Consider the following 56,857-nt stretch of genomic DNA (forward strand, 5'->3'; position numbering starts at 1 on the left):
AAGCTCTCCACAGTCGCTTTATTAATACTTGGGAAGATCTTAAGTATGGCCACATTATCATCAAAATTTTTGACCAGCTTCAGTTTGGCAGTAGGGTCATGAGGTGCCATATAAGTCTGTCTATACTCGATCTCAATCCCAGACTCGGCTAGATATGGATAGTTCTGTGACTGGAAGGCGGCAAATGTACTGCTACGTATCTTTTGTGAGCGGTTCCCTCTGAGTAAGAAGTAATTGAAATAAATACACACTTCATTGACCATAGGTACATTGCCATTTTTGGCAGAGGCAATTTCCAAAGCGGTAATCAAGTTTTCACGTGCGTCAGAACGTATCGACCCAATGGGAATTTGAGCTCCAGTGAAAATCACGGGTTTGTTGAGGCCCTTGAGCATGTATGATAAAGCGGAGGCACTGTAGGCCATGGTGTCGGTGCCATGGAGGATCACGAATCCATCATACTGAGAGTAATTCTCGTAGATGATATAGGCCATATCCTGCCAATCTGTGTAATTAATGTTGGAAGAATCTCTGGGCTCCGGGAAGGAAATCACCGTAAGCTTCAACTCTAAACCTCTCAACTCAGGTACGCGATCAATCACCCGGCCAAAATTAAATGGTGCCAGAGCGCCGGATTCGTCATAAGCCATTCCAAACGTACCTCCTGTGTAGATAATCAGTATGGAATCTACTGGATCTACACTAGCTGTGGTTCGAATGTTGACAATTTTGTAATTCATGGGTTGATGAAAAGGGTTTTGCTGTTTTGGCTCGTAATTTCCCCAATTTCTTCCACTTCTTTATTAAGAACTGAGGCGATTTTTTCGCAGACTAGTTTTACATAAGCGGGTTCATTTCTTTTTCCACGGTTCGGTGTTGGAGCCAAATATGGACTATCCGTTTCTAACATTATGTGTTCAAGTGACACTTTTTCTATAACAGGCTCTAGTCCTCCTTTCTTAAAGGTTGCCACACCTCCTAATCCTAACTTAAAATTTAGTGCAATTATTTCCTCAGCCTGCTTAATATCTCCTGTAAAGCAATGAAAAACACCCGTCAACCCCCGGTTGGAATAAGGTCGCACCAAATCAATCGTTTCATCAATTGACTCCCTACAATGGATCACGATCGGAAGGTTATGCTTTAAAGCCAGTTCGCACTGAATTTTAAAAGCTTCCTGCTGCTGTTCAAAATAGGTTTTATCCCAGTAAAGGTCAGTTCCCATCTCTCCAACGGCACAGAAATGCCCTTTACCTAACAAATCCTCCACTTCATAAAGATGCTTCTCAAAGTCCTTTTCTACGGAACAAGGATGTAACCCCATCATAGGGACGCAGTAGCCCGGATACTTATCTGCTAGGTTCATCATATCTTCAATAGACTCATGGTCGATGTTGGGCATATAAATACACTCCACTCCAGCATCTTTAGCTCTACTGATAACCTCTTCAATATCCTCTTTAAATTCTTTAGTGTAAATATGTGCGTGAGAATCTATTAATATCATGATTGGCTTATTGACTTGAAAGAATACTGCAAAGTTGAAAAATGCTCCAATACCTGAGGTAGTAAAATCTTTAAATTTTGGAACGCTTTAGCACTATCGTGAAAAACGATGATTGAACCTGGTTTTGCTGCTTTCAGTGAGTTCAGGGATTCGTCTATCATGAGGTGCCTATCCCAATCTCCAGCCAAATGTGACCACATTACTGTTTGAATACCTGATTTACCTAGTTGGTTGAGTTGGGTCAGCCTGATATGGCCATAAGGAGGACGAAAAAGCTTTGTTTGGGGAAGTAATTGCATCCCTTTAGTTACTTCCTCCATATAATCAGCATTGGTCAGCTGCCAGCCACTGTTATGACGGTAGGTATGCCCGCCTACAGCATGTCCTTGTTTTAAGGTCTCGGCCAACACATCACCATGATTCTCCACCATTTTACCAATGGTGAAAAAGGTGGCCTTTGCATGAAATTGTTTCAATTGGTCAAGTACCCATGGAGTAACCTCCGGGTGAGGACCATCATCGAAAGTTAGGTATATCCCATTATCATCGGGAATGGTAAAAATCGCTTTGTGATAAAACCTACTCAGCCACCAGGGATTCTTGAAAAAGTAGGTACGCATTAGTTTTTAACTAAACAGGACAACATGGTAATGTCATCACGATATGGAGTGTCTTGTCTGAATTGGTCAAGACTTTTAAATATTTGTGTATGGAGCTGATTAATATCTTCTGGCACACCATTTTCAAAAAACTCCATGAGTCTTTCCTCACCAAATTGCTCGTCGCTCTTATTGAAAGTCTCCGTAAGGCCATCGGTGTATCCAAAAAACATGAAGTCATCCAATCCTTCGATCTTGGTGGTTTCCAGAAATGGCAATGGGTTGAACATACCGAGTATCGTTGTGCCATTATTCAATTCGATCACTTCATCCGGCCTGACCAGATAGAGCGGATTATGACCACAGTTGACGTATTCAAAGGTCTTTTCTGTGAAATCGTAGATACCTAAAAAGAAGGTGATGAAGTTCTCTGCATTGCCACTATCGGTGATGACATGATTGAGCTCTGTGACGATTTCCTTTGGATCCTGTGTTTTCCGGATCAAAGTTCTCAGTGATGCCTGAAAATTGGACATCAACAACGCTGCAGGAACACCCTTACCGCTCACATCAGCTACACACACCAGAAACCGATCATTGTCAATGGTAAGGTAATCATAATAATCACCTCCGACATCCTGGTGTGGTAGATAAACGGCTTCTATTTTAAGTCGATGAGTCTGGGGTAATTCCTTTGGGAAAAGGAAATTCTGTACCTTCTTGGCAATTTCCAACTCCTTGCGGTAAGCTTCTTGTTGCAATTGCTTTCGCGCAAGCTTCTTATTCTCAATCGCCACGATGATAATATTGGTCAGCGCTCGTAGAAAAGTAGAGTCTACACTTTTGGACTCTTTACCTAAACCACCTATGAATATGACTGCTAGCAACCGATCCTTGTGTAATACTGGAATAACCTCGTCAAAGTCGTCAAACGGACCATCATCAGATGTCAAAGCTCTGCCCGATCGGATATTCCAAAAGTCTTGAGGCAAAAACACCTTGCTCCAGTCTGAAGATGTACCAAAATGGACCTTACACTCCCAGTTGTCGTCTTTCACATACAAGGCCAGGCGTCTCACCTTCAGGTCTGCCAATACAGTAAATCGATAGATTTTATATAAATCCTCCTCTGGCAAATTATTATTAATGGCTTGCGTTATTTCCAGAAGCGCATTCAGCTCCAGGTCCCGAATGTCCAGACTATTGGTAGGCATAGGTGATTACGAATTGTGAGCTAGCAATCCTTCCTTGGTGGCAAGGTAGAAGTATTGCTGAGCACGATTTTTCAGATCGATTTCTTTTTCGGAAACTTCTTCATCTACTGTTTCCATAATTTTAATCCATCCTTTTTGGTGCAATCGCTCTAGAACCGGGATCAACTCACTTGACGATATGGATGTCTCCTCTTGTATTTGTTTCATCTGAGTTACAAAATACAACTGGTCCAATACATCGAATTCCGCGTCGCTCATGAGTAGTATCTCCCTTTCCATGAATACTTTCCAAAAATAGAAGCTATTCCCAAGAATATTACGAAGAATGGATAAATAATCTCTATCAATAGAGACTTCCATAAAACGTCTTTTATCTGAAAAAATTGGGTGATAGGGTAATAAAAATACCATAGTACCAAAGTCCTAAGGGCCAGGATGGTGCCGAAAACAAAAACACTCTCCAGCTCGGCCAATGAAAACAGAGCCACCAGTAGTGCCACATAATTGAGGAATACCGTCATGGCCATACATTTGATAAATAAGCTCTTATGAAAGCGCCATTTGCTACTCCATCGTATGCGCTGACTCAGCAACTGCACTAACGTATCCTTGGCCTCTGTATAAACTATCGCTTGCTGATGCTTCAAGAAACCTACACGATCAGGATATACCTTGTGTACCTTTTGCAAAAGGAACTCATCATCTCCTGAGGGAATATCTTCGTTGCCCTGATAACCTCTCACTTGTTCAAATACTTCCTTTTTGTAAGACAGGTTCGCTCCATTGCACATGGTTGGATTGCCAGAGTGCAGAGTCGCTGCTCCTATCGCGATTAGCCCTGAAAACTCAAAAGACTGGAGGTTCATAAACAACCCATCACCTTTCATAGCTACTGGACCAGAGATCATTGCCAAGTCTTCCGTTGAATAAGCAGCCGCATAGGACTTAATAAAATCTGCTTGCACTTCACAATCTCCATCCACTGTAATAATGTAGTCATTGCTAGCCACTGAAACACCTCGCGTCAATGCTTGTTTCTTCCCTCCTTGTTCTGTCTCCTGTACTTGAATCAATTTCCAGGAAAGCTCGTTGGAAGTGATGAATTGCTCTACGATCTCCGACGTTGTATCCTCCGACTGATCATCTATTACAATCACCTCATACTGATCTTCTGGAAAGGTTTGGTCTTTTAAGTTGCGCAGTAGAACTGCAATAGTGCCAGCTTCATTCCGTACGGGAACTAACACACTAAATGTCTGGTGATGAGCAACAGCTTCGGCACTCCTGTCCGTTACACCAAGCCAATGCCTACGGATCCACAGCAAAAAAATGATATAGACTATAGATAGTGCTGCAAAAGGAATCATCGGGCAATGTTAACCCTTAATTTGAACATTAGGCCCAAACCAACCAGTGATGGCAATACATTATTGATGATCCAAATCAAGACACATGGTATCAAGATTATTGCCGCACTCTCCAGGTATGATTCAAAAAAAACCACCGCGCTCGCTTCACGTACACCGATGTTGCCAAAAAGAGCAGGGACTATTGTCCTGAAAAGGAATATCCAGCCTACACCAATGAATATGATTTCCAGAGATAACTGTGGTACAAAGGCCCAGATAAGCACCACGAATTGAAAGGTAAAGACCAGGTACCTTAGTAAGGTGTACCAAAGCATCTGCCGAAAAGTAACCAATTCACGTACACCATACATGACAGCTACCATGACAAACGCCAACAGGATCACGGCGACTACCCAGCCATACAGACTCATGGGATATTCCTTGAAATACAGAAAGGCATACCCTCCATAACTCAGGGTGATGCCCATAGACAATGCCCGGTTAGCCACAAGTGCCACCCCTGTTCGACGAATGTTCTTGACGTTGGAAAGGCGACCACTGACATCTCCCAGCGTAAAAGGCATCAGCCAGTTGAGAGCTAGCCCACACAAAACTGCCTGCAAACCTTCCTGGAAAGACAGCTGTTCTTCTGGGATGGAAGCTCGCCACTTCTGTATTTCTAAAAACCAGTTGAGCGGCACCAACGCCAAAACAAGCAGAATCCAAGGAAGCACCTTGGAGCTAATCAGCAAAGATCCTGGTGGATATTGGGTAGATTGTAGCTTTGTGATCAAAAACCACAAACAAAAAGCTGTAATCACAATCTTGAGAACCCACAGCCATCTTTCTTTATTTCTCAGGGTGTAATCGTTAATTTGCAACCATGTCAGCAGATGCTTCATCAGAGAAAATCATTTTGGGATTAGATCCGGGTACCAGCGTGATGGGTTATGGATTGATCAAAGTTAAGAAGCAAAAAGTAAACCTGCTGCAGTTTGGCGTCATCCACCTGAGCAAGTACAGTGGGCATGAGTTGAAACTCAAAAAAATATTTGAACGGGTGCTGAGCCTAATTGACGACTATCATCCAGACGAGGTAGCACTGGAAGCACCGTTTTTTGGTAAGAACGTACAGTCGATGCTCAAACTGGGTAGAGCTCAGGGAGTAGCCATGGCGGCTGCCCTTTCTCGTGAAATTCCAATCACGGAGTATGCTCCGAAAAAAGTGAAGCAATCCGTAACTGGAAATGGAAATGCCTCGAAGGAACAAGTAGCAGCCATGCTAAAAAACTTACTCAAAATGCCCTCACAGGAGAATATCATGCTCGATGCAACTGATGCTCTGGGTGTAGCTTTATGTCACTTTTATCAGGGCGGTGGCAAGGCGAAGGCGAGTTATAAAAGTTGGAATGCCTTCTTGAGCGAAAATCCGAAACGGGTGAAGTAAGCTATATTAACAAGACGCTGGGTGTTGCTGGCAAGAATTTTGTTCATAGCCTGCTAAAAATATTAAAATCAGCGCATGAACAAACTCACGACTCTAATACTTTCATTAGTCATTTTAGCGAGCTGCTCCCCTACACTAACTGTCACGAACTACCAAACCAATCAACTTCGCAAAATCAAAATAAGGAAAATCAATGCCATTATTTTAAAAGACGGCCTGGTCTATGAAGAAAACATCGATTGGAATACTGGACAGCTAACTTCAGCTGGCGTACCTATCAAGTGGAGTCAAATTTCAGCCATTGAAGTCAGAAAACGCACATTTGGAGATGTCCTTGCATTCCCTCTGGAGATGACAGGTGTTGCGGCAGCAGGGCTTGGAATACTAGTTTTAGGATCTGCAATAGCTGAAGACAATGATTCAGAAGACATGGGGTCTTCATTAATTACTGGAGGTTTACTATTGGGCACTGGAGCTGGTCTGAACCGGGTTGGTCATTTCTTGAGGCCATCAGATAAAAAATCAATTGACGTACTGGAATCATCCCAGTATTCATTTGGAAGACTTGCTTCGCCGATGGGCAACACTCCTTAATTAAAGCAAAACAATCAAAAAGAAGCTAAATTCGCCAGTCACTTATTAACCTTAAATTCTATGTCAGAAACATTTCCTCCTTGCCCCAAATGCAATTCACCATACACCTACCCAACGGACAGTTTTCTGGCGTGCCCAGAGTGTGGAAATGAGTGGAGTGCAGAGAAAATGAAAGCCGAAAATCTGGAGGATCAAGAGACAGTGGTTAAAGATGCCAACGGAAATGTTCTAGTAGATGGCGATTCGGTAACGGTCATCAAAGATTTACCCGTAAAAGGAGCTCCAAGACCCATTAAAGCTGGCACTAAAGTGAAGAGCATCCGACTGGTAGACGGAGATCACAACATCGACTGCAAGATTGATGGGTTTGGCTCCATGGCACTCAAGTCCGAGTTTGTGAAAAAGGCATAACTCGTTGGATCAAACCAGGACTTCCTCGTTGATGTGCTGCATCACCTGAGCAAAAAGCTCATACGATTTCAATCGGTCCTGATGTTCAAATATGTGTGAGCTGACTATTACCTCATCTACTGCTGTCTCCTCAATAAACCGTTTCGTTTTTTCCAATACCGTCTGCCGACTACCGAAGAAGGCATACTTCATCATGCGCTGTACGGCCGGATTGGCGGCCAGCTCCTCAAACTCCCTGGTGTAATCCACCGGTGGCTGCAGGTAGTCCATGTTTTGTGTTAACACGCCCAAAATCATTCTAAGTGAAGAGGTCGATAGCCTCCTGGCCTCCTCATCGGTGTCCGCAGCGATCACATTGATGCCTGCAATGGTGTACGGTTTATCTAAATGGGCAGATGGCTCGAACTCCCGATGGTAGATGTCCATCGCTTCAAACAGGTAAGTAGGTGCAAAATGACTAGCAAAAGCGTATGGCAAACCCAATCTGGCAGCCACATGTGCACTGTCGGTACTGGAGCCTAAAATATACACCGGCACATCTACCCCTTCGGCTACTGTCGCTCGGATGCGTTCGCCCTCATTGTGCCTAAACAGATGCATGACCGAGGCAACTTCATCTGGAAACTTGTATACGGACTGCATCCGATCAGAGCGGATGGCTGCAGCCGTCACCTGATCTGTACCTGGAGCTCGACCAAGGCCCAGATCAATACGGCCCGGATACAAGGAACCCAGAGTACCGAACTGCTCGGCTACAATGAGTGGAGAGTGATTGGGCAACATGATCCCTCCAGAACCCACTCGGATGGTCTTCGTACCGCCGGCAATATGTCCAATCAAGATGGATGGTGCCGAACTGGCAATGCTCTTCATGTTGTGATGCTCCGCCAGCCAAAAGCGGGTATAACCCAGAGCTTCGGCCTTTCGTGCCAGGTCCAGGCTTTTGTTAAAGGTATCTTGGATGCTGGATCCGGCTGATACACTGGCCAAATCCAATATGGAATAAGCGATATGCTTTGATGCATGTGTCATGAAAACGATGGATTAGTCAAATGCTCCGAATTGTAAAGCTATAACGCAGGAAAATAATTCCCTATCTGAACCTATTCCAAGGACAAATCCTTGAGCAGGATTAATATCTTCTGCAAAACCATGTTTCCTACCTTCTGGAAGTTGGGGAATTCAAAACTGTAGTTTTCACCTTTCCGGTGGCCTGAGAATGGCCAAAACTGGAGTTTTCTCCTTTCTGGAAGTGTAGGAATGCTCAAAACTGGAGTTTTCTGCTTTCCGGCAGTTAAAGAAGGCCCAAAACTGGAGTAGTGGGCTATCTGGAAGATTAGGAAGCCCCAAAACTGGAGTTTTGAGGCTGTGGGAAATGTGGTTACCTGTAAGCCTCCACCTGGGTGATCAGTTCTTTGTAAGCCCGAATCAACTCATCTGTACCTGTAATCTGCACATGAGCAAACAACATGGTAAACAGGTCGTTGAGTGCATCCGTCAGTGGCAGAGCCGCATTGGATGCCGCTACCGTATCCGCCAATTCGGTTGCTCGTTTGAAATAATCAACCGTCACGCTTTTAAACGCATCGTTGGCGGCTCTTAAGGGTGCAATCCACCGGGTAACTCCCGCTAAAGGAGTCAGGTCCAGGGCCTCCAGTTCCTGTAGCATGTTGTCCGTCTGGGCGGTCTGCTCATCATAGCTAAGCTTACTCAACCCAAAACCATATCCACTGGTGATATGCACCAACTTGTCAACGAGTGCCTTGGCTGCTGGCTCGTGTGGGAAAAGCTGCTCAGCTTCTACACTCTTGAAAAAACCTGAATTGAGTAGGTCGCGGGTGCGGTCCAGTGTGGGCTTGTCCGACAGGGCCTGAGCGCGGATCATCCCCTCTTTGAACGCGGCAAAGTGCGTTTGTACAGCGGCGACCTGTGCACTTACCTCAGGCAGGTCTTTGGTGGTTTGCAATACTCCTTCAGTGAAGGTTTGTAGCTGCGCCATGCGCAGCTGCGGTACTTTAATCATCTGCATGGCAATGAATTTTAATGAACAAATAAATTTTAATGTTTGAAGATAACGCATTCGATCAAAAAATTCATATATCTGAACTAACGTGTTGCTTGAAAGCAGGGAAAGGGGTATTTTGAGGTATAAATTTAAAAAATGCGGATGTTGGATAAGTAACATGACGAATCAAGAAATTATACGTAAAGCGACTCAACTTGCACTTAAATTCACAGATGAGAGTGAAATACCAGTTCGTTATAAGAAGAAATCAAAAAAGAAGTTTGATCCCGATTCCAAAATTGAAATAAACTTTCAAGAACAAATTCAAAGGTGGAAGGAAGTAATCGAGAGTATTCTAACTCACATAAATGATCCTGATCAGGCTTTAAGGTTTATTGATTCAAAACCAATAGTAGAAGACAACTTAGCAACTGTCACAAAAAATCAAGATTTTCTAGACTTCTTGAATTTTCTGATCCAAAGGCGTGATGTTGACAACTGTGGTAGTTCTGAACTTGGTAGTCTTTGTATGCTTCATGGGGTATTGCAAAAGAAGATAGAATCTCAAATAGAATCATGAAATATTTAGCGCTTGATGTTGAAACTGCCAACTCAGATTATTCGAGTTTATGCCAAATTGGAATTGTAGAATTCGAAAATGGTAAGGTAATTAGGAAGTGGAGTTCACTTATCAATCCAGAATCATATTTTGATCCTTTCAACACTTCCATTCACGACATTAGTGAAGAGAACATTATTGACTCACCAACATTTCCAACTCTTTATGAACAACTATCTGATTTTTTGACTCAGAAATTTGTTGTTCACCATATGCCATTTGATAGAATTGCTCTATCAAGAGTATGTAAGAAATATGATCTACCTGATATTTCAGCTAAATGGATTGATTCAGCTAAAGTATCCAGAAGGACTTGGGAAAAGTTTGCAAGGAGTGGTTATAGCCTATTTAATGTCTCCTTATCATTGGGCATAAGGTTTCAACATCATGATGCTTTGGAAGATTCAATTGCTGCTGGTCTAATTTTTCATGAGGCGTGCAACATAAAAAACTTGTCTGTTGAAGAATGGTATGAACGACTAGGGCACACCGGAAAAAGTTCCAACTCCAAGAAGGCTATAAAACTTGAAGGCAATGCAGATGGAGAGCTTTATGGAGAGACTCTAGTTTTTACAGGCACTTTGAGTCTTGTAAGAGATGAAGCTGCAAGAATGGCAGCAGAACTTGGTTGTAACGTGACAAATTCTGTAACAAAGAAGACAACAATGCTGGTTGTTGGTTTTCAAGAAAAGGACAGACTTGCTGGATATGAAAAAAGTTCAAAACATAGGAAAGCTGAAGAGTTAATAAAGAAAGGAAGCCCTATCAAAATACTCTCCGAAGAAGATTTCAAAACTATTATTGATCTCGAGTAATGAAAATCCCCCGCCCATTCTGATTTGCAATCCGTATGAAATAATTAAGGAATTTGTCATTCCCTGTAAGACTGAAATTTCATCCCCTGCCAGCCTTCCTTTTAGCCTACTGAAATAGCGCTATGTCGTTTTTGATTACCGAACCAACAAAAAAGCAGAGCCCTCTCGGGCTCCACTCACTATTCACCTCTTTTGGCCTGGTCAATCAGGCAATACCACTTCATTGAAACTACCTGACAGCTCCAGGACTCTCTCAAATTCATCCGTACCTTCAAAATGGAAATTGCCCCAGATGGTACTGCCACCCTCGGCCTTGCGGTCTACTTGACTAATGTTGATTTCCATATCAATATTGAAATAAACTCCACCAGAGTAATATGCACCATCCTCCTCGGTGTAGGTTCCTTTTTCCACCAGACCATCAGCATCTTTGATGAATATCGCTGGAACTCCCGTGCCCAGGCGATATTTAATAAAAAACTCCTCATAAGTGGAGCCGTCAGATTTATACTCCGCCGCATCCACAAATACGCGGGCACAGTCTCCATTCAGTTTTCCATTTTGATCTTCAGCACAATCATCCTCTTTTTCGCATGACCAGGTGGTTGCGCCCAGGATTACTAAGAAAAGCAGTTGTCTCATTTTCATCATCATTTTTATTTATCCAGGTAATATATCCAGCTACTCTCATCTTTACCCAACACCCCCATCAATCTCGGAAACACGATGATGTCACCAGTTACAGCTCCATTACCATGCAAACCCATAGGCGCAGTGATGAGCTGAGTCGCTCCTTCCATATCTACTTCTGTTACCTCCTTGCCATCAAACTGCACCGTCTTGCCTGCCAGGCCACCGTACATCACACCTTTGAATGGCACGAAACCCGGAGAAAATCCTACATCCACCGAGAAGTTATCTCCTCCCCTGGTCCAGGTATCCGTAGCAATATCGTATGCGTATTTTCCTGCGTAGATCTTGCCTTGGTAGGCAAACGAGTGGTCCCCTACTTTGCCACGCTCCGGCCGATCCGCTAGCTGTTTCCAGGAGTTGGTTTCAGGTGTATACTCATAGAGGTAGTACATATTTCCGATTCCAAAATAGCCTTTACCTCCATCTGCAACACCTAATACCGGATAGCTATAGTTGCTTGGATCCGGGAATGCGCCCAGGTTGAGAATGGTCGAAACCAATTCCGGCAGCTGCCCTTTAGTCGTCCAGCTATTGGCAGCAGGATCATACTCGTAAAGGTTGGAGTTATTGCCTACCAGATAGCCTTTTCCATTGATAGAAAACCCAGCAAACGCCTTGAAGTCAACCAGATTGGGGATGTTGGCCATTTCTTGCCAGCGGAAAGCTACGGTGTCCAAACGATACCAGTTGTTGAACATTCCGAACCCACTATACATGCTTCCATTGATGGTCATGGTCACGGTTTGTTTGGTTTTGCCTCCGGGAAAATCGAGGTAGTGTGTTGCCCAAACATGGTTTCGGTGTACCGTAATGTCTTTGCAAAGCTGCTCCGTCTTGCGACCGCCTGACTCCAGTTGCACACACATGGTCCCGCTGGTCAGCAACTCAAAATTCTGATTGCCAACCATGTCGTAAATTTCCCCGGAGTAGTCCCAAATATACTCTGCACTGCCACCAAAACATTCACCAGCGATGTAATAGACATTTCCACCGGAAGCGTTGTGATAGGCCACATTTTGATTGAGTGTGTAATCTTCCTCTTCCAGCGGCTCGGAGGTGATCGGACAGTCTGCATCCTCGTCATCAAAAAGACCACAACCCGTAAACCCGACCAAAGACATCAGCAACAGTATCGATAGTAAATTCTTCATGATTCGTGTGATTTAAAATGGATTACAGAATTCCGTCGATCCGGTTAGTTCCGTTCCTTCTCCTTTGAAGTAGGCAAACTTTCCATCGGTATACTCAAAGGTGGAGATACCACCAGATTGTGATTTGAGGGTGAAAGTACCAGCTATACAGCCAGCCTTGCCCTGAGCTGGTGGATCAAAAACTAACAATGTAAGCGAACCTTCGGTGATCTCATCTGCTCCGAAGATTTTACCCTCAAGCACCGGATAGGCAGTATTCAGCATTACTCCCTCCACGGGAATTGAAAACGCTGCATTGATTTCAGGTGTAAGCGACTCGTCATTTCTGGCAGACAGAATCACTTTAGCAGAAGTGGTATTCGCATTCCAGTAAGTCACTTCTACATTTCCCATGCAGTGATCTTCACCATTTCTAGTCGCGGTAGCCCATTGGGTGTCTTCACACGGGTCTGTCGGTTCGGGAGTTTCTTCACAGCCGGTAAAGGTGACCAACCCCATAAATACGATGATCATAAAGAATCTGTTCATGGCTTATTTCTTTAAAGAGTTACAAACAAAGTCATCCCACTGGAATCCCAGATCTTTCATCTGATCCTCACTGCGCTCTGAGATATCAAAAGGTGTCAGGACTCGATCTCCCATTCGGACAAAATCCAGCTCGGCATGGATAGAAGCGATGGGATTGACACGAGAAAGTGCCGGATCTACCCCAAAATCCATGTAAAAAACCTTGGCAGCAGCGGAAACCTGAGGAATCTCTAATGGATTGATCTCGTGATTGGGCTCAAAAATGGCAGAAGTGCCTTCTGCATAATAAAAGTTCGGCCCAGCAATGGAGGAATAAACCCGACGTTCATTGACATATCCTTTACGATTCCCATCAGAGTCCACAGCCAACCCAATAAAGGTGGTACCGGCATTTGCCTGATACCCGAAGGAAAAACGCATTTCCGCATAGGCTTTCTGATCGGTAGCGGAGATGGCATCTATGGTGCCATTGAACCACGAACCAACCACGGCATGGAGTTCTCCATCCTCCTGAACCTGAATCAGCCGAACATCCTTGAATGAGGTTGGATTAGGAATGTCTACAATCAATCGTCCATCCTTTACCTTGACTGTGGCCTCCGGGTTATTGACTTCTACCTCCCATTTAGTACAGTCCGGTGTGCGATCATCTTCTTTCACACATGAGCTCAGCGTAATTAATGCAGCTATTGTCAACGCGACTACAATGAATTTCATAAACAGAACCATTAAATGTGAATACCTATTCCGTATTGTTGTCGCTTGATGCGGTTGCCCCAATCATTGAGACCATAGACAATTTCCGCATTGACAAACACCTTTCTCCAACGCACTTCAAAAGTCTGATTGAGAATATTGGGCTTTACATCGGGAGCAACTTCCAATGGCTCTTTACCAAAAGTGAAAGCATAGGAGCCTTCATAATGAAGCCAGAATCCCGTATTTCCAATAGCCGCATCTGCCATCCATGCTGGTCCCGCTGCACCATAGTAATAGCGCGTACCGCTGGTATTTTGATCAGAATCCTTATCCGTGTGAAGACCTTCGATCCCATATAGGTAATCACCGGCATGAAGTCCTAATGAGAGCTGAAAATAGTCATTGTAGAGTGCAGAGAATGCAAAGTTGTGCCAGCCCACCAGATTTGTCAGATAAGGCGTTCCTGGTTCGGTTTTTTCCAGAATCCCACCAGTGTATAAAACCGAAATGATATCTCCCAGTATTTTATAGCGATGACTATTTTGATATTTACCCCATCCAAATGTGGATTTGCTCTGACTCCAGTCAAACACCACGGTACTATGCTTTTCATTTTCTATTTTACCTGACCACTCATTTGTCAGCGATCCATAAAACAGTGCAAAGCGGTTCGTTTTGACGCCTGCTAGTGGATAGGCGGATAGTTGAGCCATGCCGGCATGCGCCAACCAGCCCAACAAGAGAAGTAAAACAATCTTTTTCATTTGTGAATAGTTTTTCACAAAGTTCAAGTGTTCACACTGTGCTTTCTATCGACTTTATGAGGTAGATTTGGCCTACCTAGTGGTAGGTAGTCTCCCTAACGATTATTGCTTTGAAATTTCTCCAGATTCTCACGCTTACCCTGACCGTCATTGCTAGTCAACAGGCATTTGCTCAGGACCTTGTCTATTCCGACTCCCTGAAAACGGCTTTAACCCAACTTCCCAAAGACCAGCAGATTGATCTACTGTGGACGCTGGCACGTGAATATGCCGCTTCGGATTCACTAAAGGCCATAGAGATCTTCCAGCAATTGGAACAGTCTTTAGCTGATCCCAAAAAGGTAGATGCAATGAAGCTTGGGATTGAGGCCAACCTCATGGAAGCAGCCAATCAATTAGAAGCAGCCAAAAAAGCCTACTCAAACGCCTATGATGCTCTTTTAGCAACTAACCAAACTCAAAAAGCAGCGCAAATCAGCAATGACTTAGCGGCATTGTATGGACGACAAAGCCAGTTTGACTCGCTGAAGCTGTCGGCCGAGAGAGCTTGTGACCTTTTTGTCACACTGGGTGATACGCTGGGAATGGTACCAGCCTACTCCAACGTTGGTCGGGCATACCAGCTCATGGGCCAATTTGATTCAGCTCTTGTGACCTTTTTTAAAGCGATTGAGCTCATGGAGGCTTACGAACCTTCTCCTTTATTGTCGAAAATCCACTTGAGACATCAGGGGAATGTCTATAACAACATAGGGATTACTTACATGGAGCAAGAAGATTTGGAAAGTGCCAAGAAATTCTATGACAAAGCTGTAAAAAAGAAGAAAGCACTTGGAGACCTCAAAGAGGTTGGAAATATGATGCTCAACATTGGTGGCATTAAGTTTCAGGAGGGTGATCCAATTGCGGCCAGGGGTTATCTGGATAGTGCAGCTTTTTATTACGAGAAAACCAGACATTCCCTGGGTCTACTCCTTTGTTGCACCAATTCGGCTGCCGTGTCCAATATGGTGGGTGAATTCGCAAAAGGAATTGAATATGCGAAGGATGGTGCTCACATAGCCAAAGAACTCGATGATCAAACCAATGTAGCACTAAACTATATTCACTTAGGTACTGCCTATTGGAGGTTAGGAAATAAACGGCTTTCGAATGCTTATTTGGATTCTTCAGCCATGATCAGTCGAGCCATTGACTCCAAGCGAGTGATGAGCGAAGTGCAAAATTTAAAATATGAGTTTGCACTGGAAGATAAAGACTTTGAGAAAGCCCTGACTTATCGCAACGAGTACTTTGCTACTAAAGATTCCATGTACCAGGTCCAAAAATCAAGAGAAATTAGCGAACTGGAAACGCAGTACAAAACATCAGAGAAGGAGCAGGAGATTGCTTTGCTGGAAAAAGAAAATGAACTCAATGAAGCGACCATTCAACGGAATACCTTTTTACTGGTGGGCTTAATCATTCTGCTTGTCTTACTTATTGTCATCTTTTACTTTATCCGTTACCGCACCAGACAGCAGCACCAGGCGGTCTTGCAGGAACAAAAAATAAGAATGCGTGAACATCAGATGCAGGCAGTTATCGACTCGCAGGAGCGAGAGCGCAAGCGATTTGCCACAGATCTACACGATGGCATGGGACAGCTGATTTCTGCACTCCAGCTCAATATTCAATCGATGAATGAGGTAAATGGAGATCATGACAAGCGTGATCAACTGTACGGCAACTCTACTACCCTACTTCACGACATCCATTCCGAAATACGCAACATCGCCTTCAACCTGATGCCACAGACACTGATGAAAGCAGGTCTGGTAGATGCACTGGAAGAATTAATTCACCGGATCAACAAAACCGAAAAAATCAAAGTCAATCTGTCGGTATACGATTTGGATGAAAGGCTCCCCGAAGTAGTGGAGGTGTCTTTGTATCGCATCATTCAAGAGTTTCTCTCCAACATCATGAAATACAGTAAGGCAGAAAATGTCTACCTCGGCATCACCAATCATGAGGACGAACTGGTACTGACTATAGAAGACGATGGCTTAGGTTATGACCTTGAGAAGTTCAAAGTGAGTGAAGGCAATGGCTGGCGCAACATTAACTCAAGGATCAACCTAATCAAAGGCGAGCTGGATATCGACACTTCGGAAGGCCAAAAAGGCTCCTCCGTCGTAATCAACATCGATGCGAAGGACATTGAGCGATTGAGAAGTGTTGAGGTGGCTTCCAATTAAAATTACTTGATGGAATAGTGGTTTTACTGATTTTGTTTTAGAAATGAACTTAGATCTAAAGCCTAGCATCTAAAGTCTCATTTATGCCAACCCATGCTTAAAGGCGTACTTAGTCAGTCCAACGAGGTTAGTCGTTTTGGTTTTTTTGAGAATGTTTTTGCGATGGGTTTCCACTGTCTTTTCGCTGATCAGCAGAATTTCCGCTATTTGCTTGGTGCTGTACTCTTTTACGATCAGTTTGACGATCTCTTGTTCTCTTGGGCTAAGCTCACTTGAATTGGACTTTTCTGTATGATGAATGAGCATCTGAGAGATGTTTTGTGTTAGATAGATTTTACCTTCAATCACACGATCTAGTGCTTCAATGATTTCCAGATGCGTATCACTTTTGAGTACAAATCCATCTACTCCCATCTTCAGTAGTTCTTTCACAACTGACGGTTCATCATGCATACTCAGCACAATTGTCTTCAAGTCAGGGCACATTGTTTTGGCCATTTGTACCAACTCCATACCGGTCATACCAGGCATCTGGTAGTCGGTGATCAACACGTCATAGTCGTTTTGTTTGAGTAGTTCCAGAGCTACATCAACCGAATGAGCAGTATCCTTAATTCGGAACTTTTCAGTAGACGCCTCTATGACCGATTTGGTGCCCTCCAACAAAATGCGGTGATCGTCTACCAGCAAGATTTCCACAATGGCCATGCTTCTATTTCTTTGAAAATGTAATCTTTCTATAAATTTCACCGAATATCTATCATTCTTCGGTAAAATTCTTGATTAATGACCGGGCATTTTATCAGTCGAACAAGGCATTATCCGTATACCTGATAGTAGGTAGAACCTATAGCGTTTTGTCCATCAACACATAATCCTTCCCCCCTTTCTGGAAGGTTTTGTCCCTTCTCACCAGCCCAAACTTTTCGTAGAAGCCCGTTTTAGTTACTCGGGCATTGCACCATACATTAGTGACTCCTTGCTCACTCAACCAACGGAAAGTATACTGTAACAGCTCGCTCCCATAGCCTTTACCCTGATGAGATTCTAAGGTCGCAAACTTCCGGAATTGAGCTTCTTGCCCTTTGATGAAAATAGAAACCACAGTCACCAGAATCCCATCTACGTACAACCCAAAATGAACTCCCTCATCGTCTTCGGGTAGCTTAGCATAGTCCAGCGCTTTGTCCGGCCACATGACTTGATGCCTGATAGGCCAGGTTTGGTCTGGAGATATCTGTTCAATTTGCATGGCACAAAAAAAGTGAACTCCTCTCGAAGTTCACTTCCTATTTCTTTTCAATTTGATCTTTTAACCTATTGCATTGCTGATTTTATCGGCCAATGCAGCCATTTCTTCAGAAGTCAAGGATAATTTGGGCTGAGCAAAGTTCATGTCATTCACCCCATTGATTGGAATCAAATGCACATGCGCATGGGGCACTTCCAGCCCGATGACGGTCACACCTATCCGTTCGCATTCCACCACCGATTCAATGCCTTTGGCCACTTTCTTCGCAAAAACATGCAGCCCAGCTAGCGTATCATCCTCCAAATCAAATATGTAATCAACCTCTTTCTTAGGAATAACCAATGTATGTCCCTGAGCAAGTGGATTGATATCTAAAAAAGCCAGGTAATTCTCATCCTCAGCTACAATATGAGCTGGTATCTCTCGTGCAATTATTTTAGCAAAAATAGAAGCCATTAGTAAGAGATGTCTATTACTTCAAATTCCATTTCGCCAGCAGGTACTTTGATCTTAGCCAATTCTCCTTGTTTCTTACCCAGCAACCCTTTTCCAATCGGAGATTTGATAGAGATCTTGTTCATCTTTAAATCAGCCTCTTCCTCAGCTACGATTTGATATTTGACCTCCATTCCATTCTTCTTATTCTTAATAGTGACGGTGGAAAGTATACCTACTTTGGACGTGTCCAAACTAGATTCATCGATCACTCGTGCATTACCGACCACTGCTTCTAGCTTAGAGATCTTCAACTCAAGCAGTCCCTGTGCGTCTTTCGCTGCGTCATATTCAGCATTCTCACTAAGGTCACCCTTATCACGAGCTTCAGCGATTTGCTTGGCCATGTCCGCTCTACCCTTTGTCTTCAGGTGGTTCAGCTCTTCCTTAAGCTTATCCAATCCCTCCTTAGTATAATAATTTACTGCTGACATATTAAAATTTCGTTAACTGTGTAAAACAAAAAAGAACGGCCCAAAAGGACCGCCTTCTCTTATAGTCGTGTTTCTTAATTCTTTATCGTAGATGGCAAATATATGTGTTTTGCCAATGATTTACAATTACTTGATCTGAGCGAGCCCCTCCTTTTTCAACTTGGATACAAGCACTTCATTGATCCGCTCATATGACTCAAAGGTCCATCCAGCCACATGTGGTGACATCAATATTTTATCATTTTGGACCAATTGGTCAAATTCCTTTTGTTCAGCATCGCTGAGCTGATTGATTTTTTCATTTTCCAGTACGTCGAGTACTGCTCCAATTAACTTACCACTATCAAAAAGTTGATTTACAGCATCTAACCTCAGCACCTCTCCTCTACTGGTATTAATGATTACTTTGAGGTTTTTAAACTTGCTCAGATACTCTCCATCAAATAGTCCGCGTGTTTCGCTAGTAAGTGGCACATGAATACTCAAAATTTCCGTTTCTTCAAACAAAGTGGTTAAGTCCACACGAGCAACCCAATCAAGTTCCGATCCCTCTTTATACTTGTCATAAGCCAGAATGCGACAGTCAAAGCCTCGAAGCTTTCGAGCAAAGGATGTTCCCATAAACCCATAGCCATAGATGCCAACCGTTTTTCCTTTTAGCTCCAAACCACGGTTGCCTTCACGGTCCCAGATTCCACTCTTCACTTCCATATTGGCTCGATTCAAGTTATGAAATAAGGAAAGCAACATGCCTGTGGCATGTTCACCCACAGCATCTCTATTGCCTTCCGGAGCATTGATTAACTTGATCCCTTTAGCAGTCAGGTATGGATAATCCACTTTGTCAATCCCTGCACCAGCTCTGGCCACGAATTTTAGCTTGGTGGCTTTGTCGATAAGCGATTTATCCATGCTGAGTTTGCTACGAACCATAATGCCATCGTATTTATGGATAATATCATGAACTTCCTCCGGAGTAATGGACGGCCGATAGTCTGCTTCAAATCCAGCTTCCAGTAGCATAGGCACGATACTATCGTGCATGAGATCAACAATGAGTATTTTCTGATGGACAGGGTTCATAAATTGTAGAGCATGTGAGCAACAGAGAAATAAACGGCAAGACCCAATAAATCGTTCGCGGTGGTAATAAATGGACCAGATGCCAGTGCTGGATTTACTCCAAACCTATCCAGAATAAGCGGAGTGATTGTACCCATAAGCGAGGCAAGCAGCACTACACTAAACAAAGCAATGGACACTGTGGCTGCAAGTGGTTGATTTCTGTTAATAAGCATTACTACTCCGAAGACCATCAATGCGAGTATGACTCCATTGACCACTGCTACGAACAAGACCTTCAACAACCGCTGGAAGAGACTACCAGCAAAGACATTGGGATTGGCCAAGCTCTGAACTACGAGTGATGAAGATTGAATACCCACATTTCCACCTGTCGCGGTGATCAGGGGTATAAACAAAGCTAAAGCTGGAACGATGGCAATATCGCCTTCAAACAAACCCATAAACTGGGCACCCAGAAGTCCCCCAACCATACCGATAACCAGCCAGGGTAGTCGTGCTTTGGATAGCATCCAGACCGTATCGGCTTCTTCCACATCGGCACTGATACCAGCCATCATCTGACGCTCTTCCTCTGCCAGCTCTGTAATTACATCTACTATATCATCTATCGTAATCCGACCTACCAACTTACCTCTGGCATTGACCACCGGGACTGCTTCCAGGTCATACTTCTGCATGATTTGGGCTACTTCTTCTTCATCCATATAGGTCTCCACAGCCACTACCGTATCATCATAGATATCGGCAATTTTTGCCTTATCTCCTGCCAGAATAATTCGTTTTAGAGATACCTTACCAACAAGCTTGCCCATATCATTCACCACATAAACGGAGTACATTTTCTGCACATTTTCAGCTTGTTTTCTTATCTCCTCTATACACTGGAGTATGGACCAGTTGATATTCGCTTTGATTAGCTCTTTGGCCATTAGTCCACCTGCCACATCTTCATCATACCGCAGCAGGTCCATGATGTGACCAGCCTTCTCCTCATTATCAATGAACTTGATAACTTCCTCGCGCTTTTTGATAGACATCTGATACAGGATATCTGCGCAATCATCTGAGTCCAAAAATTCCAGATATTGAGCAAGAGATTCTGGAGAAAACTCCGAGATGAAGTTTTCTCGAACATCGTCCTCCAGGTCATTTAGAATGGCAGCATCAATCTCCTTGGGCAGTAGATTGAAGACATACTTACACTCCTCAGCATCAAACTCGTATAGCAATGCAGTAATATCCGCAGGGTTGATCCCTTCCAATGATGATTTGATAAACGCCTCATCTTGTTCATCCAGCGCTTGCTGGAAGCGTTCGAGATACTCCTTGCTTAATTCGAACTCCATTACTAATTCACTCATGAAGCTATGTGATTGGTCAGTTGGACAAACTCTGCAACCGTGAGTTGCTCAGCCCTCCGATCGAAAACGGCTGCATCTGTTGCAAACTCCAAATTTAGATCTTTTAGTGCGTTGCGCAAGGTCTTACGTCGTTTTCCGAATCCGGCTTTGACCACTCGTTTAAACAGTTGCTCATCACAGCCCAAATCACCCACAGCATTCCTAGTGAGACGAATGACAGCCGACTGCACTTTGGGCGGTGGGTTGAAAACATGAGGTGGTACGGTAAACAAATACTCGATATCATAAAATGCCTGTAAGAGCACACTTAGTATTCCATATGTTTTGTTACCTTCTTTTGCAGCTATCCTGTCTGCCACTTCCTTTTGAATCATGCAGACTACCTCATGCACGTCATTTCGGTGATCCCAGATTCGAAAAAATAACTGGGAGGAAATGTTGTAAGGAAAATTACCAATCACGGAAATTGGTGTGGCCAGTTGATTCAGATCATATTTTAAAAAGTCCTGAAGTAAAAACTGATCTTGATGATCCGGATACTGTTCTTTCAAAAACACCACGGACTCTGCATCCACGTCAAATGCTTTGAAATGGTCATGGACTAACAGGTGCTTGGTTAACACTCCTGTACCTGGACCTATTTCCAATAATGTGGCAACATGTTGCTGCTGCAGACTATCCACAATTTTAGTGGCAATATTCTCGTCTTTGAGAAAATGTTGGCCTAAATGCTTTTTGGGAGAAACCTGTTTCAAACTATCCGGTTACGTTAAAATGATTTAAATTTCCGCGCTGTAAAAATGATAAATATGGAGGATTCTTCTCATAAGAAAGATCACAAACCTGTAATTGGTATTTCGATTGGCGACATCAATGGTGTTGGGCCTGAGGTAGTCATCAAAGCGTTGAATGACAACAGGGTTTTGAAACACCTGACACCAGTCATTTATGCTGACGGACGAGTTATCTCTTTTTACAGAAAGCAATTGGACCTCCAGAACTTTAACTATAACCAAACCAAGTCGATCGACAAAATTCATCACCGGAAAGTCAACGTAATCAATCTGAACGAGCAAGGTGTAGATGTCACTCCCGGCAAGGCCACGACTGAAGGTGGTAATTATGCATTGATTTCTCTGAGACGCTGCATGGAAGACCTTAAAGCGAACAAAATACAAGCGTTGGTGACCGCACCTCTCAGCAAAGAGTTAGTACAGGCAGATGACTTTAAATTTCCTGGGCACACAGAGTACCTGACTCAGGAAGATGGTGCCAAGGACAGCTTAATGTTTCTAGTAGCGGAAGACTTAAGGGTTGGTGTGGTAACTGGGCATATTCCGCTCAAAGAAGTTTCTAATCATGTTACAGAAGAACTGGTCGGTAGAAAGCTCGAGCTAATGATTAAGTCACTCAAAAAGGACTTTGGCATCAAAAAACCACGAGTAGCCGTATTAGGGCTGAATCCACACGCCGGTGAAAACGGACTACTGGGCGCAGAAGAAGAAAAAGTGATTATACCGGTAATCAACGAATACAAAAACAAAGGAAACCTGGTATTCGGCCCTTTTCCAGCAGATGGCTTCTTTGGAAGCACTCAGTACACCAGTTTTGATGGTATTCTGGCTATGTACCATGATCAGGGTCTCATTCCATTCAAAAACATTGCTTTTGCCAACGGAGTGAATTTTACCGCTGGTCTTTCTTTTATCAGAACTTCTCCAGACCATGGAACAGCTTTTAACATTGCTGGAAAAAATGAGGCAGACGAGACTTCTATGCGCAATGCGATCTACACTGCGGCAGACATTATTCGAAACAGAGAAGAATTTCAGTAAATCAAGCAGTTAAATAAGTTTTTTTATATCTGGTTTATTCCTAAATTTGCGGTTCTTTAGGCGGATAGAAGAAAATTGCGCATGAAAGGTTTGAGAGAATATCAAATAGATATCTTCAGTTTAAGCCACAAACAACACGAGTTTGAGTTTAAAATTGATGACCAGTTGTTCTCTCAGTTTGAGGAGCGAATCGTGGATCATGGGAGTGGTGTATGCCACTTACAACTTGATAAATCAGAAACCATGATGACCCTTCACTTTCACATTGACGCTCAGGTGGAGTTGATATGTGATAGAAGCCTTGACGCATTTGACTATCCGATGGAGATAGATGAGCAAGTCATCATTAAGTTTGGTGAAGATAATTATACCCTCAGCGAGGAAGTAATGGTTATCCGTCAGGATACACCTAGCATCAACATTGGGGACTTTATCTATGAATTCATCACCTTGGCAGTGCCTCTGAAGAAGTTACATCCCAGATATGGTGATGAGCTGGATGAAGATGACGAGCCAGAGATGATATACACTTCTCACGACGAGCCGGATGAAGACCAAAGTCAGGAAACGGATCCGAGATGGGAAGCTTTGAAAAAATTGAAAGGAAATAAATAGAACTAGAATAAAATGGCGCATCCTAAGAGAAAAATTTCGAGGACTAGAAGGGACAAGAGAAGAACTCACGTAAAGGCAAACCCTAAGAATTACGTGATTTGCCAAACCACAGGTGAAGCTCACCTTCCACACAGAGCCTTCTGGCATGAAGGAAAACTTTACTATAAAGGTAAAGTTGTGATGGAAAAGGAAGTTTTGGCTTAAGTTAGCCAAACAAAGCAAACATTATGGCAAAAATCCGAGCGGCAATCACAGGAGTTCAAGGTTACGTACCTGACTATGTTTTAACCAATCAGGAACTTGAAACCATGGTCGATACGAACGACGAGTGGATTCAATCACGAACCGGAATAGTAGAAAGAAGAATCCTTAAAGGAGACAATCAAGGTACCTCGGTGATAGGTGCAGAGGCAGTAAAAGGGCTTCTTGAAAAGACCAACACCAAACCCGAAGAAGTGGACCTGATTATCTGTGCTACTGTGACGCCCGATATGCCATTTCCTGCTACAGCAAATATTGTGGCGGATATGGTCGGTGCAAAAAATGCATTTGGATATGATCTAAGTGCAGCTTGCTCAGGATTTCTATATGCACTTGCTACCGGAGCCTCATTCATAGAGTCTGGTACCGCTAAGAAAGTGATTGTGATCGGTGCGGACAAAATGTCCTCAATCATCGATTATACAGACAGAACCACCTGTATCATCTTTGGTGATGGAGGTGGTGCTGTTTTATTGGAGCCTACAGAAGAAGAAGTAGGTGTTATGGACTCTATCCTAAGATCTGATGGGTCAGGAGCTCCATACTTACACATGAAAGCCGGTGGCAGCAGAAAACCTGCCACTGCAGAAACGGTAGCCAATCGGGAGCATTTCGCTTACCAGGAGGGATCTACAGTTTTCAAATTTGCCGTTACTAACATGGCTGATGTAGCAGCTGAAGTAATGGAAAGGAACCACCTATCGGGAGATGACATTGCTTGGCTGGTTCCACATCAAGCAAACAAACGTATTATTGATGCGACAGCTCGTCGCATGGGTGTCGGGGATGACAAGGTAATGCTGAACATCCAACGATACGGCAACACCACCGCGGGTACACTCCCGCTTTGCCTGTGGGATTACGAATCACGGCTCCACAAGGGCGACAATGTAATTCTAGCTGCATTTGGTGGTGGCTTCACCTGGGGTGCTACCTGGCTGAAGTGGGCATACGATCCTAAATAAACTTAAATAAATCATGGCAACAACTGCAGATTTCAGAAATGGTCTCGTGATTGAGTACAACCACGACCTTTTCGCAATTGTGGAGTTTCAACATGTCAAACCTGGCAAAGGTCCTGCGTTCGTTAGGACCAAACTGAAGAGTTTGACTACTGGCAAAGTAATCGACAACACTTTCTCAGCGGGACATAAAGTCAACACAGCGCGAGTGGAGAGAAGAGACTATCAATACCTGTACAAGGATGATCTGGGTTACCATTTTATGGACAGCAACACCTTCGAGCAAATACCAGTACAAGAACATCTAATCAACGCGCCAGAGTTTTTGAAGGACGGTCAGAACGTAGAAATACTCGTACATGCAGAAGAAGAGAAGATTCTCGGAGTAGAGCTACCGCAACACGTAATTCTTCAGGTTGTTTACACAGAACCTGGCCTTAAAGGAGATACGGCCACCAATGCCAGTAAACCTGCAGAACTGGAGACTGGAGCCACTATTCAGGTTCCGCTTTTTATTGATCAGGATGAAGTAATCAAAGTGAATACGGAGACCAAGTCATACGTAGAGCGAGTGAAATAAAATAATTACCTTTATCAGCTAATCTATTTTGAAAAAAAGGGACATCCCTAACTCTCTGATAAACAACAAAAAAGCTAAAGAACGCATGAAAGCAAAAGAAATTCGCGATTTAATAGATTTCATATCGGGATCTGGATTGGAAGAGGTCAACATTGAAACTGAGGAGTTCAAAATCAATGTAAAACGATCTTCACAACAAGTTTCTGTAAGTGCGCCTGCTCCGGCTGCTGCTCCAGCTCCAGCACCTGCTCCGACTCCCGCGGCAGCTCCAGCTGCTGAGGCTCCTAAAGCCACAGAACCTGCATCTAGTGGAGCTGATACCAACCTTGTAACTGTTAAATCACCGATGATCGGTACTTTCTACAGATCAGCTAATCCGGACTCCGATCCATTCGTGAGTGTTGGTGACACGGTAAGTAAAGGAGATGCGGTGTGCATTATTGAGGCAATGAAACTTTTCAATGAAATCGAATCTGAAGTTTCTGGAAAAATCGTAAAAGTACTGGTAGAAAATGCTCAGCCTGTTGAGTACGACCAACCGTTATTTTTAGTAGATCCATCTTAAATAATCATACATCGTGTTTAAAAAAATACTGATAGCAAACAGAGGAGAAATTGCCCTGCGTGTGATTCGTACATGCAAGGAGATGGGTATTAAAACCGTAGCTGTTTACTCTACGGCAGATGCCGACAGTCTTCATGTACGATTTGCTGATGAAGCGGTGTGTATTGGACCACCAGCTGGAAAAGAATCCTATCTGAAAATACCTCAAATCATTTCTGCAGCAGAAATCACCAACGCTGATGCGATCCATCCAGGCTATGGATTTCTCTCAGAAAATGCTGAATTCTCAAGAGTATGTGATGAATATGGCATCAAATTCATTGGTGCAAGCGCCGAAATGATCAATGCCATGGGAGACAAAGCTACCGCTAAAGCAACCATGCAAGCAGCAGGTGTGCCTACTATCCCAGGCTCAGAAGGCCTTTTAGAGTCCATTGAGCAAGGCTTGGAGATTGCTGAAGAAGCAGGATATCCTATCATGCTCAAAGCCACTGCCGGTGGTGGAGGCAAGGGTATGCGTTTGGTAAAAGACAAGAGTGGCTTCAAGAAAGCGTGGGATGATGCCAGACAGGAGGCCGCAGCATCTTTTGGTAATGATGGTCTCTACCTTGAAAAATTTGTAGAGGAACCAAGACATATTGAAATTCAGATTGTTGGTGACAGCAGAGGACGCGCTTGCCACTTGTCTGAAAGAGATTGTTCCATCCAGAGAAGACACCAAAAACTGGTGGAAGAGACACCTTCTCCGATCGTCTCTCAGGAACTTCGTGAAAAAATGGGACAAGCTGCTATCAAAGGAGCTGAAGCCATCAATTACGAAGGAGCTGGCACCATCGAATTCCTTGTTGATAAACATGGAGACTTCTTCTTCATGGAGATGAACACAAGAATCCAGGTAGAGCACCCAATCACTGAAGAAGTGACTGATTTTGATTTGATCAAAGAACAAATCAAAGTGGCCGCTGGTGTGGAAGTGTCTGGTAGAAACTATTACCCTCAACTTCATTCGATAGAGTGTAGAATCAATGCGGAAGATCCGGCTAATGGTTTCAGACCTAGTCCAGGAAAAATCACCAACCTTCACCTACCGGGTGGACATGGTGTGCGTGTAGACAGTCACGTGTATGCTGGATATGTGATTCCTCCTTTCTATGATTCCATGATCGCTAAGCTAATCGTAAGTGGTCAGTCCAGAGAGGAAGCGATTGTACGAATGAAGCGTGCACTACAGGAAATGGTCATTGAAGGAATCAAAACTACGATTCCATTCCATATCAAGTTGATGGACGATCCAACATTCAGATCTGGTAAATTCACGACGAAATTCCTGGAAACATTTGATTTTTCAGACCTCTAACAGAGGTAATTCATAATTGATCGAAAAGGTCTTTGTGCTGAACAAAGACCTTTTTTATTTCGTTTGGAAGTTAAGGCAGAATAAAATCCTACCTGACTATCTTTGTAGTTTCAAGCTTAGACACCACGAACAGATTTGTCCACGACATCCAAAAAAAGACTCACAGAGGAACAACACGAGCTAGTGGCTGAGCTGGTGCACAACGCCCTGCAGAAGGCTGTCACCTCTATGGCGCAAATGCTCAAAATCAGGGTGGACGCTTCTCATATAGACTTCAATACTGGCCACGTGCCTACTATTCATGACCTGGATTTACTAGGGCGATTCAAGGCACATCTGGTTAAGCTAGTATTTAGCGGGGATATTCGTGGGGCATTTTACTTTATCATTTTGGATCATGAAGTAGATCTGATCAATTCGGTGTGCCTACCTGAAGAATTTAAATCTGAAAAGCGTACTGAAAACAAGCTGATGAAGCACGGATTCATGTCTGAGATAGAAAATGTGATTGCCGCGCTATCGATGAAAGAAATTTCAGAATACCTGGGAGTGCAATTAGAGCTGAAAGTACCTCAGATTCAGATTATCCCTTGTGACCAGGTTAATGAGTTTTTTGAAAAGGAAAATAAGATATACAATACCGCCTTTCATGTGAAGTCTGTGCTGAAAGGAGTAGCTGTGAATGTCTCTCCCTACTTTATCTGGATTCTGGATAACAACTTCATGGATATCCTACGGCTCAACACTACCGAGTAAGCTAGTTACAGGGCACAACCGACGATCAGCACATCATCGATCAGCATGTGTGACCCACTCCAGGTTTGCATAAATTTCAAGATGTTCTCTTTCTGCTCCATCATGGCTTTGCCATATTCAGCTTCAAGGATCTCATTTACCTTTTTCTTGCCGAGTTTTTTTCCTTCGGGACCACCCATTAGGTCTTTAAATCCATCACTGGACAAGTAGAAGTTAGACTTCACACCTTCTTTGAGTTCCACATTGCGGGTGTTGTAATGATGTGGATACTCCCACATATCACCAATCTGCATCCGGTCTGCTTTGATCACCTCCAGTTTTCCATCCTGAACGTGAAAAAGATCGGTTTTAGCACCAGCATATTCAATTTTTCGGATGGCCAAATTGATTTTCAGCACGCCTACGTCAGCACCAGTGCCAATCTGCATGTTTTCTCTCTTCTTGAATTTCAAGCCGATCTTATGGTGTAGATATCGCAGAATAGTTCCCGGATCTTTGATGTCTTCCTCCTGGACAATCTTCTGCAGTGATTGCGTGTACACACGGGTCATCATACTGGCCAGGTGTCCATGCCCCATGCAGTCAAATAAGATAATGTATAGATGCTCTCCATCTTGATGAACCCAAAAACCATCACCTCCAGCTTTCCCGATCATCGGCTTGTTGATGACGAAAGATTCAATGACACTAGCCATCAACTCTTCCGGAAACAAGGAAAAGTAGTTTCTTTGCGTTTCGTCCTCTCCGATTCCGAGGTTAAAGTAGGTTGGTTCTTGTTGACTCATATTTATTGCAGTCCAATAACTACGTAAGCTTCATGATTGTTCCATACAATTGGAATGACGTAGATAGAAACATCATCTGGTATTTTTAGCTGAGAGGGCATTCCCTGAAAAACTACAGGCACTGAAATCATGAAGTTAGCACCCAGGTTTGCTCGCACATTACCAGCAACCACATTTGAAATTTCACCAGCCATATCCAGAATATCCTCATCGGATGGATCATCAATCCCTATAAAAATCTTGATCAGATCCTCATACATATGACGGTCAGCAGAAATATACACAAAACCCTTTCGGTTACCAGAGATACCGATCATACCTGTATAGTCCTTCAATATCAACCCTTCGGATTGCTTGATGTAAGGAACATTCAGCTCTGAGTCTACTTCAGTAAGATGCCGGAAGTAATTGTTCACTGAATTGATGAACAGATTACAAGTAGCATCAAATTCTGCTTTGCTAGTTTTCATTTCGTTTTAGTAATCTATCAAACGCATTCGCCAGATCTTCTGCATTTACAGGCTTGTACAAGAAGCCTCTGGCTCCTTTATCTAATGCTTTTAAGCCCGTAAGCTTATCAGACAGGGCCGTGATGATCATTACTTTGGCTGTAGGATGTACCACCATGATTTCATCAAGGCAAGATAAACCGTCCATTCCAGGCATAGTTATATCCAAGGTAATCACATCTGGCTTCTTTTCCTTGACAATCTCAAGAGCTTTTTGACCATCAGGTGCTGTACCGATGATCTCAATATCGTAATCTTTGAGATTCTTTTCAATAATTCGCCTCATTATGGACGAGTCATCAACTATTAGCAGTCTCATCTACTTCTGGTTCTACTGTCATACTGCCTGTCACCGGCAGTTTAATAATCATCTGAAAATATTTTCCTTCTTCAAAACTGGTGTCAAAGGATCCTGACATTCCTTCTATCAGGTTTTTTACCAGGTTCATTCCCTGACCTCTACCAGCATGCTCATCCACCTCCTCAGAGGTAGAGAAGCCTTCTTTAAAGATCAGGTCGACCACTGTCTGTTCATCCATTTTATCAGCTTCAAACTCACTCACAATACCCACCTTTATTGCTCGTTTCTTGATGTCTTCAATGTTCAGTCCACGTCCATCATCTTTGTAGGTAACCTGTAGCAACTCTTCTTCCGGTTGATCCAGATCTATGGTGATGCTACCTCGCACAAGCTTCCCGATATTGGAGCGTTCGCTTTTATCTTCTATACCATGCTTGATGGAATTGCGGATTAACTGGATCATGATATCTCTGAAGCTATCGATCTTTTCATTTGGCAATACCAAATTCAGATCGTTCTTAAAGAAGAAATCCACTGGTTTATCCATTTTCTCAGAAATCACTTTTACGGCTCTTTCCAATGAATCAATCAGCATGATGTTAGATACCACGTGCCCTCCAGACGGATATTTGCGATAGATATCAGCAACTTTTCTGAGCATTGAGCTCATATCATCGATCATCTTATCAGCATCATCTATTTCATATAGTATGGTCAGGAAGTCCTTTCCATTAATGTCTTTTTCCTTGAGCTCCTCGATGGACTCTTCCACCTCATGAAACTTCTGACTCATGATGTCCAGCCCGATCACCACTGCGTTACCTTTCAGGTTGTGGATGGTCTCAAAAGTGAATTGCAACAACTCCTTGAACTTACCTTCTCTATCGGTTTCATACCGCTCAGATATACTTCGAAGAGTCCGCTTGGCATTGTGTAGGAACCCACGAATCAATGAAGGGTCGATTTTCAAAATACTCAATACCTGTTCGGTTTCTTGCTTCTTCTTCTTCTCGGCCTCTTCGAGATGTTTCTGCAGCAATACTGCCTCCGTTTCGTCAGACACAGTCACCATGATATTGGCGATTTTATCCTTCCTCCAAATACGTGTGAAATTTACCCGGATATACTTGGTAGTGACAAGTCCTTCTTTTTCACTATAAATCTTTACCTGCTCTATAGGATTGAGCTGATTCACCACATCTTCGTCCATGTCTTCATTGAAGAGGTGGCGCATGAACATCTCTAGTGCTTCCAGATCCCGAGGAATGATTAGAGGCCTCATGAAGTTAGAAAAATTCTCTCCTGCTATTTTATCCACTCCAAAGATCTTTTCCATAGACTTAGAGTAGAGCTTACTCATCTTCTGGTTTCGATCCAGCAAAAATATCCCCTGATGGATGTTTTGGAACACCATCATGGCCACTCGATAGATGTTGTTGTAAAGGAACTTGGCTTTATCACGCTCTTTCCTGAGGATATTGTGAGATTTTACTATCTCACCTGCCATCACATTAAATGTCTTGGCATACTGACCGATTTCATCTTTGGTAGGAATGGAGACACGCTTCGAGAAATCTCCTTTGGAGAACCGAATGGCATATGCTTCCAGATTCTTCACGTTGGTCAAGAGATTGGTGACGATTATGGACATTAGCCAGAGAGCCAATACCCCAATGATCACATCCAGCACTATAAATGTCCAGAATTTGCGAAATGCAGAGCTGGCCAAGGTTGAAGTCCTGGTTAACAACCTTTTCGATATACTGTCCTCTACTTTTTTCAAGGAGTTGATCTTGTTGGTAGTCATTTCATACCAATAGTTCGGATCCACATCAAAATTAGTGCGTGTGTGTAGCACACTTCGCAATCGCTCCACTTCATCTACATCATGCCCTGCTACCAACCGGTCATAAGTATCTCTAGACTCCTGATCTGCAATCACTTCAAAGGCATCTGTATAGGAGTCTTGCTCAGCAACCAATGAGGTGAAAGTAGCATAGAGCTCATCATCCATTGCTTTTGCTGCAAACGCCTGGGTACCAATGGCACGCTCGATACTAGCACGCTCTTTGGATTTTAAAAAGTAAATGAGTGCATGAACCTGTTGTGCTACATCCTTATCCCTGGTTTCATTGATCAGCTGATCCACGGTGTTGAGAGCCACATTATTGATGTCAGAGAAATATTTCAGGATTTGATAACCATCCAGGGACATGTTATCGATACGCTTTCGAATATCCTCTATTTGAGAAAAACTAGTCTTTAGCAACTCAATATCATTGGTATGCCTGATCAATACCTCTACCAACTCCGGGTTGTCCAATTCCTCGTAGAAACGATTCAAGGTACTATCGGTCAGCTGGCGCTGGTGCTCAATCTGTCCCTCAAATTCATATCCTTCGCTGGAAACAAAACCAATAGCCATGCTGCGTTCCTTCTGCAGCTGATGTACTACATGGTTTATTTCTATTCCCAGATTGATCGTTTTGTTCAGCCGATCTGAATCTTCATAATCCAGATAATTGTGCTGAATCTGAAAGTAATCGAAACACAGAATTATGATGATCAGTGGTATCAGTACCACTGCGAACTTTATTCGTATAGGCAGGTCATAAAGTATTTTCATACTTTAAATGGAGTTAGGTGGTGATTGTTCATTTACATTACTCGATTAACGACCTCAATCAGTGCTTCAGAGGTGAAAGGTTTTACAATATACTCAGATGCACCAAGTTCTTTACCTTTATTCACAACTGTTTGCTGACCAACTGCGCTAATCATAATGACTTTAGACTCGAGTCCCTGATCTCTCAACACTTTCAAAATTTCAAACCCCATCATATCAGGTAGGATGTTATCCAAAGTAATCAAATCAGGCTGAGTATCCAGCGCCAGGTCTATGGCAGTCTCACCATCTTTGGCTTCACCTACTACCTCCAAACCAGCTTCCTCTAGAGCGCTTCTGATCAAAGATCTCATGTAGATCGAGTCATCAACTATAAGTACTTTCTTGCTCATATTCTTTATTTATTAAAAGATTTACCTATCAAACCAAATTTTTAATTTTATCAACAAATTCTTCCTGGAATATCCAGATAAAGTCAGGTGAAATATCTAATTCCTGACCATGAAATATTGCTTTGAAGTGAACGATCGCATCAAATTCACCTACTTCTTTCTCTACGAAAGCATTGATTTCAGACCCTTTCACTACTTCTAGTGAAGGGACATGTCCATAGATCTCTAACCCCAGGAAGTTAGAAAACTCTGTGATTACTGCTGCAGCCATCATGTTGTCCATTTCCGTAAGGAATCCCATCTTCATCATCTTACTTTCTGGAGAATTGGACTCTACAATATTAGCCGGTAGACACGCTTTTAATACTTTAGTCACTTCATCTTCACTAAAGATCAGGTGACTGGTTCCTTTCAGCTCTCCGATCAGATTGGTCCTGATCACATGAACGCTTTGATTCGCAGAATTCTGGTATTTAGGCAGCGGTACATCATCATTACTCCAGTCAATCTTCTCCATCTTGATGGGGCTCTGAAGTATCTGCTCCATGGACTTTTTAGCCATAGACATGCCATCAAAAACTAGCTTTGATGCCACCTCCAACTCGTTTTCATTTAATTTATCAAGCATAGGTTATTCTGGTTACTTAATGCAATCTCTTAAAATTGTATTTTAAATCAATATTTAGTCGATCAAAACAAGGTTTAATCTGTTGGACACAGAAAATTCATGGGTCAATCGATTTAAACCCTGAACTAAGCAGAATGTCCTGTCATTCACCCTTTCAGAGATAAGGCCACTTCTTCTAGTACTTTCTCTTTGGTAAATGGTTTAATAATATAAGCATTTGCTCCCAAACCAAGACCTTCCTCTATCGCTGATTGCTGCCCTACTGCACTAATCATGATCACTTTACAAGTAATCCCCTGCTCTCGCAAGACTTTCAATATTTCGATCCCAGACATATCAGGAAGTATGTTGTCCAGTGTCACCAGATCAGGTTTGAGTTCTACAATCAAATCAAGAGCTTCGGCTCCATTTCGAGCTTCACCAATGACATTATAGCCATTCTCAGTGAGCATGGTTTTGATCGTTGCCCGGGAATACCCAGAATCATCCACAACTAATATATTATGGCTCATTTGCTCTGTATTGTTTTATGAAGCAATCTGCTCCTTTTTTCTATAGATTCTTGTTTTAATATCCTCCACCTGAAACAAGGTCTTACCTGAATCGGGCATGATATCATAATATCCAATGACCAGGTACCCGTTGGGTTTCAAACTCTGATGAATCAAACTAAGCACTTTCAATTTAAGCTGATCATCAAAATAGATCATAACGTTTCTGCAAAAAACTAGGTCATATTTTCCTCCAGCAGCGTCATGCACCAGGTTGTGCCTGCTAAAGTTAATGTTCTGACGGTACTTAGGTTTAATCTCGGCGTATTTATCAGTAAAATGGAAATAGTCCTCTATTTGCTTGTTTGGAAAAAATTTCAAAAAAGGATTTAGATACATCTTAATGATGTCGAGAGAATACTGACCAGATTTGGCCTTATTTAGCGCTTTGGAGCTCAAGTCAGTAGCTGTCAACCTGGCACGGTTCAGTAAATTTTTATCATCCAGCACGATACTCATGGTGTAGACTTCCTCACCAGTAGAACATCCGGCATGCCAGATATTCAGTGACTGACCTTTGAACTGATCCAGAATTTCATCTCGAAGTTTAATCCACACGTCGGGATTCCTAAATAATTCGGTCAGATTCACCAACAAGTCATCGATGGAACTCATGAAGAAATCATAATCTTTCAGTACCCGACTCCACAGATCTAGGGAAGACTCCATGCCGTGCTTCATCATCAATCTGGTAACTCCACGCTTTAATGATGTTTTCTCATAATTGGTAAAATCCAATCCATAACGATTGCGAATAGCTGTCATCAGCGCATTCATCTCTTCATCTGTGATAAGCTCAGCCGGAGGTTTGACATCTTGCATAAATATGGTTCCCGATCCCTTCATTAGTTTTCCATTTGCGCTTGTAGTGACTGTCGGTGGATGAGGTCGGAGATTACCGCAATATCGATAACAGGGCAAACATTGCCATTTCCTAAAATAGTCGTTCCACTGAGCAGTTTAGTCTTGTCTATTGGCTTGGTCAGAGGTTTTTCAATAATTTCTTTCTGCTGTAGTACTTTATCCACGATGAGGCCAGTGGTCTTGCCATCATAGGTAACAATGATGACATCAAAAATGGCATTATCATCTGATGCGTCAAAACTTCTATGTAGCACTCCTCGATTGTGAATCTCATTGAGGTTTCGGAGCTTCAATACGTCTTCCATAAACAAAATGCTGATGGCATCTCCCTGGAACGTACTCATCAGACCTCCGCTTATTTTCTTGATCTCACTTTTCTCTATGGACACTACAGCCTCTGTATAAGAGAGTGCTATGGCGTATTCATGAGCTCCCACGTCAAAGAGTAAGCATCCTTTAAGTGCCAGAGATGCTGGAACCTGGAGGTTCATGGTGGTACCTTTGCCCACTTCGGTTTCAATTTTCACTTGACCTCCAATAGACTCTACCGCTCGCTTCACCACATCCATACCTACCCCTCTGCCGGATAGTTCGTTTACCTGAGCAGCATTAGAGAATCCAGCTTCAAAGATGTAAGAGAGCACTTCTTCCTTACCCATGTTCTTGACCATGTCTGGGGTAGCCAATCCCTTTTCCACAATCTTCTTACGGATTACTTCATGATCTATTCCTCCACCGTCATCTTTAACTTGAATGATTACCCGATCGCGCTCATAGTGAGCATCTAAGGTTACCTGCCCTTCAGCTGGTTTATTGTTGCGCTTCCGCACTTCAGCAGATTCTATACCATGACTCACCGCATTTCGAACAAGGTGGACCAATGAATCACTCATTAACTTGAGGATATTTCGGTCAATTTCGGTTTCGGTTCCTTTTAGTACCAGGTTGGTCTTTTTCCCTTCGATGGACGCTGCGTCTCGAAGCACTCTGTGAAACTTGTTGAATAGGAAGCCTACCTGTACCATTCTGGCGTTCATGATGCTGTACTGAAGATTGGAGCTGATTCGTTGAAGCCTATCAAACTCACTGGACTTCAGCCCCAACTCCTGACTGTAGCTGATCAATCGATCTCTTTCGATAATTAACTGCCCCACTTCACTCAACAGGTCATCCATTTTCTTTACCGGTATCTGAATGACGTCAGAAAAAGATATTTGAGAGGCATTGGCATCATCAAGCTCTTCTACCAGCTGTTCCGGTGTTTCAGACGTTGGTTGCTCTGCTGACTTAGATTCTTCTGTATCTCCCTGCTCACCTTCCTCGGTTTCTTTGTTCAGTTCATTTTTCAAAAAGATCGCCAAACTAGTCTTGATACCAAGAAAGCTAACTTTCTCATCCGTACCAAAAGCATTGACAAGGGCGTTTAACTTGTCATTGGCACGGAAAAGTAGCTTGAAGAGGTCATCATTTAGTTGAACCTGTTCGTTTTTGATGGCAATCATGACATCCTCCATCACATGTGACAAATCAGCAATGGAATCAATCCCCAGCCCCATGGCATTGCCTTTCAGCGTATGAGTAATTCTAAAGATGGCATTGATAGCGTTCTTATTGCCATGATCTTTCTCCAGATCAACAAAGAGCTTATCGAGTTGCTCAAGATTGTCTTTAGCCTCAACAAGGAAGAGTTCTTTATATTCTGATTCTTTCAATGCTATAAACAGTTTACCAGGTAACCACCAATTTCTTTTATGTTAAGAACTGTCTCCGCAGCTCCAGTTTCATATGCCAACTTCGGCATCCCGTAGATCACACTTGATGCTTCATCCTGAGCGATGGTCATGCCACCGGATGACTTAATCTCCTGCAATCCATTTACTCCATCTTTGCCCATTCCTGTGAGCAGTACTCCAATCACTTTGCTTCCGTACACTTTGGCCGCAGACATCATCAAGGCGTTTATTGAAGGATTATTATATTCTTTGAAATGCTCATCAGAATAACCAATCTTAACGGTATCACTCTTATCCTTCACCAGCACCATATTGGTATCTCCCGGTGCGATGATCACCATGCCCGGTTTGGGGATCATGCCTTTTTTACCAACTACTACTTTGAGGGGACTAATGAAATCCAGCCTTGCAGCAAAGGATTTGATGAAGTTGGTAGGCATGTGCTGACCAATCAGCACGGGAACGTTTAAGTTGGCAGGGAGAGAAGTGATTACCTTTTCTACAGCAGTGGGTCCGCCAGTAGATGCTCCGATAACAATGGCATGATATAAGGCTTTCGAGTCAAATGTATGTGAAAGCTTATTAAGCCCGTCTTTTTCTATTTTCGTGGCCTTAGGTTTGGCGCGAGCTACTCGTTTCACCGTAGCTACCAGGTGCACTCCTATTTCACGGACTTTTGATCCTCCTTTTTGTGGTTTGTTAATGTAATCAACGGCACCAAGTTCCAACGCATCAAAGATGGGATCGAGATTGGTATTGCCAACAGAGCTTAAAATCAGAATCGGCACTGGATGCACCTGCATGATCTTCTCCACGGCATAGAGTCCATCAAACTCACCCATGTTCATATCCATCAGTACCACATCTGGCCGAAGCTCTTTAGCAAGCTTTACGGCTTCTTTACCATCCACTGCGCTGCCTACTACATTGAGCTCATCATCTTTAGACAACAGATCCGTGAGCAACAGGCGCATGAATGCCGAATCATCAACTACTAATATGTTTATATGCTTCGCCAATTTATACCTCCACTAGTCTGGATTTCAGACGATCTCCCTCGATCATCTCGTCAATATCAATAAAGAAAATCACCCTATCTCCCGTACGAATGAGGCCTTTGATATACGTTTCATCCAGGGAGGTCTCAGAAACACTATCATCAGCCGCCTGAATCCGTCCTCCGGCTATCATCTGACTGACCGGCACTTCTGGCACCAGCACACCTACCGTAAAGCGCTCTGTTTTCACCACAATGGTATATTCAGCTCGTTCTGCAAGGTTTTCAGTACTATCTACATAACCTAACTTGTAGGCCAGGTCAAGCGTCACTACACCCTTCCCTCTGATAGTGGCAATACCAGGAACATATTTAGGAGCTTGAGGCATGCGGGTGATGGTAGGTGTCACTACTACTTCATTCACCTTGCTGATCTCCAATGCAAACTCTTCCTGCTCTATTCTAAACACAATAAGGTGTACCTGCTTTTCTGAAAGCTCCTTGATCTCTTGATTAAACTTTTCGTGTAGTCGATGCCTTCTTTCGTATTCAGCACGTGTCAGTAATCCCTCTCTGATAGCAGGATTTTGCTCAGGAGCCTTTCTAGGCTGTTCCTCTTCTACTAACACAGTCTTTGGAACATCTACTTGTTTAGTAGAAGTGACCTTAGGCTGTGAAGTTTTTTTGGGTGTGGACTTCTTTATAACAGTAGTCTTTTTAGCCTTTTTCGCCACCGGCTTGTCCGGACTCTTTGCTGACCTGGTCGGTTTCTTTGCCCTGGTCGCTTTCGTCTCTTTTTTATCTTGAGCCTCTTCCCCTGGGATGAGGCTTTTTTTCTTCAAGTTTCCTCCTAATGCCATCCTTATACTAGTTTTAGGAATTCTTCACTTAACTCCAGGTAATCGTTAGCACTGTTGGATCCTGGTGAGTAGGTAATTACACTTTGTCCAAACGAAGGCGCTTCAGAAGCCCTCACATTTGGTCGTATTTGAGTATCAAAAAGCTTAAAATCATAGTTGCTCTGTATATGGTCAAACACCTCTGATGACAGCTTACGTCTCCGATCTACCATCACTGGCAGAATGCCTAATACTGATAGCTCTGGGTTGAGTGACTTTTTAACCTTTGCCAGTGTTTCTGAAATAAGGTCCAATCCCTGCAAGCTCAAAACTTCCATAAGCATTGGTATGAGCACATACTGACTTGCTGTGAGTGCATTGACAGTGAGCATCGAGAGTGATGGTGGACAATCAATGAAGATGTAATCATAACCTGTCAATTGTTCCAAAATCTCTTTAAGACGAAACTCTCGGTTTTCAGCATCGACCAACGAAAGCTCTACATCCGCCAACGTAACGCTTGATGGAATGACATCCATTCCTTCTCTGGACACTATCACCTCGGACAGGTCAGCTTCACCATAAAGCAATTCGGCTATGGTCTTATCTTTATCCACTATCCCCAAAGAATAGCCCAGACTTCCCTGTGGATCCATGTCCACCAGCATTACTCGTTTACCTTTTTCTTCAAGGCTCTTGCCGAGGTTTATGGTACTGGTGGTCTTTCCTGTTCCTCCTTTTTGATTTACAACTGCAATGGTCATTACTGGTTGTTTAGGTGGTGATTTTTAAAAGTAATAAGCTAACGATTTTTTCCTTTTCAAAATAGTCTAGTCCTAACATTCTTCGCCTGCTGGGACTTTACTTTTGATTGCTATTCTAAACATAACACCAAAAAAATACATGAGCCCAAGCGATTCGTTTAAACCTGAGAATTTTCGGATAGACGGGCATTTACGAATAACTATCCTATATAAAAAAGGCTCTGATTATCAGAGCCCTTTGATCGTTCACCGTTTTAAAATATCAACTAAATGGCTGTGAGGATTTTCTTGAAGTGACATGCACTTTAAAGAAACGCTCGCATTCTTCCTGCGACCCTACAAACACTACCCTATCTCCACGTTTTACCAGATACTGATCCAGATACTCATCATAAGCTACCCTCACAGCGAATCTATTTTTCAAAGACTTCAACATATGCTAATCAAAACAACAACTAATCTGTAAAATGCCTTAAGATGCCTGAGCTACTTTTTGCTGAAAAGAGGTATAACTCTCGATGAAATTGAACTGGGCGTCCAGAAGATCCTGAAAATCCTCACCACATTCAAGCATGTCGTCATCTTCCTCTTCATAGTGCCAGTTAATCACTATTCTCAGACCCTGATCTTCTAGAGCTTTCAAGCGCTTCAAGATGTCAAAGATGCACTTAGCAGAACTGGTATTGAACATGCTTAATTTGAAGTCAGCTTTGATGCCGCCACGTGTGGCTTTGATTGCATTCAATATTTTGAGCAATGGCTGGTACACTGCCATGCTATTGTCCGGACTGGACATTCCAGTAATCTCTAACCTGCCTTTTCTAGGGTCAAATTTGATCTCTGGTGTTAGGTGTGTTTTTCTAATGAATAACATTTGTCGATGATTCTTAATTCGTAATAGCGTGATACAAGAATAAGAATCATTAACCAATACTCCCTAATGAAAACGCTGAATGAGAAGAAACTGACGATGAGTGAGATTTTGAAGCCCTAAGATTCCAAAATCAATCGATCAATACCCTTAATTCTGGATATTCTTTCTTTAATTCCTTCACTCGGTTATCTGCCTTGATAAACTCTTCAGAAACCTGACGATGTACGCCTAATAGGCCATAACTATCAAATTCAGGGATGAATATTGGAAGTTTGCGAATAAACCAATAGGTGCTCTTCCCGTTAAGTTCGACACGTTCTAAGGTAACCGACGTTTTCCGCTCTTGAATGAGCTGTTTTTCAACTGTCCAGTACTGAGTTGCCTGATCATCGTCAAAGAAATGATCGAGTGTTTTGCCCAGCACTTCATTGACCGGATCACCATAGCTCTGTGCTCCTTTTTCATTGATTAGGTAAAAATGACCTGTTGCATCTTTGACCTCAACGCGCTCCTCCATGTGGTCGATAATTTTCAGGAACATTTGATTTTGCTTGGCAATCAAACCTTGCTGTTCTTTCAACTGATCTGCACGTTTATTTGACTGCTGCTCGGCCATTTTTAGATCGGTGATATCCCGACTGATTCCAAACGTACCAATGATCTCACCATTCACGTCTCTGAGCGGCATTTTGGTGGTAGAAACAAACCCACTACTTCCATCATTTCTATCTTCCTCTTCAATAACGTTCAACAGAGGATTTCCTGTTTTAATGATTTCCTGTTCATCATTGAAAGCCTTCTGTGCATGAGCTCCAAAGAAATCAAAATCCGTCTTGCCTAGCACATGATCTACAGAGTCCATCTTATGTAGCTTTATTAATGATTGACTGACACGGGTAAACTTGCTTTCCAGATCTTTGAAATAAATGAGGTCCGGTATGTTATCTAAAAGCGCATCCAACAAGGCTTTCTCCCTTTCAAATTTCTCGCGCATGTTATACAAAGCGCTATTCTCGACATTTTGCCCGGTGAGCTTCATCATGGAAATACCTTCCTTAAACTCCTCCGCTACCTGTGCCAGGTAAGTAGTCTTTTCACTGAAACTGGTCATTCCGGAGGACAACTCGGTGGCCGAACTTGCCACCTCCTCAGTACCAGCAGCTGTTTGCTCGGCTATTACCACAATACTCTCGGTAATAGAGACCACATTGTTGATGCTGTCAATCTGCGAATTAGCACCTTGCAATATGTCCTCAGAGTGGTGAAGAGTGATGTTGGATGACTCAAAGATCTCTCGGAAAGACTCAGAGGCTTGCTGGGAGGTGGTTTCTCCATTTTTGACAATACCTCTCATGTGGTCGATCACGGTCGCAGCCTCCAGGGTGTCTGCCTGTACATCCATTACCAACGCTTCAATTTCTTTGGCTGACTTTCTAGAGTCTTCCGCCAACTTGCGGATTTCTTCTGCCACTACGGCAAACCCTCTGCCTGCCTCTCCAGCCTGGGCGGCCTCTATTGCAGCATTTAGAGCCAAAAGGTTCGTTTGAGAAGCAATCTCCGTTATTACTCCCAGCACTCTGGCAATCTCCTTGGACTGATCCGTCAGTACATTCATAGAATCATTGGTCTTTTCGGAGTAGTCCGAAATTTCCCGCATGTTTTTGACCATCTCATCCACTATGCCAATTCCTTTCTCACTTACTTCGGCGCCTCTTTTTGCAGCTCCGTTAATTGATTCAGACTTCTCTACCATGTCTTTGGAAGCCTTCAGGATTTGCTCTACCAGACTAGAGGACTCATCTACCTTGGATAACTGACTCTGAGCTCCATGACTCATTTGACTAATAGATGAAGCGATCTCACTGGTATTGGTGGTCATCTCCTCCCCTGTGACTTGCATTTCAGATGAGGAGCTATCAATTAAATCTACATTTTTGGCGATGGTGTTTAGAAGTGAATCCAGATTATCCAATGCCAGATTCAAGTTATCCGTCATTTGCTTGATATCACCAGATGCCCGGTCGGTGTATCTAAGCGTTAGATCTCCAGCAGCCATGGCACTTACTATCTTATTAATAGAGAAGAATGGCACGGCTACTGTTTCGAGTAACTTATTGATGGATAGACTAAGCTGCTCCCACACTCCATTTTTTCCTTCACTATCTACTCTGGCTCTGAGGTCACCTTCTTCACTAGCCAATTTCACCACATCATTGGTCTCTCCAATAATTTGATGCAGGTTGTCTTTCATATCCACTAGCGTCTGACCCAGTACATCATGATCACCCTTTGCTTCAAATTCATACTCCAGATTTCCTCTCTTGATTTCTTCGGCAAGAAGTGTTGTGCTTTTGAGAAAATCGATATGAGATATCAGTGCCCTGGTAATATTGCCAATCTCATCATGGCGATGCATTGTTTTTAGCTCTTCAAAAGAGACTCGTGTGTCACCAGATGCCATCAGGTTGATCCGCTTGATCATTCGATAGAGCGGATGATGTATGTGCCTGAACACATAGCGCATTCCTAGAAAAAACTGCAATACGATGAGCGGTGAGGCGTATAGAAAATACTCAAAGCCAAACTTACCTGCGGCAAAGGAAATTACCGAGAGTTCTGCGGATATGACTACAAAGGTGAGACATACATAAAAAAGAAATGACCCCTTGAAGTTTCTATAAATTACATAAAGACTGACTGCTGTTATAATTAGCACATATAGGGTGATTTTGAGTATCTCCATCACCTCAGTGCTCAATAATCGATCATTCATACGTTAAGTTGTGTTTAATGCCAAATCATCAAATAGGGGGTGTTGATTTGGCACAGCTGTGGTTGCTAATTATCTATCATCTCTAATATATCTATTAAGATGATCATATCTCCGTCTACTTTGACAATTCCTTTAATAAACTGATCATCGGCCGAAAGATTTTTCACTACACTGGCCGATGTATTTATTTGATTTTTTTCCACTACAATGGTGTCCGGAACCTGACTCACTATCATACCCGCATGTACCTGTGGATCTTTGATCACCACTACATAAGCGGTATCCAAATCCACTTCAGATGCTATATCCGGGTTGAGCTTCCTGGCCAGATCAGTTACAGCAATGACATTACCCCTAATATTACCAACACCAAGGATATAATCCTCAGATTGCGGCACAGGAGCTATGGGTGGAAGCTTGACCACCTCTTTTACCTTTTCGATAGAAATCGCATACTTTTCCTTACCCATTGGGAAGACCACAAGTACTTCACGATCAGCTATCTCCTTTTTTTCGCTGATCTCCTGATTGATGGTGCTTAGTTCGGCTCGTTCCACCCAACTGCCTGCAGCAGATGTAGAAGCCTCCTTGGTTTTTATATTGTTTCCAGTTGCCATTTATTTCAATCTAAACTTGCTCAATCTATCTGTCAATTCATTTGCTACTTCTGACAGACTCTGCGAACGTTCTACGTAATTGTCCATACCTGCAGAAAGCTCGGTTGCAGAACTTGCGATTTGTTCCGTTCCAGCTGCTGTCTCTTCAGCTATAACTACCACAGACTCAGTGATGGTCACCACGTTTTTAATGGAGTCAATTTGTTGTTGGACACGTTTTCTGATTTCCTCAGTCATCAAAAGTGTTTTGGATGATGATTGAGTGATTTCTGTGAAAGCTTCTGATGTGAGGTTGGTTGCCTCTTCTCCGCTTTTCACACTGTTTTTCATCATATCAATTGCAGTGGCTGCAGTGCTCACGTCATTTTGCACATCACTCACTAGCTGCTCGATCTCTCGAGCAGACTTTTTACTATCTTCGGCTAGTTTTCTAATCTCCTCAGCAACAACCGCAAAACCTCTACCTGCTTCCCCAGCCTGAGCAGCTTCTATGGCGGCATTGAGTGCTAGAAGGTTGGTTTGTGAAGCGATCTCTGTGATGACTCCCAACACCTTGGAAATCTCATTGGATCGTCTGGTCAAGACCTGAATGCTGTCAAAGGTGTCAGAGGAGAATGCTGCAATATCCCGCATGCTGAATCCTACCTTCTTCACCAAAGTGAGTCCTTTTTCACTGTTATCAACTCCCGCCTGTGCTGAGGCATTGATGCTGTCCGATTGATCACCCATCTCGTTGGATGATCTCAGTATGCCTTCTACGAGTGATGAAGACTCATCAACTTTTACCACCTGATTTTGCGCTCCATTGGACATCTCAGAAATAGACGAAGCAATCTCACGTGTATTGATGGTCATTTCTTCACTCACAGCGAGCATTTCCTGTGAGGACTCAGCCACGATTGACGCCACTCCAGATATACTCTCAATGAGCTCATTAATATTGTCAAGTGCTTTGTTGAAACTATTAGCCATGGTCTCTACATCACCTCGTGCCATCTCATCATATCTCACGGTCAAATCACCATCTGACATGGCATTGACCATATCATTAATCTTTCTGAATGGGGTGGAGACGGTATCCAAAAGATTGTTGATCGATTCACTCAGATCCTTCCAAGCTCCTTCTTCCCATTCACCTTCCATCCTGGCGCTCATGATTTCACCATCCTCTCCAGCCTTTTGGATGACTGATTTGGTCTCACGGCTCACTCGCTGCAGATTCTCTCTCATGCGGATCAACGAATAGCCCAACATATCATTCTGACCCGAAATTTCAAAATCAGTCTCTAAGTTTCCTTTACCTATTTCATGCGAAAAATTGGCCTTTTTGGTCAAATCATCCATTAGTTGATTGGCAGATTTAGCCAGAGTACCCAACTCATCTTTCGACTCTATCTTCAATCTGTTCTCATCGGATAGGTCCCCTTCTGCAAGTTTGGTGAGCAAGTAACTGGCCTTCTCTAATGAATGAGCCATTCCGGATGATATCCAAAAGGTCACACCAATCAATAATGCCAAACCTATCAGGCCTACGATAACTGTGACAAAAAAGGTAGAATTGAATTCAGCAGTGATTTCTGATACAGGAACAACAAAACCAGTAGACCAGGGAAAACTTGACCTCCCTACCGGAATGGATGCAAAAGATACATAGACATCTTCACCCATATCATCATCATACACCGTATAAGCAAACGATTCTCCATTCTTTATTTTCTCTCGAACATTGTATGGACTCTTTTTGACGATACTTAATGTATCCATGGACTGGCTAAACAGATTATTGTTTTTATGAGAAATGATGACTCCCTCATTGGATAACAAAAAGGCAAAACCAGATTCGTAGAAATCAACTTTGGCAATGTCTTTAAAATCGTCTACGGTCATGTCCGTACCAATAATTCCGGCAAAACGACCATCCAGCTCTATGGTCACCGTAGGTGAGATGCCGAGTAGTGAATCCGTAGAACCTGATTCATAATCATAATCAGAATACCAATAAGGCTCAGAAAGCTTTTCGCTATGGTCACGGTAATTCTTTAAAAACCAATAAATACCTGATGTAGGGTCTCCATCCATATTGGCCAGTTCGCTGGAGGACCTCACCTGACCATCTCTTATGTACGTATTGAATCGCTCACGACCATACTCTTTGGTGTATCCTTCCTGGATAGCCCAGAGCTGCCAACTCATCCAGGTAGCGTCATATTTGGAGTAGTCTTTGATTACGTTGGTGAGCAGCTTTCTTCTAAGACTATCCCGCATTGGACGATCCAGTGTGGTCATAGTCTCTATGGCATTCTTCATGGTGCGAGCCACAGCCATGTCTTCATCCAGGATCGATTTGATTTCATTGGCCTTTTGGACGGCATAAGAATCGGCTAATTTTTTAGCTTCTTTGATCGCATTGGATCTAAGCTGGAGGCTTATATAACCGAGTGAAATGACATAAATGAGTACTGTCATGCCTACGATCAGCAGCATCATCTTTTGTCTAATGGTCAAGTTGGTGTTCATGTTCAACGCTTTATAAGATTTACAATAAATCTTCTTTGAGCTAACGATTGTTTACCCTAAGTAACATCATTTCAGTTATAAACCCAGCTTATTTCGATCTATCGGGGATAATAATCTACTGAGTAGGGCTGTGACCAGTTAATCTGAAATCCGGCTTATGCTGAAATGATACAGAAGAAAAAAAAGTAAATGACCGGACCTTCTAGTCCTGACCATCACTCTCGATGATCTCGCAAAGCTGCGAATACCACTGCTCCCCAAATCTCCTGATTAAAGCATCTTTTAAGAACTTGTAAATCGGTACAGATAGCTGGGCTCCCAGATCACATGCTGGAGAGCAAATCTCCCACCGATCATAGTTGAGCGCTAGAAAGTCATGCAGTTTAGCCACCCGAATTGGATACAAATGACACGATATGGGTTTTTGAAAATCAGTCTTTCCATCTTTCCAGGCCTGCTCAATGCCACATTTCAGTATTCCTTTTTGATCATAAAAAGCAAAAGCACATTCTTTGTTATCGATGGTAGTCGTACTAAAATCACCTTCCTCATCCAATAAATAAGGACCATTCTTCTCCAAGGCCTCAATTGCCTCTTTGGATAAATATGGCTTAACAGCCTCTACCGCCTCCTCAAGCATCGGCAACTCCTCTTTCTCCAGAGGCGCCCCCAGATCCCCTTCCACACAGCATGCCCCTTTGCACTTGTCCAAATCACAAACAAAAAAACGCTCCTTCACCTCGCTGGACACCAATGTGTTCTCTAGCTGTATCATTCTCCTAAACTTTTATTAACTCCCCGCAAAGGTACCTGAATAACAATAGAATTTTTTCTCAAAATTTAAAACCCTTTAGTTCAAAAAGCGTTAACCTTGTACAAACATATATGTACATACATGTATGACCGAATTTGAATAAATACAAAAGACTATGTTACAATCACTATTACTCTCAATTTCAGTCATGTTTTCTTCAGGAGAAGGAACGAAGGCTGCGTATGTTGTAGACACAGAATCAAGCACCGTAGAATGGTATGCTGAGAAAGTGACAGGAAAGCACAATGGTACAGTAGAAATGAAAAGTGGAGAATTCAGCTTCACTGACAACAAGCTCACAGGCGGAAGTTTCGTAGTGGACATGACCACTATTGACAACTCTGACCTGGAAGGCGAATGGAAAGACAAATTAGTAGGGCACCTAAAATCTGATGATTTCTTTGGTGTGGAGACTTATCCAAACGCTGAGTTTAAAATGACAAGTGCTAAAAAACAAGGTGGCAATAAGTATTTGGTAAAAGGTGACATGACTATCAAAGGAGTGACCAACCCAGTGGAGTTTCCAGCGGAGATCGTAGTAGCAGGTGATCAGGTAATTGGCTCTGCCACTGTAACCATCGACCGATCAAAATACAATGTAAAGTATGGCTCTGGTAGTTTCTTTGATAACCTTGGAGACAAAACCATCTACGATAATTTTGACCTGAAAATAAAACTTGTAAGCAAGAAATAAGTTAAAAATCAAGTTAGGTTAGTCGGTAAGGCCGATCGCTTTTTAGTGATCGGCCTTCTTTTTTAAAAATGTTTCCATCCTTGCGCCTGCAATGGTATGGTGTTGCCACTTCTGGTCACCATCACTCTGCCATTCTGGGCCTGATGCATGTAGCCAATGGTATGGATATCTGCATGATTTTTGATTTTCTCAAAGTCTTCCTGCTTCAGTGTAAACAACAGCTCATAATCCTCACCACCGTTTAGTGCACAGGTATTAGGGTCTATGGAAAACTCCGCTGCAGTCTCATAGGTTTCCTTGTCTATTGGCAGCTTATCCTCATAGACTGCCACTCCTAGTTCAGAGTGCTTGCAAAGGTGAAAAATCTCAGAAGCCAAGCCATCTGACACATCAATCATAGATGTAGGAACTACCCCCAAATCTGCCAGTTCATAAATGATGTTCATTTTGGCATCAGGTTTTAATTGCCTGCCTACCACATAGGGATATTTATCTAGTTTAGGCTGCATCTCTGGATTTCCCAGAAATTCTTGTTTCTCTCTTTCTAATACCTGTAGCCCAACATAGGCTCCTCCCAGGTCTCCTGTGACACATAGAATGTCATTTTCCTGAGCACCGGACCTGTAGGTGATTTTTTCTTCAGTGGTGGTGCCAATAGCAGTCACGGAAATCATCAACCCACTCCTGGATGCGGTAGTATCACCACCCACAAAATCCACCTTATAGGCTTCACAGGCCATTCTAATGCCTTCATACAATACCTCCAGTGCCTCCACAGAAAACCGATTGCTCAGAGCCAGACTCACAGTTACCTGCTTCGGTGTGGCGTTCATCGCGGCAATATCAGACACATTGACGGCTATGGCTTTATACCCGAGATGCTGCAACGGTATATAGCTCAAATCAAAGTGGATACCCTCCACCAGCATATCAGTTGACGTAACGATTAGTTCGTCGCCCACTTTCATTACAGCAGCATCATCGCCTATTCCTTTGATGGTAGAGGCATTGTAAAACCTCACATCTTTGCTCAGATGATCTATAAGACCAAATTCACCTAACTCACTTACCTCTGTTCTCTTCTCGTCACTCATATTCGTTTATTTTGACTTGATCTCCTGGCATAGCTCTACCAACACACCGTTAGTTGTTTTTGGATGCAAAAAGCAGACGAGTTTATTGTCGGCTCCTGCTTTGGGCTTTTCATTGAGCAATTGAAACCCCTCTCCTGCTAACCGTTTCATCTCGGCTTCAATATCATCCACTTCAAAAGCAATGTGATGGATGCCTTCACTTTTCTTTTCCAGGTATTTTGCAATGGCGCTTTCATCCGAGGTTGCCTCTAATAACTCTATTTTATTGGGTCCTACTTGAAAGAAAGATGTGGTGACATGTTCACTTTGTACAGCTTCTTCTTTGTATTGAGGTTGCCCAAAAAGCTTGGCGAATAATTCATTAGCCTTCTCCAAATCTTTGACGGCAATACCTATATGCTCGATTCTGACCATGATGTGTCGATTATGTATTAATTTCGCAAAAATGAGGAAACTTTTAGAGGATTTGAAAGGTTTCCTGAGTTGTTGTATTTTTAAGTAAACTCAACATTTTATGGAGTATAGGACGGATGTCCATGTGGAGGCTGCCAGGATTCAAAATGAAATCAAGAATTTTCTTGGATTGAAAAGCAGTGATTTAGTTTTTGAATATGCCAGCACTGACGGGAAAGTAAAACTGGACCTGATCACAATCAATCCACGTCACAATCAGTCATTTCTTTTCAAAACCATAACCGGTTTTGACAAGACTGATGCTCTTAATAAAATGTTGGACTATGTGAAAACACATAAGGAGAAAGAAAGCTCCTACACCATCCAATGGACAACCAAAGGAATGGCCGAGCTTCAAACCTCTTATTTTCGTGCTAAGAATATTTATGATGCACTGGATAAGCTGTACTATGGCAGGGATATGAATAACCTGACAGTGTTTAGCGTGGTATTAAACCCAATAGCATAAGATTATGATTAATGTTACAGATAAAGCCAAAGAAAGAATCGCGGAGTTAAGATCTGAGGAAGGTCACTCACCGCAGCACAACGTGAGAGTAGCTGTGAAAGGTGGGGGTTGCTCTGGGTTGATGTACGACTTGCTGTTTGATGATCAACTCACTGAATCTGATGAAATCTTCGAAGACAAGGGAGTAAAAGTAATAGTGGATAAGAAAAGTATGCTCTACTTACTTGGCACCACCCTGGATTTCTCAGATGGACTGAATGGCAAAGGTTTTCAATTCATTAACCCAAATGCAACACGAACTTGCGGATGTGGTGAAAGTTTCGCTATTTAAAGTCTGAGTATAACAGAGAAATTTGAAAGCTCACAACCGCATTGTGAGCTTTTTTTTTGATTTTCACCAGCACTACCAAACGTTAGTTTAGAACACACCAAGTAGTCATTGCTTCATGTAAGGCGATTAAAGAACCTCCCTTTTTTACCTGATTTAGGAAATATCTAATATTCTCGTTAAATTGATGTCATATTCCTAACATTTTAACCAGTTTATCATGAAAACGAAAATTTTTATTTCAGTACTAGCACTCGTCCTATTTGCTTGCGGAGGTGAGACCAAGTCAGCTGACGAGTCGGCTGCTGACGTAGTGGATGAAGCAACAGATGCAGTTTCTGATTCAATGGACTCTGTTGTATCAGAAATGGATACGGCCATGACAGCTACTTCTGACAGTCTGGAAATGGCTATAGACAGTGTGACATCTGAGGCTCCATGAGTCTCTAAAAAATTGATCCATAAAAAAGGCTCTGGCAATCCCAGAGCCTTTTTTTATTCCGTCCGTAAGGATTTTACAGGATTAGACAATGCTGCTTTGATGGCTTGATAACTAATAGTAGCTAGCATCAAAACGATGGTAATACCCCCTGCCACCACGAAGCTCAGGGGTGTCAGGTCAATACGATATGAAAAATCCTCCAACCAGGCAGACGTAGCCCAAATGGTCAGTGGCACGGCAATCACCATGGCTACTGCAGATAATACCAGGAACTGGCGAGAAAGCAAAAACACCAAACCTCCTACCGAAGCACCCAGTACTTTGCGAATACCAACCTCTTTCATTTTACCTGTGGCAATGAACATAATGAGACCATAAGAACCCAAACATGAAATGAGAATAGCCAGAATGGCAAAGTAACCAACAGTTCTTCCCAGCCGCTCCTGATCTGCATAGTTTTGATCCAAAGACTCATCTAAGAAGTTATAATCAAAGGTTTCTTCAGGAAAGAAGTCATTCCATACCCCACTCAGCTGTTCCAATGTTTCTGGTATGTTTTTGTTTGCAAGCTTGATAGAGAAGACTGAAAACTGGCCAACAGCAATCTCCATAATCAAAGGATTCATCGGCTGTGACAGGGATAGAAAATTGAAGTCCTCCACCACACCTACTACCTGACCCTTCTTCCCTTCAATATTGATGCTCTTGCCTAAAGCCTCCTCTGGTGAACCAAAGTTGAATTCATCTACAGCAAACCGATTGATCAAAAAGGCTGAGGTATGATCTGTCCCATAGTCCTCTGAAAAAGTCCTTCCAGCAACTACTTCGATATCATAAACTTCTGTAAAATCATAGTCCACAGAATACACCGGAGCAATGACTGCCTCTTCCTGTGTGTAGCCTTCTGGAATCACATTGCGGTTGACCATGCCAAACCCTGGCACGGTTGAAGAAACAGTGCTACCAACCACTCCTGGAAGGTTTTTAAGCTCGTTCTCAAATGCGTTCATCTTCTGACGTTTCTGCTCATCCACTCCACCGAATACATTGTTGAAGTTTTGACTCTGAACCGGAACATTGATGATGTGTTCTTTTTGAAACCCCAACGGACGATTACGCATCATATCCAGCTGCTCAAATACAATAAGTGTACTGGATATCAAGACCACAGATATCACGAACTGCACGACGATCAATCCTTTTCTGAAACTCAGACCTCCCTGTGAGTTACTGGAAACCAACCCTTTAACGCTGTAAATTGGTGATACTCGCGTAACGAAGAATGCAGGGTAAAGACCTGCAAGCAGGCTTGCCAAAACAGTCAACCCTAGAAAACCACCAATAATCATCGGACGATACAACACTTCTACTGAAAGCTCTTTCCCGGTCAGTTCGTTGAGCTGTGGGATGAGTATGGTGGTCAGTCCAAATGCCAGAAAGGCTGCTAAAAATGTAGTGACAAATGACTCACCCAAAAACTGAAAAATCAAATTGGACTTCCAGGCACCCAGCACCTTCCGCATACCAATTTCCTTAGCTCGTTGTAGCGATCTGGCAGTGGACAGGTTCACATAGTTGATACAAGCTATCGCAAGTGTCAACACCCCCACAGCGATGAAGATATAGATAAACATGATGCTGCCAGGAGATTCTGACTGTGCCATCACATCATCATTTAGATGAATGTCCAGTAATGGCTGAAGCTGGTAAGTCTGTCCACGTTGTTGCTGTTGTGGTATTTTCTCTTTTACAAAGTCTACCAGTTTTGTATTTACGTTTTCTGGATCAGCTCCTTTCTCCAATAACACATAAGTTGGAGAATGCGAAACCATCCAGTTTTGCTTGAAATTCTGACGAATGCCTTCAGCAAGTGTGGCTGGCTCCAGGTCATACATGTTGTCATATGGCACCAGCATATTAAAGTGCACGTGGGAGTTGGATGGAAAATCCTTCACTACCGCAATTACTTTGAAGCTATGATTTCCTTCCATCTGGATTTGCTGACCTATTGGATTAGCCTCTCCAAAATATTTTCTGGCAATTTCTGAATTAAGCACTACCGTAAATGGCTGGCTCAGCGCTCCTGAAATGTCCCCGCCGACCAGATCAAATGAAAATATCTGAAACAAATCCGGATCGGCGAAAGTCACATTTGGCTCTTCGAAGCGCTCTGCAGATGCACCGTCACCCACCTGCACGCTGACACTACGGGAAAACATACGACTTACGGCTTCCGTCTCAGAAAAGTATTCTTTAAGCTCCGGACCCATCACCGGTGGTATCCGGGCTATGTCAAAATTGGAGATGAAATATTCCATCCGATATATACGATCCTTTTTATCATGGAACTTATCGTAGCTATACTCATCTACTACAAACAGTAGAATGAGCAATGAACAGGTCAAGCCTCCTGTGAGACCAAGAATGTTGATGATGCTAAATGACTTATGCCTTAGTAAGCTACGAACGGCCGTTTTAAAGTAGTTTTTGATCATAATCCTAATAGTACGGAATTGGATGGGAAAGTTTCAGGAGATTTTGATGAGTGGTTCTAATTACGGCCTATAGCTTTCAATCAGTATCAAATTACCAACGCTTAATATTGAATCAATTATTAATCAACCAGTTAGATCAGCTCAAATTCGATTGGCATTAAGCGGCCATTAGCGGAATATTAAAACCGTAAAAATTGTATGAATATTTTCTGGAGAATGGGTGAAAATTTTAACCAAACCGAAAGCATCCATTAATTAACGAGACATAGTAAAAATGCTATTTCGTAGTTCGTAAAACTTGACTACAAAAACTATGAAACTACGAAAAAAACTACCTTTATTATTGACAGCTCTTGTCATCACAGGAGCTATGGTTTTCAGCTGCGAAGGTCCGGAGGGGCCTGAAGGTCCTCAGGGAGAAACAGGAACACAAGGCGCCTCTTCACTCATCTCTTTAGCGACCGAACCTGCAGGTGACAACTGTGAAAAAGGCGGATTTAAAATTACTGTCGGTATTGACACCAATGGCAATGGTACTTTGGATGCTGACGAAATCACTGGAACAGCTTATGCATGTAATGGCGATACAGGTGACAGTGGTTTGTCATTTCTGATTAACACCTCAGAAGAGCCCGCTGGAGACAACTGCCAGTTTGGTGGATTTAAGATCGAAGCAGGTTTAGATGAAAATGAAAACGGAACCCTCGATGAAGCAGAAATTACCCAAACAGATTACTTGTGCAATGGTGTCTCATCAACCACACTAGGTGCTCTGGCTACTGTATTTCCAGATTTCTCCGCTGTAACGGTGACACCTCTGATTAGCTCACTAGACGAGCTTCCTACTTCAAATGGAGAGCAATTCATTTTGGGCGGATCTGCGGATGGAGCTGGCATGATTCTGAACCCAACTACGGGAAATTATGAATTGATGGTCAACTGTGAAGACCACTATTCAGTAGCTCGAATTACCTTAAATGCTGACCTCAAACCAATCAAAGGTGACTACATGCTCAACTCTGGCGTATCTGATGTTTCCCGTCAGTGCTCTGGTACAATGTGGGAAGCGGCGATTCATGGTGGAGATCGTGACTTATTTATTTCATCATCTGAAACTTTCAATTATACTTCAAGAGGTATAGATCCATTGGATGTGCCTAACCCAACTGAGCAAAACCACCTGGCTGCATTTGGACAGTTTGCCTGGGAGAATAACGTACCACTGCCACAGGTGGCCTACCCTGGTAAAACTGTAGTAGTAGGTGGTGATGACGATTCAGATGACGAAACTGCCTATGGGCAAGTAGCCATGTACATGAGCGAAAGTGGAGATGCAGACCTAACTAATGGTAAAGTATATGTATTAAGGATGGAAGGGGCCACTGGCCCATCAGATGAAGGCGACATTGCATTTGGTACTGAATACGCAGTTGAGTTTGTGGAAATAGAAGGTGGGGCAGACCTAACGCTTGCTGAGATGGGACAGGCAAGTCTGGACTCAAACGCTTTCCAATTCATGAGAGTGGAAGACCTGGATTATGGAAAAGGCTCCGCAGCAGCCAATAGAATTGTCTACTTTGCTGTGACCGGCAGAGGACCTGGCAGAGGTACATTTAATGATTGGGGTACTGGTTACAAACTAGTCCTTGATGAAAACAATCCACTCAAAGGTAAAATGACTCAGATCATTAGTGGCAACACGGATAGCAACAATATGGACGGAAACATCAGTCTACTCCAGAGCCCTGACAACATCTGTGTGACAGAAAACTTTATCTACTGGCAGGAAGACCCTAACTCATTTGACAGAAACCATCAGGCTTATATCTGGCAGACAGACCTTAATGGCGACAATGCTGCTGCTTTATTGCAGATAGATATTAATGAAGGTTTAAATCCGGAGGGAGAAACTTTCTCTGGTGAGTTTGGAGCCATGTTTGACATTTCTGACAAAGTTGGCGAAGAAGGCACTTTCATTCTTTGTCTGCAACCGCACTACTGGGTGAACTCCATGTTTGAAGGAGTGGATGGGCATTTTAACTATGGCAATGCCAACGGTAGCAGAGAAGATGATCAGGGATCTCAATTGGTGATCTTAAGAAACGTACCAAGATAATACTAACTCATTAACATTTAATGAAGGCTCTCCCTGCTTGGGAGAGCCTTTTATATTTCTTTCCATGTTATGAAAAAACTCTTGATCCTTGCGGTACTGACCGCACTAAATATCCAGTGTCAGCACAATCAGACACCGGCCAGAGTAGATTACACGTCACTACAGAAATACCTAACCCAACAGCTAACAGAGGCCATTTACTATACCCGTAAACTGCAGACAAGCGAAACACCGCAGGAGTTAATTAACAACTTTATCTCAGCCCGCAAATACTATAAAAGGGCTGAACCTTTCTGCCGGGTTATCAACGCAGAATCAACTCATAAAATCAATGGCCCGCCACTTCCTATTTACAAAGACGATAGTGGTAAAATACTGGAACCCGTTGGTTATCAGGCAATAGGCGATCAGGTTTATGCCGATGCTATAGATAGCTCGACCTTTAAATACCAAACCGATGTTACCATCGGCTATTTGACTAACCTGATTGAATTAATCAATCGATTTCCACCTAACTCAAGACGTTTTTTTCCGGCCATCCATCAAGAGCTATTGAGTATTTTTAGTCTTAGCATTACAGGTTTTGATACACCCACTAGTCTCATTGGCATTCAGGAAGCAGCCTCTTCCCTTGAGAATATCGAACAGATGTATCGTCTTGTTTTGGCAGATACCATTCGACTTCTCGACATCAGTTTAGACCAACAGTTCACCACTGATTTACAAGAAGCAATAACTTATCTGAAACAAAATCATGAATTCGAGACATTTGACAGATATTTCTTTGGCCGATCTCACATCAACAGACTCACTGCCGACTGGGTAGCAATCCGGAAAACGTCAGGCCTTTACCCCAATCCAAAAAATCTTGCAATTAATCTTGACGCTCCCACTTTCTTTGAAAAAAACTCCTTTTGTGCAGACTTCTTTCTCACGGCAGGGTCTGGCAATATCACTTCAGAAAAGTTAGATCTTGGTAAGCGATTATTTTATGACAAGGCTCTCAGCTCCAGTGGTAATCTATCCTGTGGCTCATGTCATCAACCTGGTCAAGCTTTTCAGGATGGAATGACAGTAGGAAAGGATAAAAATGGAAAGGATTTACTGAGAAACACCCCCACTTTGATCAATTCAGTTTTCCAGCAGAAGTTTTTCTGGGACGGTCGCAGTGATAATCTTGAACAGCAAATTACCATCGTCTTTGATAATCCATCTGAGTTTAATAATGATGCTCACAAGCTTAGAACATCAGAAGTACTGAAAGACTCATCTTACCAGGCCGTTTTTCATTTGGCCTATCCTCAAAAGGAATTCGACCGAGCTGCAATAATAGAAGCGCTTGCGGCCTACACTGGCTCACTTACTTCACTCGACTCTCGATTTGATCAGAACATGAGAGGAGAGCTGGATGATTTTACATCTCAGGAAGTTTTAGGAATGAACTTATTCATGGGTAAAGCCTTGTGCTCCACATGCCATTTCATGCCGTTGACCAATGGTACAGTACCTCCTTTATTTCATGAAACAGAAAAAGAAATTCTGGGAGTCCCTGAAACAGCTGAAAACGAGCAGTTAGATGATGACTTAGGCTTTTACTGGGTGTTCGAACAGGAGATACACAAATCCATGTTCAAAACCCCTACCATCAGAAACATTGCACTCACAGCACCTTACATGCATAATGGAGTATATGATTCGCTAGAGCAAGTGATGGACTTTTACAATCAGGGAGGTGGAGCTGGTCTTGGGTTTGATGTGCCACACCAAACCCTTCCATTTGATTCCCTCAGCTTATCCAATAATGAAATCAATGCCATTATCGCTTTCATGCATACCCTAACTGATGAAGGCGAATATTAAAAGAAAGGGCTGTCTCAAAAGCGGTGCTCTAGTCATCCTGAACTGGTTCCGCATGGAATGTCAGGATCTAAAATGCATTGATATTCAACTACATAGATTCTGAAATAAACCTGTCTGCCGACAGGCAG

Annotated in this window: 62 protein-coding genes (1 of these 62 running past the window's edge); 20 read left to right on the forward strand and 42 right to left on the reverse strand. The window is 42.9% G+C overall.

Features of this window, described 5'->3' with window-relative positions; all coding sequences use genetic code 11:
- The 7 genes in view from ACO067_RS06170 to ACO067_RS06200 are tightly spaced (at most 6 nt apart) and all read right to left on the reverse strand, a layout consistent with a single transcriptional unit that may run on beyond the window.
- A protein-coding gene (locus ACO067_RS06170; RefSeq protein ID WP_421871950.1) for an asparaginase crosses the window boundary here: on the reverse strand, positions 1 to 740 show its 5' portion. It extends 328 nt beyond the left edge of the window; 740 of the gene's 1,068 nt are visible here — the first part of the coding sequence; the start codon lies at positions 738 to 740; its stop codon lies off the left edge, out of view.
- The gene (locus ACO067_RS06175) at positions 737 to 1,507 is read right to left on the reverse strand and encodes a TatD family hydrolase (protein WP_421871952.1); all 771 of its coding nucleotides are present in this window, start codon (positions 1,505 to 1,507) and stop codon (positions 737 to 739) included. Before ACO067_RS06175 ends, ACO067_RS06170 begins: the two co-directional genes overlap by 4 nt.
- A complete protein-coding gene (locus ACO067_RS06180) occupies positions 1,504 to 2,127 on the reverse strand; it encodes a polysaccharide deacetylase family protein (protein ID WP_421871955.1) in 624 nt (207 codons plus the stop codon). Before ACO067_RS06180 ends, ACO067_RS06175 begins: the two co-directional genes overlap by 4 nt.
- Complete coding sequence (locus ACO067_RS06185; protein ID WP_421871958.1) at positions 2,127 to 3,320, reverse strand: PP2C family protein-serine/threonine phosphatase; 1,194 nt, start codon at positions 3,318 to 3,320, stop codon at positions 2,127 to 2,129. The genes ACO067_RS06180 and ACO067_RS06185 overlap by 1 nt, the downstream gene beginning before the upstream one ends.
- Before the next feature lie 6 nt (positions 3,321 to 3,326).
- The gene (locus tag ACO067_RS06190; protein ID WP_421871961.1) at positions 3,327 to 3,578 is read right to left on the reverse strand and encodes a transporter; all 252 of its coding nucleotides are present in this window, start codon (positions 3,576 to 3,578) and stop codon (positions 3,327 to 3,329) included.
- The gene (locus ACO067_RS06195) at positions 3,575 to 4,687 is read right to left on the reverse strand and encodes a glycosyltransferase (RefSeq protein WP_421871963.1); all 1,113 of its coding nucleotides are present in this window, start codon (positions 4,685 to 4,687) and stop codon (positions 3,575 to 3,577) included. Before ACO067_RS06195 ends, ACO067_RS06190 begins: the two co-directional genes overlap by 4 nt.
- Positions 4,684 to 5,571, reverse strand: coding sequence for a hypothetical protein (locus ACO067_RS06200; protein WP_421871966.1), 888 nt, complete (start codon positions 5,569 to 5,571; stop codon positions 4,684 to 4,686). Before ACO067_RS06200 ends, ACO067_RS06195 begins: the two co-directional genes overlap by 4 nt.
- Between ACO067_RS06200 and ruvC the strand changes: the two genes are divergently transcribed.
- From ruvC to ACO067_RS06215, 3 genes are all read left to right on the forward strand, one after another.
- Positions 5,553 to 6,116 carry a crossover junction endodeoxyribonuclease RuvC gene (ruvC, locus tag ACO067_RS06205; protein ID WP_421871969.1) on the forward strand — a complete coding sequence of 188 codons (564 nt, stop codon included), beginning with the start codon at positions 5,553 to 5,555 and terminating at the stop codon, positions 6,114 to 6,116. The genes ACO067_RS06200 and ruvC overlap by 19 nt on opposite strands.
- A gap of 75 nt (positions 6,117 to 6,191) precedes the next feature.
- Positions 6,192 to 6,710: a hypothetical protein gene (locus ACO067_RS06210; RefSeq protein ID WP_421871972.1), complete on the forward strand. Its 519-nt coding sequence runs from the start codon at positions 6,192 to 6,194 to the stop codon at positions 6,708 to 6,710.
- 60 nt (positions 6,711 to 6,770) lie between these two features.
- The gene (locus ACO067_RS06215) at positions 6,771 to 7,121 is read left to right on the forward strand and encodes a zinc ribbon domain-containing protein YjdM (RefSeq protein ID WP_421871974.1); all 351 of its coding nucleotides are present in this window, start codon (positions 6,771 to 6,773) and stop codon (positions 7,119 to 7,121) included.
- 9 nt (positions 7,122 to 7,130) lie between these two features.
- Here ACO067_RS06215 and ACO067_RS06220 read toward each other — a convergent pair whose 3' ends face one another.
- Both ACO067_RS06220 and ACO067_RS06225 read right to left on the reverse strand, forming a co-directional pair.
- Positions 7,131 to 8,153, reverse strand: coding sequence for an LLM class flavin-dependent oxidoreductase (locus ACO067_RS06220; protein ID WP_421871977.1), 1,023 nt, complete (start codon positions 8,151 to 8,153; stop codon positions 7,131 to 7,133).
- 349 nt (positions 8,154 to 8,502) lie between these two features.
- On the reverse strand, positions 8,503 to 9,150 hold the full coding sequence (locus ACO067_RS06225) for a DUF6261 family protein (protein WP_421871981.1): 648 nt from the start codon (positions 9,148 to 9,150) through the stop codon (positions 8,503 to 8,505).
- A 154-nt stretch (positions 9,151 to 9,304) separates the two neighbouring features.
- On the opposite strand from ACO067_RS06225, the gene ACO067_RS06230 reads away from it, so the two are divergent.
- Both ACO067_RS06230 and ACO067_RS06235 read left to right on the forward strand, forming a co-directional pair.
- Positions 9,305 to 9,706 (forward strand): hypothetical protein, encoded by a 402-nt coding sequence (locus tag ACO067_RS06230; protein WP_421871984.1) that lies wholly within the window; start codon positions 9,305 to 9,307, stop codon positions 9,704 to 9,706.
- Positions 9,703 to 10,560, forward strand: coding sequence for an exonuclease domain-containing protein (locus tag ACO067_RS06235; protein WP_421871986.1), 858 nt, complete (start codon positions 9,703 to 9,705; stop codon positions 10,558 to 10,560). The genes ACO067_RS06230 and ACO067_RS06235 overlap by 4 nt, the downstream gene beginning before the upstream one ends.
- 201 nt (positions 10,561 to 10,761) lie before the next feature.
- Here ACO067_RS06235 and ACO067_RS06240 read toward each other — a convergent pair whose 3' ends face one another.
- Genes ACO067_RS06240 through ACO067_RS06260 form a run of 5 tightly spaced genes read right to left on the reverse strand, consistent with a single transcriptional unit; the run spans position 10,762 to position 14,395 of the window.
- Positions 10,762 to 11,202, reverse strand: coding sequence for a hypothetical protein (locus tag ACO067_RS06240; RefSeq protein ID WP_421871988.1), 441 nt, complete (start codon positions 11,200 to 11,202; stop codon positions 10,762 to 10,764).
- A gap of 14 nt (positions 11,203 to 11,216) precedes the next feature.
- Positions 11,217 to 12,404: a hypothetical protein gene (locus ACO067_RS06245; protein ID WP_421871991.1), complete on the reverse strand. Its 1,188-nt coding sequence runs from the start codon at positions 12,402 to 12,404 to the stop codon at positions 11,217 to 11,219.
- Between the two features lie 12 nt (positions 12,405 to 12,416).
- Entirely contained in the window at positions 12,417 to 12,932 is a 516-nt protein-coding gene (locus ACO067_RS06250) for a hypothetical protein (RefSeq protein ID WP_421871994.1), read from the reverse strand.
- A 3-nt stretch (positions 12,933 to 12,935) separates the two neighbouring features.
- Complete coding sequence (locus ACO067_RS06255) at positions 12,936 to 13,649, reverse strand: hypothetical protein (protein ID WP_421871997.1); 714 nt, start codon at positions 13,647 to 13,649, stop codon at positions 12,936 to 12,938.
- 11 nt (positions 13,650 to 13,660) lie between these two features.
- Positions 13,661 to 14,395: a hypothetical protein gene (locus tag ACO067_RS06260; protein ID WP_421872000.1), complete on the reverse strand. Its 735-nt coding sequence runs from the start codon at positions 14,393 to 14,395 to the stop codon at positions 13,661 to 13,663.
- Positions 14,396 to 14,505: 110 nt separating this feature from the next.
- Here ACO067_RS06260 and ACO067_RS06265 point away from each other — a divergent pair, with 110 nt between their 5' ends.
- The gene (locus ACO067_RS06265) at positions 14,506 to 16,635 is read left to right on the forward strand and encodes a tetratricopeptide repeat protein (protein ID WP_421872003.1); all 2,130 of its coding nucleotides are present in this window, start codon (positions 14,506 to 14,508) and stop codon (positions 16,633 to 16,635) included.
- Positions 16,636 to 16,716: 81 nt separating this feature from the next.
- Here the strand turns inward: ACO067_RS06265 and ACO067_RS06270 are convergent, their stop codons facing one another.
- From ACO067_RS06270 to rsmA, 7 genes are all read right to left on the reverse strand, one after another.
- A complete protein-coding gene (locus ACO067_RS06270; protein WP_421872005.1) occupies positions 16,717 to 17,343 on the reverse strand; it encodes a response regulator in 627 nt (208 codons plus the stop codon).
- Positions 17,344 to 17,482: 139 nt separating this feature from the next.
- Entirely contained in the window at positions 17,483 to 17,887 is a 405-nt protein-coding gene (locus ACO067_RS06275) for a GNAT family N-acetyltransferase (protein ID WP_421872008.1), read from the reverse strand.
- A gap of 60 nt (positions 17,888 to 17,947) precedes the next feature.
- The gene (locus ACO067_RS06280) at positions 17,948 to 18,343 is read right to left on the reverse strand and encodes an HIT family protein (protein ID WP_421872011.1); all 396 of its coding nucleotides are present in this window, start codon (positions 18,341 to 18,343) and stop codon (positions 17,948 to 17,950) included.
- Entirely contained in the window at positions 18,343 to 18,816 is a 474-nt protein-coding gene (gene greA / locus ACO067_RS06285) for a transcription elongation factor GreA (RefSeq protein ID WP_421872014.1), read from the reverse strand. The genes ACO067_RS06280 and greA overlap by 1 nt, the downstream gene beginning before the upstream one ends.
- A 126-nt stretch (positions 18,817 to 18,942) precedes the next feature.
- On the reverse strand, positions 18,943 to 19,899 hold the full coding sequence (locus ACO067_RS06290) for an NAD(P)-dependent oxidoreductase (protein ID WP_421872018.1): 957 nt from the start codon (positions 19,897 to 19,899) through the stop codon (positions 18,943 to 18,945).
- Positions 19,896 to 21,263 carry a magnesium transporter gene (gene mgtE / locus ACO067_RS06295; protein ID WP_421872021.1) on the reverse strand — a complete coding sequence of 456 codons (1,368 nt, stop codon included), beginning with the start codon at positions 21,261 to 21,263 and terminating at the stop codon, positions 19,896 to 19,898. Before mgtE ends, ACO067_RS06290 begins: the two co-directional genes overlap by 4 nt.
- Entirely contained in the window at positions 21,260 to 22,018 is a 759-nt protein-coding gene (gene rsmA / locus ACO067_RS06300) for a 16S rRNA (adenine(1518)-N(6)/adenine(1519)-N(6))-dimethyltransferase RsmA (RefSeq protein WP_421872023.1), read from the reverse strand. The genes mgtE and rsmA overlap by 4 nt, the downstream gene beginning before the upstream one ends.
- 54 nt (positions 22,019 to 22,072) lie before the next feature.
- Here rsmA and pdxA point away from each other — a divergent pair, with 54 nt between their 5' ends.
- The 8 genes from pdxA to ACO067_RS06340 all read left to right on the forward strand — a co-directional run bounded on the left by pdxA (position 22,073) and on the right by ACO067_RS06340 (position 28,194).
- Complete coding sequence (pdxA, locus tag ACO067_RS06305; protein WP_421872026.1) at positions 22,073 to 23,098, forward strand: 4-hydroxythreonine-4-phosphate dehydrogenase PdxA; 1,026 nt, start codon at positions 22,073 to 22,075, stop codon at positions 23,096 to 23,098.
- Between the two features lie 81 nt (positions 23,099 to 23,179).
- Positions 23,180 to 23,713 (forward strand): YceD family protein, encoded by a 534-nt coding sequence (locus ACO067_RS06310; protein ID WP_421872028.1) that lies wholly within the window; start codon positions 23,180 to 23,182, stop codon positions 23,711 to 23,713.
- Positions 23,714 to 23,725: 12 nt separating this feature from the next.
- Positions 23,726 to 23,917 carry a 50S ribosomal protein L32 gene (gene rpmF / locus ACO067_RS06315; RefSeq protein ID WP_258101832.1) on the forward strand — a complete coding sequence of 64 codons (192 nt, stop codon included), beginning with the start codon at positions 23,726 to 23,728 and terminating at the stop codon, positions 23,915 to 23,917.
- A 23-nt stretch (positions 23,918 to 23,940) separates the two neighbouring features.
- Positions 23,941 to 24,939, forward strand: a complete 999-nt coding sequence (locus tag ACO067_RS06320) for a beta-ketoacyl-ACP synthase III (RefSeq protein WP_421872031.1) — start codon at positions 23,941 to 23,943, stop codon at positions 24,937 to 24,939.
- 13 nt (positions 24,940 to 24,952) lie between these two features.
- Positions 24,953 to 25,516: an elongation factor P gene (gene efp / locus ACO067_RS06325; RefSeq protein ID WP_421872033.1), complete on the forward strand. Its 564-nt coding sequence runs from the start codon at positions 24,953 to 24,955 to the stop codon at positions 25,514 to 25,516.
- 85 nt (positions 25,517 to 25,601) lie between these two features.
- Positions 25,602 to 26,081, forward strand: coding sequence for an acetyl-CoA carboxylase biotin carboxyl carrier protein (accB, locus tag ACO067_RS06330; protein ID WP_421872036.1), 480 nt, complete (start codon positions 25,602 to 25,604; stop codon positions 26,079 to 26,081).
- 13 nt (positions 26,082 to 26,094) lie between these two features.
- Entirely contained in the window at positions 26,095 to 27,438 is a 1,344-nt protein-coding gene (gene accC, locus ACO067_RS06335) for an acetyl-CoA carboxylase biotin carboxylase subunit (RefSeq protein ID WP_421872038.1), read from the forward strand.
- A gap of 135 nt (positions 27,439 to 27,573) precedes the next feature.
- The gene (locus ACO067_RS06340; RefSeq protein ID WP_421872040.1) at positions 27,574 to 28,194 is read left to right on the forward strand and encodes a hypothetical protein; all 621 of its coding nucleotides are present in this window, start codon (positions 27,574 to 27,576) and stop codon (positions 28,192 to 28,194) included.
- A gap of 5 nt (positions 28,195 to 28,199) precedes the next feature.
- On the opposite strand, the gene ACO067_RS06345 is transcribed toward ACO067_RS06340, so the two are convergent.
- The 18 genes from ACO067_RS06345 to ACO067_RS06430 all read right to left on the reverse strand — a co-directional run bounded on the left by ACO067_RS06345 (position 28,200) and on the right by ACO067_RS06430 (position 46,739).
- Complete coding sequence (locus ACO067_RS06345; RefSeq protein ID WP_421872042.1) at positions 28,200 to 28,979, reverse strand: PP2C family protein-serine/threonine phosphatase; 780 nt, start codon at positions 28,977 to 28,979, stop codon at positions 28,200 to 28,202.
- A gap of 2 nt (positions 28,980 to 28,981) precedes the next feature.
- A complete protein-coding gene (locus ACO067_RS06350; protein ID WP_421872045.1) occupies positions 28,982 to 29,449 on the reverse strand; it encodes a chemotaxis protein CheX in 468 nt (155 codons plus the stop codon).
- Complete coding sequence (locus tag ACO067_RS06355) at positions 29,439 to 29,774, reverse strand: response regulator (RefSeq protein ID WP_421872048.1); 336 nt, start codon at positions 29,772 to 29,774, stop codon at positions 29,439 to 29,441. The genes ACO067_RS06350 and ACO067_RS06355 overlap by 11 nt, the downstream gene beginning before the upstream one ends.
- Positions 29,775 to 29,787: 13 nt before the next feature.
- Positions 29,788 to 32,415 (reverse strand): nitrate- and nitrite sensing domain-containing protein, encoded by a 2,628-nt coding sequence (locus ACO067_RS06360; RefSeq protein WP_421872051.1) that lies wholly within the window; start codon positions 32,413 to 32,415, stop codon positions 29,788 to 29,790.
- A 32-nt stretch (positions 32,416 to 32,447) separates the two neighbouring features.
- Positions 32,448 to 32,807 carry a response regulator gene (locus tag ACO067_RS06365; RefSeq protein WP_258101822.1) on the reverse strand — a complete coding sequence of 120 codons (360 nt, stop codon included), beginning with the start codon at positions 32,805 to 32,807 and terminating at the stop codon, positions 32,448 to 32,450.
- A 28-nt stretch (positions 32,808 to 32,835) separates the two neighbouring features.
- The gene (locus ACO067_RS06370) at positions 32,836 to 33,435 is read right to left on the reverse strand and encodes a chemotaxis protein CheC (RefSeq protein ID WP_421872054.1); all 600 of its coding nucleotides are present in this window, start codon (positions 33,433 to 33,435) and stop codon (positions 32,836 to 32,838) included.
- A gap of 146 nt (positions 33,436 to 33,581) precedes the next feature.
- Positions 33,582 to 33,947 carry a response regulator gene (locus tag ACO067_RS06375; protein ID WP_421872057.1) on the reverse strand — a complete coding sequence of 122 codons (366 nt, stop codon included), beginning with the start codon at positions 33,945 to 33,947 and terminating at the stop codon, positions 33,582 to 33,584.
- Between the two features lie 15 nt (positions 33,948 to 33,962).
- A complete protein-coding gene (locus tag ACO067_RS06380) occupies positions 33,963 to 34,832 on the reverse strand; it encodes a CheR family methyltransferase (RefSeq protein ID WP_421872060.1) in 870 nt (289 codons plus the stop codon).
- A complete protein-coding gene (locus tag ACO067_RS06385; RefSeq protein WP_421872063.1) occupies positions 34,832 to 36,562 on the reverse strand; it encodes a chemotaxis protein CheA in 1,731 nt (576 codons plus the stop codon). Before ACO067_RS06385 ends, ACO067_RS06380 begins: the two co-directional genes overlap by 1 nt.
- Before the next feature lie 2 nt (positions 36,563 to 36,564).
- Positions 36,565 to 37,602 carry a chemotaxis-specific protein-glutamate methyltransferase CheB gene (cheB, locus tag ACO067_RS06390; RefSeq protein ID WP_421872066.1) on the reverse strand — a complete coding sequence of 346 codons (1,038 nt, stop codon included), beginning with the start codon at positions 37,600 to 37,602 and terminating at the stop codon, positions 36,565 to 36,567.
- 1 nt (position 37,603) lies between these two features.
- Positions 37,604 to 38,440: a chemotaxis protein CheW gene (locus ACO067_RS06395; protein ID WP_421872069.1), complete on the reverse strand. Its 837-nt coding sequence runs from the start codon at positions 38,438 to 38,440 to the stop codon at positions 37,604 to 37,606.
- Between the two features lie 2 nt (positions 38,441 to 38,442).
- Entirely contained in the window at positions 38,443 to 39,183 is a 741-nt protein-coding gene (locus tag ACO067_RS06400) for a ParA family protein (protein WP_421872071.1), read from the reverse strand.
- Positions 39,184 to 39,445: 262 nt separating this feature from the next.
- The gene (locus tag ACO067_RS06405; RefSeq protein ID WP_421872074.1) at positions 39,446 to 39,607 is read right to left on the reverse strand and encodes a hypothetical protein; all 162 of its coding nucleotides are present in this window, start codon (positions 39,605 to 39,607) and stop codon (positions 39,446 to 39,448) included.
- Between the two features lie 48 nt (positions 39,608 to 39,655).
- A complete protein-coding gene (locus tag ACO067_RS06410; RefSeq protein ID WP_421872076.1) occupies positions 39,656 to 40,057 on the reverse strand; it encodes a DUF1987 domain-containing protein in 402 nt (133 codons plus the stop codon).
- Between the two features lie 130 nt (positions 40,058 to 40,187).
- On the reverse strand, positions 40,188 to 42,830 hold the full coding sequence (locus ACO067_RS06415) for a methyl-accepting chemotaxis protein (RefSeq protein WP_421872079.1): 2,643 nt from the start codon (positions 42,828 to 42,830) through the stop codon (positions 40,188 to 40,190).
- A 65-nt stretch (positions 42,831 to 42,895) separates the two neighbouring features.
- Positions 42,896 to 43,447, reverse strand: coding sequence for a chemotaxis protein CheW (locus ACO067_RS06420; RefSeq protein ID WP_421872082.1), 552 nt, complete (start codon positions 43,445 to 43,447; stop codon positions 42,896 to 42,898).
- Positions 43,448 to 45,964: a methyl-accepting chemotaxis protein gene (locus ACO067_RS06425; RefSeq protein ID WP_421872085.1), complete on the reverse strand. Its 2,517-nt coding sequence runs from the start codon at positions 45,962 to 45,964 to the stop codon at positions 43,448 to 43,450.
- A 202-nt stretch (positions 45,965 to 46,166) separates the two neighbouring features.
- A complete protein-coding gene (locus ACO067_RS06430; protein ID WP_421872088.1) occupies positions 46,167 to 46,739 on the reverse strand; it encodes a DUF3109 family protein in 573 nt (190 codons plus the stop codon).
- Positions 46,740 to 46,893: 154 nt separating this feature from the next.
- Between ACO067_RS06430 and ACO067_RS06435 the strand changes: the two genes are divergently transcribed.
- Positions 46,894 to 47,472 (forward strand): YceI family protein, encoded by a 579-nt coding sequence (locus ACO067_RS06435; RefSeq protein WP_421872091.1) that lies wholly within the window; start codon positions 46,894 to 46,896, stop codon positions 47,470 to 47,472.
- A 62-nt stretch (positions 47,473 to 47,534) separates the two neighbouring features.
- Here ACO067_RS06435 and thiL read toward each other — a convergent pair whose 3' ends face one another.
- Both thiL and mce read right to left on the reverse strand, forming a co-directional pair.
- Positions 47,535 to 48,566: a thiamine-phosphate kinase gene (gene thiL, locus ACO067_RS06440; protein ID WP_421872093.1), complete on the reverse strand. Its 1,032-nt coding sequence runs from the start codon at positions 48,564 to 48,566 to the stop codon at positions 47,535 to 47,537.
- Between the two features lie 6 nt (positions 48,567 to 48,572).
- On the reverse strand, positions 48,573 to 48,980 hold the full coding sequence (gene mce / locus ACO067_RS06445) for a methylmalonyl-CoA epimerase (RefSeq protein WP_421872096.1): 408 nt from the start codon (positions 48,978 to 48,980) through the stop codon (positions 48,573 to 48,575).
- Between the two features lie 100 nt (positions 48,981 to 49,080).
- On the opposite strand from mce, the gene ACO067_RS06450 reads away from it, so the two are divergent.
- The 3 genes from ACO067_RS06450 (at position 49,081) to ACO067_RS06460 (ending at position 50,258) form a co-directional block, all read left to right on the forward strand.
- Entirely contained in the window at positions 49,081 to 49,488 is a 408-nt protein-coding gene (locus tag ACO067_RS06450) for a hypothetical protein (RefSeq protein WP_421872098.1), read from the forward strand.
- A 4-nt stretch (positions 49,489 to 49,492) separates the two neighbouring features.
- The gene (locus ACO067_RS06455; RefSeq protein ID WP_421872100.1) at positions 49,493 to 49,819 is read left to right on the forward strand and encodes a HesB/IscA family protein; all 327 of its coding nucleotides are present in this window, start codon (positions 49,493 to 49,495) and stop codon (positions 49,817 to 49,819) included.
- 217 nt (positions 49,820 to 50,036) lie between these two features.
- Positions 50,037 to 50,258: a hypothetical protein gene (locus tag ACO067_RS06460; RefSeq protein WP_421872102.1), complete on the forward strand. Its 222-nt coding sequence runs from the start codon at positions 50,037 to 50,039 to the stop codon at positions 50,256 to 50,258.
- 53 nt (positions 50,259 to 50,311) lie between these two features.
- On the opposite strand, the gene ACO067_RS06465 is transcribed toward ACO067_RS06460, so the two are convergent.
- Positions 50,312 to 52,753, reverse strand: coding sequence for an ABC transporter permease (locus ACO067_RS06465; RefSeq protein WP_421872105.1), 2,442 nt, complete (start codon positions 52,751 to 52,753; stop codon positions 50,312 to 50,314).
- Between the two features lie 313 nt (positions 52,754 to 53,066).
- Between ACO067_RS06465 and ACO067_RS06470 the strand changes: the two genes are divergently transcribed.
- Both ACO067_RS06470 and ACO067_RS06475 read left to right on the forward strand, forming a co-directional pair.
- Complete coding sequence (locus tag ACO067_RS06470) at positions 53,067 to 54,869, forward strand: DUF7151 family protein (protein WP_421872108.1); 1,803 nt, start codon at positions 53,067 to 53,069, stop codon at positions 54,867 to 54,869.
- Between the two features lie 69 nt (positions 54,870 to 54,938).
- On the forward strand, positions 54,939 to 56,729 hold the full coding sequence (locus ACO067_RS06475; protein WP_421872111.1) for a cytochrome-c peroxidase: 1,791 nt from the start codon (positions 54,939 to 54,941) through the stop codon (positions 56,727 to 56,729).
- Positions 56,730 to 56,857 lie beyond the last annotated feature (128 nt).

Origin of the sequence: Marinoscillum sp., assembly GCF_965229915.1 — a bacterium.
Taxonomy (GTDB): Bacteria; Bacteroidota; Bacteroidia; order Cytophagales; family Cyclobacteriaceae; genus Marinoscillum.

What these genes read in the sequence shown, in the direction of transcription:
- ACO067_RS06175 (WP_421871952.1), bottom strand. Translation starts at nt 1,507, where the DNA reads ATGATATTAATAGATTCTCACGCACATATTTACACTAAAGAATTTAAA.
- ACO067_RS06180 (WP_421871955.1), bottom strand. Translation starts at nt 2,127, where the DNA reads ATGCGTACCTACTTTTTCAAGAATCCCTGGTGGCTGAGTAGGTTTTAT.
- ACO067_RS06185 (WP_421871958.1), bottom strand. Translation starts at nt 3,320, where the DNA reads ATGCCTACCAATAGTCTGGACATTCGGGACCTGGAGCTGAATGCGCTT.
- ACO067_RS06190 (WP_421871961.1), bottom strand. Translation starts at nt 3,578, where the DNA reads ATGAGCGACGCGGAATTCGATGTATTGGACCAGTTGTATTTTGTAACT.
- ACO067_RS06195 (WP_421871963.1), bottom strand. Translation starts at nt 4,687, where the DNA reads ATGATTCCTTTTGCAGCACTATCTATAGTCTATATCATTTTTTTGCTG.
- ruvC (WP_421871969.1), top strand. Translation starts at nt 5,553, where the DNA reads ATGTCAGCAGATGCTTCATCAGAGAAAATCATTTTGGGATTAGATCCG.
- ACO067_RS06200 (WP_421871966.1), bottom strand. Translation starts at nt 5,571, where the DNA reads ATGAAGCATCTGCTGACATGGTTGCAAATTAACGATTACACCCTGAGA.
- ACO067_RS06210 (WP_421871972.1), top strand. Translation starts at nt 6,192, where the DNA reads ATGAACAAACTCACGACTCTAATACTTTCATTAGTCATTTTAGCGAGC.
- ACO067_RS06215 (WP_421871974.1), top strand. Translation starts at nt 6,771, where the DNA reads ATGTCAGAAACATTTCCTCCTTGCCCCAAATGCAATTCACCATACACC.
- ACO067_RS06220 (WP_421871977.1), bottom strand. Translation starts at nt 8,153, where the DNA reads ATGACACATGCATCAAAGCATATCGCTTATTCCATATTGGATTTGGCC.
- ACO067_RS06225 (WP_421871981.1), bottom strand. Translation starts at nt 9,150, where the DNA reads ATGCAGATGATTAAAGTACCGCAGCTGCGCATGGCGCAGCTACAAACC.
- ACO067_RS06230 (WP_421871984.1), top strand. Translation starts at nt 9,305, where the DNA reads ATGACGAATCAAGAAATTATACGTAAAGCGACTCAACTTGCACTTAAA.
- ACO067_RS06235 (WP_421871986.1), top strand. Translation starts at nt 9,703, where the DNA reads ATGAAATATTTAGCGCTTGATGTTGAAACTGCCAACTCAGATTATTCG.
- ACO067_RS06240 (WP_421871988.1), bottom strand. Translation starts at nt 11,202, where the DNA reads ATGAGACAACTGCTTTTCTTAGTAATCCTGGGCGCAACCACCTGGTCA.
- ACO067_RS06245 (WP_421871991.1), bottom strand. Translation starts at nt 12,404, where the DNA reads ATGAAGAATTTACTATCGATACTGTTGCTGATGTCTTTGGTCGGGTTT.
- ACO067_RS06250 (WP_421871994.1), bottom strand. Translation starts at nt 12,932, where the DNA reads ATGAACAGATTCTTTATGATCATCGTATTTATGGGGTTGGTCACCTTT.
- ACO067_RS06255 (WP_421871997.1), bottom strand. Translation starts at nt 13,649, where the DNA reads ATGAAATTCATTGTAGTCGCGTTGACAATAGCTGCATTAATTACGCTG.
- ACO067_RS06260 (WP_421872000.1), bottom strand. Translation starts at nt 14,395, where the DNA reads ATGAAAAAGATTGTTTTACTTCTCTTGTTGGGCTGGTTGGCGCATGCC.
- ACO067_RS06270 (WP_421872005.1), bottom strand. Translation starts at nt 17,343, where the DNA reads ATGGCCATTGTGGAAATCTTGCTGGTAGACGATCACCGCATTTTGTTG.
- ACO067_RS06275 (WP_421872008.1), bottom strand. Translation starts at nt 17,887, where the DNA reads ATGCAAATTGAACAGATATCTCCAGACCAAACCTGGCCTATCAGGCAT.
- ACO067_RS06280 (WP_421872011.1), bottom strand. Translation starts at nt 18,343, where the DNA reads ATGGCTTCTATTTTTGCTAAAATAATTGCACGAGAGATACCAGCTCAT.
- greA (WP_421872014.1), bottom strand. Translation starts at nt 18,816, where the DNA reads ATGTCAGCAGTAAATTATTATACTAAGGAGGGATTGGATAAGCTTAAG.
- ACO067_RS06290 (WP_421872018.1), bottom strand. Translation starts at nt 19,899, where the DNA reads ATGAACCCTGTCCATCAGAAAATACTCATTGTTGATCTCATGCACGAT.
- mgtE (WP_421872021.1), bottom strand. Translation starts at nt 21,263, where the DNA reads ATGAGTGAATTAGTAATGGAGTTCGAATTAAGCAAGGAGTATCTCGAA.
- pdxA (WP_421872026.1), top strand. Translation starts at nt 22,073, where the DNA reads ATGGAGGATTCTTCTCATAAGAAAGATCACAAACCTGTAATTGGTATT.
- ACO067_RS06310 (WP_421872028.1), top strand. Translation starts at nt 23,180, where the DNA reads ATGAAAGGTTTGAGAGAATATCAAATAGATATCTTCAGTTTAAGCCAC.
- rpmF (WP_258101832.1), top strand. Translation starts at nt 23,726, where the DNA reads ATGGCGCATCCTAAGAGAAAAATTTCGAGGACTAGAAGGGACAAGAGA.
- ACO067_RS06320 (WP_421872031.1), top strand. Translation starts at nt 23,941, where the DNA reads ATGGCAAAAATCCGAGCGGCAATCACAGGAGTTCAAGGTTACGTACCT.
- efp (WP_421872033.1), top strand. Translation starts at nt 24,953, where the DNA reads ATGGCAACAACTGCAGATTTCAGAAATGGTCTCGTGATTGAGTACAAC.
- accB (WP_421872036.1), top strand. Translation starts at nt 25,602, where the DNA reads ATGAAAGCAAAAGAAATTCGCGATTTAATAGATTTCATATCGGGATCT.
- ACO067_RS06345 (WP_421872042.1), bottom strand. Translation starts at nt 28,979, where the DNA reads ATGAGTCAACAAGAACCAACCTACTTTAACCTCGGAATCGGAGAGGAC.
- ACO067_RS06350 (WP_421872045.1), bottom strand. Translation starts at nt 29,449, where the DNA reads ATGAAAACTAGCAAAGCAGAATTTGATGCTACTTGTAATCTGTTCATC.
- ACO067_RS06355 (WP_421872048.1), bottom strand. Translation starts at nt 29,774, where the DNA reads ATGAGGCGAATTATTGAAAAGAATCTCAAAGATTACGATATTGAGATC.
- ACO067_RS06360 (WP_421872051.1), bottom strand. Translation starts at nt 32,415, where the DNA reads ATGAAAATACTTTATGACCTGCCTATACGAATAAAGTTCGCAGTGGTA.
- ACO067_RS06365 (WP_258101822.1), bottom strand. Translation starts at nt 32,807, where the DNA reads ATGAGCAAGAAAGTACTTATAGTTGATGACTCGATCTACATGAGATCT.
- ACO067_RS06370 (WP_421872054.1), bottom strand. Translation starts at nt 33,435, where the DNA reads ATGCTTGATAAATTAAATGAAAACGAGTTGGAGGTGGCATCAAAGCTA.
- ACO067_RS06375 (WP_421872057.1), bottom strand. Translation starts at nt 33,947, where the DNA reads ATGAGCCATAATATATTAGTTGTGGATGATTCTGGGTATTCCCGGGCA.
- ACO067_RS06380 (WP_421872060.1), bottom strand. Translation starts at nt 34,832, where the DNA reads ATGAAGGGATCGGGAACCATATTTATGCAAGATGTCAAACCTCCGGCT.
- ACO067_RS06395 (WP_421872069.1), bottom strand. Translation starts at nt 38,440, where the DNA reads ATGGCATTAGGAGGAAACTTGAAGAAAAAAAGCCTCATCCCAGGGGAA.
- ACO067_RS06400 (WP_421872071.1), bottom strand. Translation starts at nt 39,183, where the DNA reads ATGACCATTGCAGTTGTAAATCAAAAAGGAGGAACAGGAAAGACCACC.
- ACO067_RS06410 (WP_421872076.1), bottom strand. Translation starts at nt 40,057, where the DNA reads ATGTTATTCATTAGAAAAACACACCTAACACCAGAGATCAAATTTGAC.
- ACO067_RS06415 (WP_421872079.1), bottom strand. Translation starts at nt 42,830, where the DNA reads ATGAATGATCGATTATTGAGCACTGAGGTGATGGAGATACTCAAAATC.
- ACO067_RS06420 (WP_421872082.1), bottom strand. Translation starts at nt 43,447, where the DNA reads ATGGCAACTGGAAACAATATAAAAACCAAGGAGGCTTCTACATCTGCT.
- ACO067_RS06425 (WP_421872085.1), bottom strand. Translation starts at nt 45,964, where the DNA reads ATGAACACCAACTTGACCATTAGACAAAAGATGATGCTGCTGATCGTA.
- ACO067_RS06430 (WP_421872088.1), bottom strand. Translation starts at nt 46,739, where the DNA reads ATGATACAGCTAGAGAACACATTGGTGTCCAGCGAGGTGAAGGAGCGT.
- ACO067_RS06435 (WP_421872091.1), top strand. Translation starts at nt 46,894, where the DNA reads ATGTTACAATCACTATTACTCTCAATTTCAGTCATGTTTTCTTCAGGA.
- thiL (WP_421872093.1), bottom strand. Translation starts at nt 48,566, where the DNA reads ATGAGTGACGAGAAGAGAACAGAGGTAAGTGAGTTAGGTGAATTTGGT.
- mce (WP_421872096.1), bottom strand. Translation starts at nt 48,980, where the DNA reads ATGGTCAGAATCGAGCATATAGGTATTGCCGTCAAAGATTTGGAGAAG.
- ACO067_RS06450 (WP_421872098.1), top strand. Translation starts at nt 49,081, where the DNA reads ATGGAGTATAGGACGGATGTCCATGTGGAGGCTGCCAGGATTCAAAAT.
- ACO067_RS06455 (WP_421872100.1), top strand. Translation starts at nt 49,493, where the DNA reads ATGATTAATGTTACAGATAAAGCCAAAGAAAGAATCGCGGAGTTAAGA.
- ACO067_RS06460 (WP_421872102.1), top strand. Translation starts at nt 50,037, where the DNA reads ATGAAAACGAAAATTTTTATTTCAGTACTAGCACTCGTCCTATTTGCT.
- ACO067_RS06465 (WP_421872105.1), bottom strand. Translation starts at nt 52,753, where the DNA reads ATGATCAAAAACTACTTTAAAACGGCCGTTCGTAGCTTACTAAGGCAT.
- ACO067_RS06470 (WP_421872108.1), top strand. Translation starts at nt 53,067, where the DNA reads ATGAAACTACGAAAAAAACTACCTTTATTATTGACAGCTCTTGTCATC.
- ACO067_RS06475 (WP_421872111.1), top strand. Translation starts at nt 54,939, where the DNA reads ATGAAAAAACTCTTGATCCTTGCGGTACTGACCGCACTAAATATCCAG.